The sequence below is a fragment of the Arthrobacter oryzae genome (genome assembly GCF_037911235.1).
In the GTDB taxonomy this organism is placed as follows: domain Bacteria; phylum Actinomycetota; class Actinomycetes; order Actinomycetales; family Micrococcaceae; genus Arthrobacter; species Arthrobacter oryzae_E.
The window spans coordinates 1-57,077 of record NZ_JBBLYW010000029.1 but is presented as its reverse complement, the minus strand read 5'-3'; the positions used below and the strand labels follow the sequence as shown (position 1 = coordinate 57,077).

Below are 57,077 nucleotides of genomic sequence, written 5' to 3'. Positions count from 1 at the left end.
TTGCCGCGGGTGAAGAAGCCGACGCCCTCAGTGCCGTGGGCGTGAGTGTCGCCGAATAGTGAGTTCTTCCAGCCGCCGAACGAGTAGTAGGCCATCGGGACCGGGACGGGGACGTTGATGCCCACCATGCCCACCTCCACTTCGTTCTCGAAGCGGCGGGCCGCACCGCCGTCGTTCGTGAAGATCGCGGTGCCGTTGCCGTACGGGTTGCTGTTGATCAGCTCGAGGGCCTGGTCATAGGTCTCCACCCGGACCACGGAAAGGACCGGGCCGAAGATCTCGTCCTGGTAGATGGACATGTCGGTGGTGACGTTGTCGAAGAGGGTGGGGCCGACGAAGAAGCCTTCGCCTTCGGCGTCCGGGGAGATGGTGCGGCCGTCGACGACGATCGTGGCGCCGGCAGCTTCGCCGGCGTCCACGTAGCCGGCAACCTTGTCCCGGTGCTGGGCAGTGACGAGCGGACCCATGTCGCAGCCGCGGAGGCCGTCGCCGGTGCGCAGCGAATTGGCGCGCTGGGCAATCTTGGCCACGAGGTCGTCCGCGATGTCGCCCACGGCCAGAAGGGCCGAGATCGCCATGCAGCGCTCCCCGGCGGAACCGAAGCCGGCGTTGACCGCAGCGTCCGCCGCGAGGTCCAGATCGGCGTCGGGCAGCACGATCATGTGGTTCTTGGCGCCGCCAAGGGCCTGGACCCGCTTACCGTGGGCCGTGGCCGTCTGGTAGACGTACTTGGCGATCGGCGTGGAACCAACGAAGGAAACGGCCTTCACGTCAGGGTGGGTGAGGAGGGCGTCCACGGCCACCTTATCGCCGTGCAGGACGTTGAAGACGCCGTCCGGCAGCCCGGCTTCCTTCCACAGCTCGGCCATCCAGTTGACGGCCGTCGGGTCCTTTTCGCTCGGCTTGATGATGACGGTGTTGCCGGCCGCGATGGCGAGCGGGAAGAACCACATGGGGACCATGGCCGGGAAGTTGAACGGGCTGATGATGGCCACCGGGCCGAGGGCCTGCCGGACGGAGTGGACGTCCACTTTCGTGGAGGCGTTTTCGGTGTAGCTGCCCTTGAGCAGGTGCGGGATGCCGCAGGCGAACTCGACCACTTCCTGGCCTCGGGTCACCTCGCCGAGGGCATCGTCGAGGACCTTCCCGTGTTCCGAAGTGATAATCGCGGCTAGCTCGTCCTTGCGGGAGTTGAGCAGCTCCCGGAACGCGAAGAGGACCTGCGTGCGGCGGGCGAGGGACGTGTCGCGCCAGGCCGGGAACGCGGCTTTCGCGGCGGCGATGGCGGCGTTGCTGTCCTCGGTGCTGGCCAGTGCCACCTGGGCGGTGACTTTTCCGGTGGCCGGATTGGTGACGGGCGCGGTGCGCTCGCCGACCGGGACGTAGCTGCCGTTGATCCAGTGCTCGACGATGTTCAAGGAATCTCCTCAGGTGGTGGCTTGTGGTCGCTTCATGCGTTGCGTCCAGTCTGTCGCCGGCTGACGGCCGCCATAAGGGGCGATGTGTAAAGGAAAACGTGACCGCCGTTACACTATGTAAATGCTGCCAACCCTCCGCACGATTCTGGGCCTCCCCGTGCTTCGCGCCGCCGCGCCGCAGATCCTCGGGGGTGAGGCCGGCCTTGATGCACCGGTGCGCTGGGTTCACGTCAGCGAGTTGCTGGACATTTCCAGCCTTCTCTCCGGCGGTGAACTGGTGCTTACCACCGGACTGGAGCTGGAGAAGGAGCCGGACGCCACGGCGTCGTTCATCCGCTCCTTGGAGGAGTCCTCGGCCGCCGGGCTGATCGTGGAACTGGTGGGGGAGCGGGGCCGCAGCCTGGCGGGGCTACAGGCGGCGGCTAAGTCATGCACACTGCCCGTGATCGTGGTGCAGCGGCGGGTGCGCTTCGTCGAGGTCACCGAGGTGGTGCACCGGTTGATCGTGGCGGAGCAGCTCGAACGCGTGGAACGCGCCCGCGACGTCCACGAGGCGTTCACGGTCCTCAGCCTGGAGAGCGCCGGTACGGAGCGGGTGGTGGAGCAGGCTGCCGGGATGATCGGAGCGCCGGTGGTGCTGGAGGACCTGTCCCACCTGGTCCTCGCCTATTCGGCGCAGGGCCTTGCCACCACAGAGCTACTGGACGACTGGGAGCGCCGTTCCCGGACCACCCCCTCGTCCGGGAGGACGGTGCGCACCGGACCGGAGAACTGGCTGCAGGTTCCGGTGGGTGTCCGGGAGCAGCTGTGGGGACGGCTGGTCCTTCCGGTAACCCCCGACGACGAGGAGACCGCGGCCATGGTGCTTGAGCGCGCGGCACAGACCCTCGCCATCAACCGGCTCGCCGAACGGGACCGGCGCGAGCTCGGCCAGCAGGCCCAGGCCGGGCTGCTCAACGCGCTGCGCCACCCGCGGGGGCTCGGCGAAGCGGAAGCCCTGGCGCGCGCCGGCGCACTGGGACTGAAACGCTCGCCGCTCTATGTGCCGATCGTCTACCGCATCGGCGCGTCTGCGCCGGCTGCAGCAACGTCCGATGCCGCACCGTCCCGCGATCCCCTCGCCGGCCAGCAGGAGGAACGCGCCCTCCTGGAACTGCTGGCCAAGGTGGTCAAGTCCACGGCGGGCAGCGCGCTGACCGCCAGCATCCAGTCCGGGTCGGTGGGCATGATCCTCGCGCTCCCGGCGAAGCAGCTTGAGGACGCCACCCTGCAGCGGCTGGCGGACGCGCTGGCGGTGCAGGCGGGCGGCGGCGGTACGCAAGTAGCGGACGACGGCGGCATCCGCCGAAGGGGGGCAGCGGCACCGGCCTGGACCATCGGCGTCGGACGCCTGCGGACGTCCCTGCTGGAGGCAGCGGCGGGAATTGATGAGGCTGCCCACGTCGCCGAAACGGCGGCGACGCTGCGGGGCACTAAACCCTTCTACCGGGCCACCGACGTCCGGCTGCGGGGGCTGCTGGCCCTCCTGCGCAATGATCCGCGCGTCCAGCAGTTCGTGGAGTCCGAACTGGAAAGCCTGCTGCAGGCCGAGGCCCGGGGGAGCGCCGGGCACCTGGACCTGCTGGGACAATACCTCGAATCCGGCGGAAACAAGGCGGCACTGGCACGGAGCGGCTACCTGAGCAGACCCACGCTGTATGCCCGGCTTGCCCGGCTGGAGGAGCTCCTGGCTGTGGACCTTGATGACGCCGAATCCCGGACTTCGCTGCACGTCGCCCTCCTGCTGCACCGGCTCCGGATGCTGTGAACCCGACCCTGCCCGACCACTCCCGACACTTCCCGACCCCGAACGCGGCCGACGCCGCAGAATGCGAACCTTGACGGATGGCTAAGCCCTTTACCCTGACCCAGCTGCGGTACTTTGCGGCGGTAGCGGAGCTCGAGAACATGACGGCGGCCGCGGACCGGTTGCTGGTGACCCAGTCCACCCTGTCCACGGCCATGGCCCAACTTGAAGCGAGCCTGTCCACCCAGCTGTTTGTGCGCCTCCGGACCAAGGGTCTGCGGCTCACGCCGACCGGCCGGCAGCTTGCCCAGGACATCAAGGTCCTGCTGGAGCACGCTGATTCGCTCTACGAGTCCGCCCGCGGCCTGGCCGCCAGCCTGGTGGGTGAGCTCAAGGTCGGCGTGTTTGCCCCGCTGGCGCCCTTCAGGCTGCCGGCGATCCTCCAGACGTTCGAGGTGCAGCACCCGGGCGTTGAAGTTTCCTTGTTGGAAGCCGACCTGGCCAGCCTGCAGGCGGCCCTGTTGGAAGGCCAGTGCGACGTGGCACTGACCTACGGCCTCGGCCTGGGGCGCGGCTTCACGCACCAGGTGCTGGAACGCGTCCCGCCGCACGTGCTTGTCCATGCCGAGCATCCCGCCGCGGCGCGGCCCGAGAAGACCATTTCACTCAAGGAGCTCGACGGCGAACCCTCCGTGGTGTTGGACCTGCCGCACAGCCGGGAGTACTTCGAGCAGCTCTATGTCATTGCAGGCGTGGTGCCAAACGTCCGCCACCGCTTTGCCGGGTATGAGACCGTCCGGTCATTTGTGGCAAAGGGGCACGGATACGCATTGCTGAATCAGCGGCTCCACAGCGATATGACCTATTCCGGGGGCAAGGTGGTGGCGTTGACGCTGACGGACAATTTCCCGCCCATCGAGGTGATGCTGGTCCGCCCCGAGGGAGTGCAGCCGACCCGGCGGGCGCTGGCTTTCGAGGAAACCTGCCTCAGGCTCTATGGGGCGTCCCGCAACTGACCGTGCACGGCCGGATACGCCGCTTTCGCGCGGCTTCCTCCCGCAACTTTTACATTGGCAAAATCGATCGATTTCTCAAAAACAATCAATTGGACAGATGTGAACGGGATCACACACAGTTGATGCAACCGGGTGGATCTGGGGATCCTCCAGCGGTGACAACCCCGCAAACACGGCTTTGGCCGAAACCCCAAAGCGAGCTGACCATGTTGATCAAAGGAGATTCAATGGTTCCGAATCACACACAATGTGTCCTAAGCATGTCCGGACCGGTGTATCGCAGCAACAGTGCGGCAACGTCCGCGGAAAATTCTTCAAACTCCCGTAACGCGGCATCGGGTACCGGAAACACGGCGAACCTAGCGTGGCTCTCATGACCATCAACGACATCAAGAACCAGCCGCAGCCGGCCGCGGAGTCGGGCCTCAACACATCCTCTGTGGGCCCCGCCGGCCCCGGCACTGCAACCCTCGAGAAGGACACCGCCCGCCTCGGAACCGGCCAGCCTGGCACCACCAAGATGCAGAAGCGCGTTCTGCTGGGCGGAAGCATCGGCCAGTTCATCGAGTTCTACGATTTCACCCTCTACGGCCTCACCGCCGTGATCTTCTCTCAGCTGTTCTTCCCCGGCAGCAACCCCGTCGCTGCCCTGCTGGCCACCTTCGCCACGTTCGGCGTCGCCTTCGTGGTCCGGCCCATCGGCGGCCTGTTCTTCGGCGCCCTGGGCGACAGGATCGGCCGCCGCCGCGTCCTGACCATCACCCTGGTTGCGATCGGCGGCGCCACCGCCCTGATGGGCATCCTGCCCACCTATGGCCAGATCGGCGCCTGGGCGCCTGCCCTGCTGGTGCTTTGCCGCCTGATCCAGGGTTTCTCCGCAGGCGGTGAATCCGTGGGTGCGCCGTCGTTCGTCTTCGAGCACGCCCCGGTCAACAAGCGCGGATTCTGGCTCAACATCACCATCGCCGCAACCGCACTGCCCTCCGTGGTTGCCGGCACCATGATCCTGGTCCTTAGCCAGTCGATGCCCAACGAGGCCTTCATGGCGTGGGGCTGGCGCCTGCCATTCCTGCTTGCCCTGCCGCTGGCCCTCTTCGGCGTCTGGATCCGCAGCCGCACGGTGGAGAGCGACTCGTTCAACGAAGCGAAGGCAGCGCGGACCAAGGAATTCAGTCCCGTCCGCGAGGCCTTCCGCGAGAACCGCCTCCGCATGGTGCAGGTCATCTTCGTCATGGGCCTCACGGCCATGGGCTTCTACTTCCTCTCGGCCTACTTCGTCTCCTACGTGCAGACCACCGGCCACCTCAGCCGCGAACAATCGCTGATGGTGAACGCCGCAGCACTGGCCCTCTACGCCATCCTCCTTCCGATCGGCGGCCGCCTCGGGGACCGCTTCGGCCGCAAGCCGATGCTCATCGCCGGCTCCCTCGCCCTCGCCGTGCTCTCCGTGCCGAGCTTCATGCTGGTGACCAGCGGCAGCCTGCCCCTGGCCCTGCTGGGACAGTCCCTGTTCGTGGTGGCGCTCTGCATCTACGGCGGCGGTTGCTACACCTTCTTCGTCGAAATCTTCACCACCCGCACCCGCTTCACCTCGGCGGCCATCAGCTATAACGGCGCCTACGCCCTCTTCGGCGGCACCGCACCGTTCATCGGCACTGCCCTCGTCGGAGGAACCGGAGTGCCGCACGCGCCGGGCTTCTACATGGCGGCCGCAGCCGTCGTCGTACTCCTCCTGGTGCTGTTCACCAAGGTGCCCGAAACCCGCGGACGCATGGGCTAAGCCCCACCCGCCCTCTTCACAGCAATACACAAAGGACTTCCCATGAATACAGCAGCTTTCCTCTCCGACTTCCACCACGTGGCCACCATCGGCGCCACCCCCAACAACGGCGTTGACCGCCAGGCGGCCACGGCCGAGGACGCGCAGACGCGCGACTGGTTCGCTGCCTGGGTGCACGACGCCGGGTGGGAACTTCGGGTGGACGGCATCGGCAACATGTTCGGGCTGGTGGAGTGGACGCCGGGTGCACCGTACGTGCTGATCGGATCGCACCTGGACAGCCAGCCGCTGGGCGGCCGCTTCGACGGTGCCTACGGCGTGATCGCCGCACTGCACGCGGCACGCCGGCTGGCTGCGGAGATTGCGGAGGGCGGTGCAGCGCCCCGCTTCAACCTCGCGGTGGTGAACTGGTTCAACGAGGAGGGCGGCCGGTTCGCACCGAGCATCATGGGAAGTTCGGTCTTCGCCGGACTGCTGGAACGCGAACGGATGCTGGACGTCCGGGACCTGCAGGGCGTCACTGTCCGCGAAGCCCTGGCCAGCATCGGATACCTGGGTGCCGCCGAGGGTCCGGACGTGGCGGGCTACGCGGAGATCCACATTGAGCAAGGCCGGATCCTGGAGCGCGAAGGTATCGACATCGGACTCGTGGACAGCAGTTGGTACACGCAGAAGCTGGACATCGAGGTGCTGGGGGAGCAGTCCCACACGGGTGCCACCGCCATGGCGGACAGGCATGACGCCCTGGTGGCGGCGTCCAAGATCATCCTGATGGTGCACGACGTCACCGTCGACTTTGAGGACGAGGCCCTGGTGTCCTCCGTCGGCCAGCTGACCTTGGAACCGAACTCCCCGATCGTGGTGGCACGGAGGGTACATCTCGTGGCGGACCTGCGCTCGGGCGATCCGGAGATCGTCAAGGCGGCCCGGGCCACCCTGCTGGAGAAGATCGAGGTCCTGGCGCGGGAGCACGACATCAAGGTCAACGTGAAGGACTTCGACATCCGTCCCATCCGCCGCTTCCCCGAAACCGGACTGGAACTGGCGGACAAGGTCGCAGCCAACCTGGGGCTCTCCGCCCGGCGGATCCAGACCATGGCCGGCCACGACTCCGTCGCGATGAACACGGTGGCACCGTCCGTCATGCTGTTCATCCCCAGCGTGGACGGTGTCTCGCACTGCGAACGCGAGTTCACCACGGACGGGGACATGGTGGCGGGTGTGGACATGCTGACCGGTGTGGCGCGGGAGCTCGTTGGCGGAGCGCTGGCGTGACGGAGCTGCACTACCTCGACGCCGCCGCTGCTCTGCGGCTCTTCCGTACCAGGGAGCTCTCCCCGGTGGAGCTGATGGAAGCCGTGATTGCACGGACCGAAGCCGTCAACGGGGAAATCAATGCCCTGACGGAAACGCTCTTCGAGGAAGCCCTGCCCGCGGCGAGGCAGGCGGCCGCCAAGTACGCTCGCGGCAGGGACATTACCCCGCTGCTGGGCCTGCCGGTGGCCGCGAAGGAAAAGCACGGGCTCAAGGGCCGGACCCTTTCGCAGGGGCTCGTGGCGCGGAAGGACGAGCTGGCTGCGGAGGATCATCCGGTCATCGACCGGATCCGGCGTGCCGGCGGCATCGTCCACGCCCGCACCACCACGCCCGAATACAGCTGCGCCACAGTCACGCACAGTCCGCTGTGGGGAGTCACCAGGAACCCGTGGAACCTGCAGTTCTCGCCCGGGGGATCCTCGGGCGGATCGGGGGCGGCCCTGGCCGCCGGGCTGGCGCCGCTGGCCACGGCCTCGGACATTGCCGGCTCAACGCGGCTGCCGGCGTCGTTCACGGGAACGGTCGGCTTCAAGGCGCCGTACGGGCGGATCCCCGGCCTGGCGCCGCTCTCCGCCGACCACTACCGCGGCGACGGGCCCATGGCCCGGACCGTCGCGGACACCGCCCTGCTGGCCAACGTCATGGCGGGAAGGCACCCGGGGGACCACACCTCACTCGCGGATTCGCCCGGAATTGCGGTCTCGGGACTGGAAACGCCCGACGGCGGGACTTCCGTCGCGGAGTCTGTCGCCGGGATGAGGATCGCCCTGTGCATCCGGCTGGGGAACTATCCGGTAGCGCCCGACGTCGAGGCCAACACCCGCGCCGTGGCAGCCGCCTTGCGGGACGCAGGGGCTGTCATTGAGGAGGTCGCGCTGCCGTGGACCACGGAGTCCATCAGCTGCACGATGTTCACGCACTTCGGTTACCTGCTCGGGCCGGCCATGGAAGACGAAACCGAGGGGTCAACCGAACTCCTTGCCCCGTACACGCGCCGCTTCATGGCGGACGCCCGGCGGGCGGCTGAAGAAAACCGCTACCTGGAAGGCATCCGCGCCGAAACCCGCCTACAAGCTGAGCTGGCCGCCGCCATGTCCGGCTTCGATGCCCTGATCTGCCCGGCCTCCGCCGTCGCGGCCCTTGATGCGGACGGCATGTACCTTGAGGGGATCGAGACCGGCGGGCTGCAACTCGAGCACTACTGGCAGGGGCACATGACCGCGCCGTTCAACATCGCCAACCGTTGCCCGGTGCTGGCCGTTCCCAGCGGCATGGCGGACTGTGGCATTCCCACGGGCGTGCAGATCGTGGGGCATCCGTTCGACGACGCCACGGTGTTCAGAGTGGGTGCGGCCGTGGAGGCTGTGCGGCCATGGGCGGCGCGGCGGCCGGATATTCTGGCGATGGCTTAGCGGTTCAGTCGGGTACAGCTGAAGGGAATGACTCCCGGAGTGCCGCCAGCAGCTGGTCGAAGACCTCGTCCTCGCTGCCCATGCCGTCCACGCTCAGGAGGATCCCGCGCGCCGAGTACATCGCGGCCACGGGCTCCGTTTCGCGGTAGTACAGCTTCAAGCGGTGCCGGATAACATCCTCGGTATCGTCACTGCGTCCGGTCAATGTGGCCCGCTGGAGGACGCGGCGGACCAGCTCGGCATCGTCCGCCGTCAGTTGCAGTGCTACGTCCAGGGACTGCCCGCTGGCCGTAAGAATCGTGTCCAGTTCAGCAAGCTGGGCGGTGTTGCGGGGATACCCGTCCAGCAGGAAACCGTCCCGCACATCGTGCTGGTCCAGGCGGTCGCGTACCAAACGGTTCGTCAGCCCGTCCGGGACGAGATCGCCCCCGTCCAGATGCGCCTTGACGTCTCGACCAAGCGGCGTCAGGTTCTTCACATGTTCGCGGAAAACATCTCCTGTGGACACCCCGGTGACGCCGAGGTGCCGTGACAAACGGTCCGCCTGGGTGCCTTTTCCGCAGCCCGGAGGACCAATAATCAGCATTCGCAGCATCGAGTCCGCTCCCTGGTGCCGGTGAAAGGTGTTCCACCATGGTGTCGTTCCGGACTCGGCAGCACAAGGCGGGGGATCGGTCGCTGCGGCTCAAGCCGCCGCGGGTCCCTGCACGGTTGTTCGGGGGTGCCGTGTGCAGGGACCCCGCCGTCGGGTTACTTGGCCTGGGGCTTTTCTTGTCCCATGGAGTCGAACAGCAGGGTGGAGGACAGGGCATTGAAGGGCATGGCGACGTTGTGCTCGAGGCCCTTGAGGTGCGCGGCTTTGAGGTCTTTGAGCAGGACGGCGAGGGCGGTTTCGGCGGTCCACTCGGAGACGGAGTCCCAGTTCCGGGCGACCCAGCTGTCGCCGGTGCTGACCTTGAAGAGGTTCAGCAGTTCGGCTTCGGGCAGGTTGTACTGCGCACCGAACTTGAGTCCTTCGGCGACGGCGTTCATGTTGATGCCGAGGACGAGGTTGTTGACCAGCTTCGCGGCCTGGCTGTTGCCTGGTTTGCTGCCGTAGTAGAAGGTGTTGGAGCCGACGGCGTCGAAGTAGGGCCGGGCGGCGGTCACGACGTCTTCTGCTCCGGATGCCATGATCGAGAGCGTGCCGGCCTGGGCGCCCGTGGCGCCGCCGCTGACAGCGGCGGCGATGAGTTTGACGTTGCCTTTTTCCTCGACCTGGGCACCGAGTTCGTTCATCGTGTCGGGGTCCAGGGTGCTCATGACGATGATGGTCACGTCCTTGGGGTTGGCGGAGAGAAGGCCGTCATCGCCCAGGATGACCTCGACGTTCTGGGCGTAGTCGCGGACCATTGAGACGATCGCGTCGTCGGACTTTTCGGCCACTTCCTTCAAGGTTTCGGCGACCGTGACTCCTGCAGCCCTGGCCTTCTCGCGGGATCCTTCGAAGGCGTCGTAACCGATCACTTCGAAGCCGGCCTTGTTCAGGTTCACTGCCATGGGAAGTCCCATGGTGCCAAGTCCTACGAAACCGATTTTCTTGCTCATGATCTGATCCTTTCGTTGTGGTGCTCGATCCCGCTGTTGGTGCGGGATCCATAGCGCCGGGATTTTCTCAGCGCTGATGCATTGGTGTGATCCGCCGCGGTTAGGCGAGGCCGGTGCTGGCCATGATGACGAGGATGACGATTCCGATGTAGTGGGGGACGTGGAAGCTGATGAACCCGCGAACGAAGGAATCCTTCAAGGTGAATCCTGCCAGCCCGTTGAACACGGCGAGGAACCCGTTATGGGGCAGAAGCGATGTTCCGCCGGAGATGGCGATCGCGCGGTGGACGGTCTCCGGGTTCAGCCCCATGTCCAGATACGTCGGTGCGAAGGACTTGACCGCGATGCCTTCCGCGCCGACGGAGGACGCGGTGATACCTGCCAGGACCATCACGCCGACGCTCAGGGAGATGTACGGGTTTCCGGGAATCGAGAGGATCCCGTCGAAGACGGAGGAGAACGCCGGGACGCCGACGGCGAAGCTGCCAAACGCGATGGTGCTGCCGGTGGCCAGTACCGAGGTCAGGGAATCTCCCGTGCCCTGATTGATCACGTCCTTCTGCTTGAGGTATCGCCTGAACAGCACGGCGCTCATCACGATCGCAATCAGAAGCGCGTAGATGATGATCTGTTTGACGAAGCTGAGAGCCAGGATGAGGGCCAGCAGCGTAGCGATGGGCAGAATGCTCACCGCAAACGACGGCCGCTCCCGGGTGAAGATGTCCGACGCGCTCATACCCTCCATATCGGCCTCAAACACCTCGTTCCTCTTCAGGCTTCGGTTCAAGGCCGCCTTCATGTAGATCAGAAGGAACGCAACGGCGGCCACCGTCGTCACGATACCAACCAGCGGTGCAGCCGTCAGGGGTGTTCCCAGGGCGTTCGAGGGAACAACATTGTGCAGCGAAGGCGACCCCGGGATCATCGTCATCGTGAACGTCGCGCCGCCGCCGAAGATCGGAGGGACCACCAGCCCCCAGGAAATGTTGTATTGCTTGAAGATCGGCTTGGCCATGGGGATCAGGATGAAGATCACCACAAAGACGTTGATGCCGCCGAGGGTCAGCACAGCTGAAATAACAAACAGCGCCACCAGCGCCCTGTAGGGGCTGCTGGTACCGACCAGTTTCATGAGCTTCTCTGCAATGGAGAGTGCGGCTCCGCTCTTGTCCATGTACTTCGCCAATATGGCGCCGAACAGGAACACCGGGAAATTGCCCAGGATGAACGAGGCCAGCCCCGACATGTAGGACTTCTCAGCACCGAACATACTGTCGATGAACGGCAGTCCGTTGAACAGAACCACGATCATCGTGGCCACCGGCGCGGCAATAACGAGGCTATAGCCCTTGAAGATAAAGAAGACGAGGCTTGCCAAACCTACGACGATTCCTATCAGTCCCAGTGCATTCATCGCGGTTCGCCGTTCCTCATCCTGCGTCTCCTGTCATTCGCGCACGGAACAGTACTGGTCCATGCACATGTGCATATAAGGTGCACGCCCTGGGTGTGTCATGTGGAGGGACAGGGGCGGGAGGGCTGAAGCCGGCTCGTCGATGATCCCGGGGTACGCCCTTAGATGCGTATGCATCTAGGCTGGCACAAATACTTGAAATGTCAACTAAAGTGTGCGGCCTCACAGCTCTCCCGGCCGTCGGCGCGCTGGAAAGAACCCCCATGCTGAACGAACAGTCACACAATTGTGAGCAAATCCTTCGGCGATCCTCCGCCGGGATGGGTTTTCTGTCGGTAGCTTCGGTGCACCACTAGATGGAAGGTGTACCGAAATGACGATCACTGACTACTTCTCAGGCGTAGCCATCATGCTCGGATCCCTGATAGCCGCTGCGGGGCTATCAGCCGGGATCATTCGTGGCAGGTCCCACCACTAGGGATGTCACCCCGCCAGCCGCCGGGGGCAGGGGGCGCATCTATTGGAGGGTCATCCAGACAAGGCAAAGGCCCCGGGCTTCCAACAAAGAAGACCTTCGGGCATGGTTCAAGTACTCATGCCACGGTGGTTCTCCTGCCCCAGCTCAAGGAGATCGATGTCGACGTTGCCGGTTCCAGGTTTCGGAGAGCCACGCCGCTTCCGGACTTGGGTGGCCAGGTATTCATCGCGCGCGAGGTTGAACGCGTAGGGAGTGAAGAATCCTGAGAGGCCGATGACCCACAATGCGCCCCACTCAGGTCCTTCTCCCGCCCATAAGGGGAGCTGGAACAGCCAGCAGCCACCGATAAACATGCATGCTGAAAAGAGCATGAGAATCCCCATGCCCCACCAGGTGCTGACCTGCGCTTGGCCCCGGCCCGGCGTGAAGCCGATCTCGTCCGAGCGGTAGCTGTGCAGCTCACCCGTCCTGGTTTTGCGGAGAACACGCTTCTCACCGGCTGCGACGGCCCTCTTGTGCTCGGCGTACACGGCATCGTTGCGCCGCTCACGCTCACGGTCGGAAACCATGGTCGCTCCTTTCTGAGGCAGGGGCATGTCTATCAAGGGAGCGGCGTCGTCGTCCACAGAGAGCCTGCAACAAGGTTAGCCTGACGGGCGAAGAGGTAAAGAGGACCAAGCTCCTGCAGGAGTCCCGGGCCTGGTACGGGCGAGGCACAGACGTCTACCACCGTCCCAGACCGAGGGAAGGCCGGAATTTGGGCGGGGCGTAGGGTTGAAGTTGGACGAAAGGAGCACTTCATGAAGAAAATCCTCATGGTACTGACCAGCGTTTCCGAGATAGGCGATACCGGAGAGAAGACCGGCTACAACGTGGCCGAAGCTGCACATCCCTGGAAGGTCTTCAAGGATTCCGGGCATTTCGTCGATTTTGCTTCGATCCAGGGCGGCCAGCCGCCGCGCGACGAGGTGGACGCAGAAGATCCCATCCAGGTCGCCTTCACGGAGGACGAGACCACGCGCGCCGGTCTCTACAACACTGCCCGCGTCGACGTCGTTGATCCCGGACAGTACGACGCCGTCTTCCTCGTCGGAGGCCACGGCACCATGTGGGACTTCCCGGACAGCGAAGGCTTGCAGAATCTGGTGGCCAGCGTCTACAACGCCGGCGGCCTGGTGGGCGCGGTCTGCCACGGACCGGCCGGCCTGCTGAATGTGGAATTGGAGAACGGGTTCCGCCTCGTCGAGGGCCGCAAGGTGGCCGCCTTCACCAACGATGAGGAGGTTGCCGCAGGGAAGGACAAGGTCATCCCGTTCTTTTTGGCAGACCGACTTGAGGAACGGGGCGCCACCCACGTCTCCGCTGATGTCTTTGAGGAGAAGGTCGTGGTTGACGAGCGGCTGGTGACCGGCCAGAACCCGGCCTCAGCCGCCGGCGTGGCCAAGGAGATGGAGAAGCTCTTCGCAGCGGTCATCCATCAGGAAAAGGCCGAGGAGCAGCACGATACGGAGGCTCTGCGCGCCGAGAAGGACGCCGAGAAGAGCGCCAAGAAGGCTGCCGCGGAAGCGGAGCACTAACGCCCGCGGCGGGCTAGCTTCCGGGCAAAGCAGAGGCCCCGGGTTTTCATCGAAGAAAACCCGGGGCCTCGCTACGTGGCGGTGACGGTGGGATTTGAACCCACGTTGGCTTTTACACCAAACAACATTTCGAGTGTTGCACCTTCGGCCGCTCGGACACGTCACCAACCTGAATAGGTTACCGGAGCATGGCTCGCTTCCCCAAAACGAGGGCGCGCCGGGACCGAATGTCTTCCACGCGCACGGCGCGAGGACTAGATTCGTAAGCAAGATGATCAATTCCCAGCAGCACTCCCAGTCCGGTTCCCAAGCCCCGGCCCGAGCCCGGGCCTATTGGACCGTCGGCCACGAGAAGGGCGAACTCCGCACCGAGGACCTGCCCGCGCCAGGTCCCGGCGAAGCCTTGGTCCGTGCCCTTTACTCCGGCATCAGCAAGGGCACCGAAACAGTGGTCCACTGCGGCAACGTGCCACCCAGGGTTGCCGAGCAAATGCGCGCGCCCCTCCAGGAGGGCTCGTTCCCGTCGCCGGTGAAGTTCGGCTACCTCTCCGTGGGAATCGTGGAGCAAGGCCCTGAGGACTGGGTGGGCCGCACGGTGTTCTGCCTGCATCCGCACCAGGACCGGTACATCGTTCCCGTCGAGTCCCTGACCGTGGTCCCGGAAAACGTCCCGGCCCGCCGGGCTGTACTGACCGGCACCGTGGAAACGGCCGTCAACGCGCTGTGGGAAGCCGGACCGCGCCTCGGCGACCGCGTGGCGGTGGTCGGCGCCGGTCTTGTCGGCGGCATGGTGGCCACCCTTCTGCGGACGTTTCCGCTGCAACGGCTCCAGCTGATCGACGTCGATCCCGCCAAGCGCGCCTTCGCCGACGCCCTCGGCGTCGAATTCAGCCACCCCGACGACGCCCTGGCCGACTGCGACATCGTGATCCATTGCTCGGCCTCCCAGGAGGGCCTCGCACGCAGCCTGCAGCTGGTGGGCGACGAGGGGGATGTCATCGAAATGTCCTGGTACGCCGACCGCAAAGTCACCATCCCGCTGGGGGAGGACTTCCACGCCCGCCGGCTCTCCATCCGTGCCAGCCAGGTGGGGGTGGTGGCCCGCGCCCGCCGCCACCGACGGACCAACGCCGACCGCCTGGCGCTCGCAGTGTCCCTGCTCAGCGATCCCGTCTACGATACGTTCCTCACAGGGGCATCGCCCTTTGCGGAACTCCCCGCCGTCGTCCACGAACTGGCCGACGGCCGGCTGGACGCACTCTGCCACGTCATCGAATACCCTTCCGAAACCACCGCCGAAGACAAGAGGTAACCGTTGTTCAGCCTGACCGTCCGCCGCCACTTCATGATTGCCCACAGCCTCCCGCGCGAAGCCTTCGGGCCAGCCCAGGGCCTGCACGGGGCCACCTTCGTAGCGGAGGTGACCTTCCGGCGCCGCGCGCTGAACGACGACGCCATCGTCCTGGATATCGGCGCCGCCGGCGGATTGATCGAAGAAGTGCTGGCCGGACTGAACTACAAGAACCTGGACGAGCACCCTGACTTTGCCGGGAAGCTGAGCACCACCGAGGCGCTGGCACAGTACATCGCCGAGGCCGTGGCAGCCAAGGTCCGCGGCGAAGGGGACGGGCGGGAGCTGGCCGGACTGGCCGTCACCCTTCGAGAAAACCCGGACGCCTGGGCGTCGTTCTCACTCGACTTCGACGCCGAGTAGCGCGCTGTGGCTGAGCCCTCCCCGGCTAGCCCGGCGGTTCGGCTGATCGTGCCGGGCAATGTGCGGCACAACTCAGGGGGCAATGCCTACAACGCCGCACTGGCCCGCGGGCTCAGCGATCTCGGGGTTGCCGTGGACATCCGTCCCGTTGACGGCCACTGGCCGGTGGGCAGCACGGAAGAACGACGCCGGCTGGCAGGTTTGCTGCTCGACGACGGGGACCCCGGCGTCGCCGGCGCCCGCAACGGAGCCGGGATGGCGGTACCGCCGGTGACCATCGTGGACGGACTGGTCGCGCTGGGTGCGCCGCACGCATTGGAAGAGGCCGCGGCCGCTGGCAAGCAGGCCTGGATCCTGGTGCACATGCCGCTCCCGGAGCACCAGGACCTCGAGCGGCGGGCCCTGGCAGCCGCTGCAGGTGTCATCTGCACCAGTTCGACGGCGGCCTCCGAGCTCCGGTCCCGGCACAGTTCAGAGCCAAACAGTTCAGTGCCAAACAGTTCAGCCCAGATCCACGTAGCGCTGCCCGGCACTTCCGCCGCTCCACTGGCTGCCGGCTCCAGCCCGCCCCACTTCGTGGCCGTAGCCGCCCTGCTGCCGAACAAGAATCAGCTCCTGCTGCTGGAGGCCCTCGCCGGGATCAGGGACCTGCGCTGGACCGCCGCGCTGGTGGGCTCCGATTCCGCGGATCCGGCGTACGCGGACGCCGTTCGCGGCGCGATCATCAGACTGGGCCTGACGGACCGGGTCTCAGTCCAGGGAGAGCTCACCGGGCAGGCCCTCGAAGAAGCGTGGAACCGCGCGGATCTCAGCCTGCTCATTTCGCGGGCAGAGGCGTACGGAATGGTGGTCACCGAGTCGCTCGCCCGCGGAATCCCGGTGCTGGTGAGGGACGGCACCGGCGCCGTCGAGGCGCTCGCAGCCGGGTCGACGTCCCGGTCAGAAGCTCCCGACGACGGCGGCCCGGCCACCCTGCCGGGCGCCGCCGTCGTACTGGGCACGGACCCTGCACCGCTGGAAGCTGCACTGCGCACCTGGCTGACCGCCCCTGAACTCCGCTCGCACTGGCGCGAAGCGGCACAGTCTGTACGGAAACGGCTGCCCGGCTGGGACGCCGCGGCCAGGACCGTGCTGGACGCCATCGAAGCGGCTAGCTGACCTGCCGGTGGCCAGCGAAGAAATCCCGGAGCAGCGTGGCGCACTCCTGCTCGCGGACTCCGGCGTAGACCTCCACCCAGTGGTTCAGGCGGCGCTCGCGAAGAATGTCGAACACCGAGCCGGCGGCCCCTGCTTTCTCGTCCCATGCCCCGAAGACCACACGGGGAATCCGGGCCAGGACAATTGCTCCGGCGCACATGGCGCAGGGCTCCAGGGTCACCACGAGGGTGCAGTCCGCCAGCCTCCAGCCGTCACCTGCGCCGCCATTCGCCGCTCCCAACGCCTGCAGCCGGGCGGCCGCCTCGCGGATCGCCACCATCTCCGCGTGCGCGGTGGGATCGCCGTGCGCCTCCCGTTCGTTCCTTCCGGTACCCAGGACATCGCCGTCGGGGCCGATGACGACGGCGCCGATCGGCACGTCCTCGGTGCCCAGCGCCCGTCGAGCCTCCGCCAGGGCAAGGCCCATCCACTGGGCATGGCGCGGCTCCGGGGAAGTCATGGCTCAATGATAGTTTCGAAGATACGGAAGGCGCAGGCGACGGATGAGCTCGGGAGACGACGTGAAGACCTTTACTGACCACTTCAACGATCGGTGGGGCCGGTGGGTGATGCCTTACGCGGCCCTCTGGATCACCATGTTGGTTGGCGGCGTGATCGTCGTGACTCTGGCGTTCCTGGGCGCCGAAGTCTACGACGACGTGGTGGACGAGGCCGGCCTCGCCAACCTGGACAAGCCCGCGCTGTCGCTGTCCGAGGACCTGAGGACCCCCTGGCTGAATTCCGCCGTCACTGCCTTCACCAATGTTGGCGGCGGGATCGGCATGCCGATTGTCGGCAGCGTCCTGACGGCGTGGCTGACGTTCGCGGGACGCACCTGGCGCCCCCTCATCCTGGTGGGCGGCGCAGCGGCTGCTTCGGTCACTGCAACCACGTTTGGCAAGAAGCTCGTTGGCCGCACCCGTCCTGACCATACAGACGCTGTGCCGCCCTACGAAGATTCGCCGTCGTTCCCCAGCGGGCATACCCTCAACACCACCGTCGTGATCGGGCTGGTGGTCTATCTGGCCTGCCTGCAGATCCAGCGGACCGTCGCGCGGGTGTCCATGATCACGGCCGGCTCGCTGTTCATCGTGGCCATGGGCCTGAGCAGGGTGTTCCTCGGCCATCACTGGCTGACCGATGTGATTGCCGGGTGGCTCCTGGGCTTCGCCTGGGTGGGCATAGTGATCCTGGCCCACAGGCTCTTCCATCACATACGGCACCGCGAGCACGCAGGGCCGGCTCCGACGTTCGACCACCCGGTGCTCCGGGACGAACCGGGTGCGCGCCGCAGCGGGTGATAGTTTTGACGCATGCGCACACTCGTCGTGGACCACCCGCTGGTCGCTCACAAGCTCACCGTTCTGCGGGACAAAAACACCCCCTCCCCGGTCTTCCGGCAACTCACCGAGGAGCTTGTTACGCTCCTTGCCTATGAGGCCACCCGGGACGTCCGCACCGAGTCTGTCACCATCGAAACTCCGGTTAGCACAACAGTCGGCACGGCGTTCACCAAGCCCACGCCCCTGGTGGTGCCCATCCTCCGCGCCGGCCTGGGCATGCTCGAAGGCATGACCAAGCTCGTGCCCACGGCCGAGGTCGGTTTCCTGGGGATGGCCCGCGACGAGGAAACCCTGGACATCATCACCTACGCCGAACGCCTCCCCGAGGACCTCACGGACCGGCAGATCTTCGTCCTGGACCCCATGCTCGCCACCGGTGGCACGTTGCGCGAGGCCATCAAGTTCCTCTTCAAGCGCGGTGCCTCGGACGTGACGTGCATCTGCCTCCTGGCCGCGCCCGAGGGGCTGGCCAAACTGGAGGAAGAACTCTCGGACGCGAACGTGACCATCGTCCTGGCGTCCATTGACGAGAAACTCAACGAGAAGTCCTACATCGTGCCCGGCCTCGGCGACGCCGGAGACCGCCTCTACGGCATCGCCGGCTAGTATCGCCGGCTGGCGGGGAAGCCGGCTAGTATCACCGGCTGAAGGCGGAGCCTCCCGGCGGAGGCGAGTGCCTCTTCCCGTTTCCCGCCGCCGCAGCTAGCCTGTGGCCCATGGACTGGAAACTTGAACTGGTGTTTGTCCCTGTGTCCGATGTGGACCGTGCCAAGGATTTTTACGTCAACAAGGTGGGTTCAACGCCGACTTTGACGAGCGGCCCGTGGATGGCATCCGCTTCGTGCAGTTGACCCCGCCCGGCTCGGCCTGCTCGATCGCCATCGGCGAGGGCCTCAGCGATGCCCCTCCCGGTTCTGCTCCCAACCTCCAGGTCGTGGTGAGCGACATCCAGGCAGCGCATGATCAGCTGAAGGATAACGGCGTGGACGTCAGCGACATCGACATCCAGGACTGGGGACACTTCGTCTACTTCGCCGATCCCGACGGCAACAAGTGGGCCGTCCAGTACCTGCCCAACCGCCCCAACGGCTAAGTCGCACGATCCTTCGCCGCCGCCATGTGGGGCAGTATGGAAGGCATGAGCTTTCACCCCGACCCCACCGCCCCGGCCGTCCGCGCATCTTCCGCCGCCACCCTGACCGCGCGGGCAGTGCTGTTCGACATGGACGGGACCCTGGTTGATTCCACGGCCATTGTGGAGCAGGTATGGGGCGAATTCGCGGCCCGCTACGGCCTCGATATCGGCGAGATCCTCCGGACCTCGCACGGTGTGCAGGCAGGGGACACAGTGCGGCGGTTTGCGCCTGCAGGCACTGACGTTGTGGCCTTGACCGCGGAACTCGGTGCCATGGAGCGGGTCCGGACCGAAGGTATCGTCGCCCTGCCCGGTGCCGCTGAACTGCTGCGCAGCCTCCCGGCGGATTCCGTGGCGCTGGTGACTTCAGCGGACCGGATCCTGGCGGATATCCGGATGGGGGCCGCGGGCCTGGCCATGCCGGCCACCGCCGTCACGGCCGATCTTGTCAGCCGGGGCAAGCCGCACCCGGAAGGCTACCTCCGCGCCGCCGAACTGCTCGGCGTGGACCCGGCCGATGCGGTGGTCTTTGAGGACGCTCCCGCAGGGATTGCCGCCGGACTAGCCGCCGGGATCCGGACCGTTGCCATCGGGCCCAACACGGGCCCGTTGCCGGACGGCGTCCTGCACCTGGCCGATTATTCCGCGGTGTCCGTGACTGTGGACGTGGACGACGCCGGAGCCAGGGCGGTTTGCTTCCGGTTCTGACGGCTAAACGGCTCTTCGGTGGTCCAGGACCGTCTGGTCAAGTACTCTCAGGAGGGACGGCTGACTCTATCTTGGGGGGATAGGATGACCGAGATTCCAATTGACGGCGCCAGGGGCACCGTGGAACTGCGACACGGAGTTTTACATGTGCGGTGGATTCCAGACTTGGCCATCTGCGAGGAAACCGCTGTGGCCGCCCTGTCGGCCGTCAACGAGTTGAGCTGCGGGCGTCCTTTCCCGATGCTGGTGGACATGGCCGCGACGGCGTCCATGAGCCGCGGTGCACGGCGTGTTTTTGCCCGTCCCAGTTCGGTGGCAAAGGTGGCGCTCCTCGGATCATCCCCGGTGGACCGCGCAATCGCCAACTTCTTCCTCAGTATTCATGCCCCTGCGGCTCCGACGCGGTACTTCACCTGCGCGAAGGAAGCCATGGGGTGGCTTAAGGACGCTTAGCCGTTACACCGGCGACGGTGTTCACCGGGCCAGGCGGGAGCGAAGCGCCGCTACGGGAATGCGGCCGCCAGCCAGGTCCCGGGTAAGGCGGACTATGCCGCGCAGGTCGGCGAGGGCTGTCTGCACAAGGTCCACGCCGGCGTCGGCACCGCTTGTCCAGTCCACCGGGACCTCGTGCACGCGGAGTCCGCATCTTTCGGCCAGGACAAGAAGTTCGGTGTCGAAGAACCACTCATTGTCCGCGGTGTGCGGAAGGATGTGCCGGCCAACATCTGCGCGGACGGCCTTGAAACCGCACTGTGCATCGCTGAAACGTGCTCCCATCAGCGCATGCAGCAGAAAGTTGTAGCTGCGGGAAATGAACTCACGCCAAGGTCCGCGGACAGCACGGGACGTCCGCGCCAGCCGTGTTCCGATCGCCACATCGGAATGTCCGGAAAGGAGCGGTGCCACCAGCGGAGCGAGCGCGGCGAGGTCGGCGGAAAGATTCACGTCCATGTAGGCCAACACGGGTGAAGGCGAGTCCAGCCATACGTTCCGAAGGGCGTTTCCCCGGCCCCTGGCGGCAAGCCGGACCACAGTGACTTCCCGGAGTTCCCGGGCCACTCGCTCGGCTGCCTGAAGCGTGTCGTCGGTGCTGGCATTGTCCGCCACGGTAATCCGGAAGGGGTATGGAAAAGTGGCGAGCAGGTAGGCGTGCAGCCGCCGCAAAGACGGCTCCACATCCTGTTGCTCGTTGAACACCGGGAGGACCACATCCAGCACGGGGGCGTCGGTTCCTGCTTCCGCCATGGCCCGTGTGTCAACAGGGGCCCGGCGGACGTATCCCGTCCCGGGCCGCAGCGGTGTGTCGCCCTGCGCGGCATCGACGGCGGCCCGCGGGTGCGGAAAGGTTCCCGTGGCCAGGTGTGTGAGCGTCATGGTTCAACTATGGAACCGGCGCATATGAAGGATTTAGGCCAAAGCTGTGCACCGGCTGTGGGAGTTGCCGGAGGCCCCGAACCCATGGGTTCGGGGCCTCCGGTGAAACGGGATAACCAGCCTGGCGCGGCGGGCCTAGTACCAGTTGTTGGCGTAGTGGAAGTTCAGGGCGTCGCAGGGCGAGCCGTACCGTTCCTTGACGTAGTTCAGGCCCCAGTTGATCTGCGTGCGGAAGTTGGTGCGGTAGTCCGCCCCGGCGCTGGCCATCTTCTCGGCCGGCAGGGACTGGACCACACCGTACGCGCCGCTGCTGGGATTGGTCGCCGTGGTCTTCCAATCGGATTCCTTGGTCCACAGCGTGACCAGGCACTGCATCTGGTCAGCAGCCCAGCCGTAGTTTCCGAGCTGCGAAGCCGCATAGGCCTGTGCCGCGGCGGGATCGTCAACTGCAACGGGCGGTGCCGGGGCTGGCGCGGGTTCGGGAGCCGCAGCAGGGGCAGGCGCAGGGGCGGATGCTTCCGGTGCGGCCTCTGGAGCCTTCTGCTCCGCCGTTTTTTCCTCGGACGACTGCGCAGTCATGCTGACGGAGGCCGGGGCGGGCATGGCGGAAACAAGGATCTTTTCGAACGCGAGCTTCGACTCGGTCTCGGCCGAGGTTAGGGCGCTTTCAGCACCGGTGGCGGAGGTTGCGGGCGCGGTGGGCTCGGACGCCTGGCCGGCAGCGCCGACTCCAATTAGCACGGCGCAGGCCGTGGCCACCACTGCGGCCCGGCGGCCGGAACCCTGCAGCCCGGCAGCAAACCGGGACAGCGGGGATGCCGCCGGGGTCGGTTCAGCGCGGTGGCGTGACCGTGCCGCAGGCGTTGCGGACTTGGAGGAAACGGGCTCAGGGCATACTTCTGGCGTGGATTTAGTCATGGTTGCCTCTCGATGCCGGCGGAGTTAGCTGTCGGGTTCGGATGAGGTCACACCCGGCCGCACGGAACTTCACGTGTCGGCTTCACCCCAAGGGCGGCTGTTGCAGACTGCCCGGAGACCTGGGTCCCCCGCCTCTGCCTGATCATGAGGAAATCCGGGTAGCGGCAGAGTTTGGCGTCCATCCGGATATGCGGCCCGAACGATGGCCGCACTCCAAAAACCGTACAGGAGTGCGGCGCTTAAGTCACATTTCGGTAACGAGGATCACGATTGCGGCGCGTTGACTTGCGCAGGAACTGACGCCGGCGGCGCTGTCGGCCCAGGACTATGCTGCCGGCTGCTCGCCAGGGAGGCGCAACGCGAATTCGGTGCGTCCCGGGCGGGAGTTCACCTCCACGGTGCCACCATGCGCCTCCACTATCGACTGCACAATCGACAGGCCCAGCCCGCTGGTTCCCTCGGCGGCCGCCGCTCCGGCATTGCCCGCGCCCGACGCGGAGCCTGCCGGACTGGTGCGGGCGGCATCGGCCCGGGCAAAGCGGGCAAAGACCCGGTCCACAAATTCCGGCGGGATCCCTGCCCCGTTGTCCGTCACGGTCAGCACGGCACTGCCGTCGGCTGACCTCATCACTCCGGTGACCACCGTGGTTCCCGGGTCCGTGTGTTTGCGTGCGTTGGAGAGGAGGTTGGCCAGCACCTGGTGCAGCTGTTTGGCGTCCCCGCGGACCACCACGGGCTCTTCGGGCAATTCGAGGCGCCAGACGCGGTCCGGTGCCATGACCTTCTCATCGCTGACGGTTTCGACCGCCAGCTGTGTCAGGTCCACGTCGCTGATCTTGAGCGGCTGGCCTTCGTCCAACCGGGCCAGCAGCAGAAGATCCTCCACGAGGGTGGTCATCCGTTCGGACTGGCTCTGCACCCTGGCGAGGGATTTCTTGCCGTCCGGGGTGAAGTCCTCGGTCATCCGCATGAGTTCCGTGTAGCCGCGGATGGCGGTGAGCGGCGTGCGCAGTTCGTGTGACGCGTCGGCCACGAACTGCCGAACCTTGGTCTCGCTCTGCTGCCGGGCCTGGAGCGCTTTGGCGACGTTGTCCAGCATGAGGTTGAGGGCGTGGCCCACGCTGCCCACTTCAGTTCCGGGATTAGCGTTCGACGGCGGCACTCGCACCGCAAGTGCCACCTCGCCGGCGTCGAGCGGCAGTCGTGAAACCTGCGTGGCTACTTCGGAAAGCTGCTCGAGCGGCTTCATGGTGCGGCGGATCAGCACCGTTCCGGCGAGTCCGATCAGGGCCAGCCCTCCCATCGAAACGATCACCATGGTCCACACCAGTGAGCTGAGCGTGTTCTGTTTTTCGGCGAGCGGCAGTCCGGTGACGATCACGTCTCCGTACGGCGCCTCCACCGCCACCAGACGGTAGGAGCCGGTGGACAGGGTCCGGTCAACGGGCGTTCCGTCGTGCTGAAGCGCCAGGAGGACCTTGTCATCCTCGGGGGAAAGGGAAGACGGGGTGGCATCGCTGGCGAGGAAGCCGGCGCTGCTGACGTTTCCGTTGTCGATGCGGGCGATGAGGGTCCCGACGCCCTGACCGCGGCCCTCCAGCGGGTCCGGTCTGCCGGACGGGTTGCCGATCCGGGGCCGCCCTGCCTCGTTCGACAACTTTGAGGCCTGGCCCAGGCGGTCGTCCAGCTGCTTGGTCAGGAACGAGTCCATGGAGGCGTAGCTGAACAGGCCGATCGCACCGCAGATGGCCACCAGCAATGCCATGGCAAGGAGGACCAGGCGGGTGCGCAGGTGCCAGGTCGAAGGATCGAGCCACCGGCGGCGGTCGCGGCGGATTTCTCCGGAGAGTGTGGGCACCGCTCAATCCGCCGGTTTGATGACGTAGCCCGCGCCGCGGACGGTGTGGATCATGGGCGGGTGCGTGGCATCCACCTTCTTGCGCAGGTAGGAGATATAGAGTTCCACGATGTTGGCCTGGCCGCCGAAGTCGTAGTCCCACACCCGGTCCAGGATCTGGGCCTTGCTGACCACCCGTTTGGGATTTTCCATGAGGTAGCGGAGAAGCTCGAACTGGGTGGCCGTCAGCTGCAGTTCCTCGCCGGCCCGTGTCACTTCGCGTGTGTCGATGTTGAGCACGAGGTCACCCACCACCAGTTCTGCGGTGTCCATGGCGGCCACGCCGGAGCGCTGGACCAGCCGGTGCAGCCGGAGGAGCACTTCTTCCATGCTGAAGGGTTTGGTGACATAGTCGTCCCCGCCGGCTGCCAGCCCGAGGATGCGGTCCTGGACGGCGTCCTTCGCCGTGAGAAAGAGCGCAGGCACCTCCGGCGCGAAGGCGCGGATCCTGGTGAGCAGCTCAACGCCGTCGAACCCTGGAAGCATCACGTCCAGCACCAAGACATCCGGGCGGAACTCCTTGGCCAGTTTCACGGCTTCGGGGCCGTCTGCTGCGACGGCAACGGACCAGCCTGCCATCCGCAGGCCCATGCTCATGAGCTCGGAGAGGCTGGGTTCGTCGTCAACCACCAGGGCGCGGATGGGGGAGCCGTCCGGGTGGGTGAGCTGGGGAAGGTTGTTAGTCATGGAGTGCGAAGTGGCCATGGGACAACTCTCCGATCTGCGGTTTAGCCGGCGCTATGGGAATCCTGTGGGCCAGCTGTGAATCCCAGCCTAGCGAGCTGGACGCCCCGGCGGGCCCGTCCCGGCCGGTATGGCGCGGATGGGCTTCAGTCCGAAGGTGAAACCGGCTGAGGGAAGGTCACAGCTTGACCCCTTGCCCCGCACAGGCCGCGCACAGGAACGCTTCGGAACCTGAGCAGGACAAAGCCCGCAGCACGAGGAGTACGCAATGAACAACCACCACAGCATGCCGGTTCCGGAGAACAAGGTTCCGGAGAGCAAGGTTCCGGAGAACAACGCTGACAGGACGACGCCGGAAGGTAGGCCGGCGCCGTCGGCAAGCCCTGTCAGCAGCCCGGTGGGCAACCCCTTCAAGGGCGGGCAGGCGTACGGATGGGGAGCGCCGCCGTCGTCCGCTGAGGCCCAATCGCTGCCCGTGGCAGGATGGGGCGGCAGCGGGCCGGACGGCCGTTCGAAGCCGTGGACCGTGAAGCGGGGCGTGGTGGCGGCCGGGGCCGCAGTTGTCCTCGTGGGCGGAGCCGGCGCGGGAATGTACGCCTTGGCGTCCTCCGCGGCGGCCGCCGGCAGTGCCGACGCCAAGGCCGGCTCCAATACCGATGGTGGCGCTTTGCAGGAAACGTTGCCGGGCGCCCGCGGGGGCGGTGCGCAGGGCGGGTTTGCCGACGGCGGGATGCCACAGGGCGGCCCCGGAAACTTCGCCCCGGAGGGCCTGGGCGGCATGGGAAGCGGGGTTTCCGCCGCCGTTCACGCCGAGTATGTGACGCTGCAGGACGGCGCCTACGTCACCAAGGTGGAGCAGCAGGGAACGGTCACTGAGGTCAGTTCGGACTCTGTGACGGTCAAAAGCACGGACGGGTTTAGCCGCACGTATTCACTGGATTCAGACGTGGCGGTGAGTAACCAGCAACAAAGGCGTCAACAAGCTGGCGGAGTCTCCTCCGGCACCCTGACCGTGGCGGACATCGTGAGCGGCGCCATGGTAAGAATCGTGGCCGCGAAGGACGGCGACAGCTTCCCGGCGGAGTCCGTCCAGCTGGTCGCCACGGCGCTGACAGGTCAGTCCAACTGAGCTGTCCGGGCCGCCGGGGTGAAAATTTTTCCGTGAAGTCCGCCCGGGGGCTGGACATGTGCCATAAGCGGTAACAGGCGTTTCAGCAATTCCCTACCAGCTGAATTTTTGCTACAGAAACCGTCAGTTCGAGAAAGAATATTCGGATTTCCTGAAATTCTGATCGATCGTTCTGAAAAACACCTGTTATTTTATTGGCATTCTAGAATCGTGATTTGGACCACAATGCGGGATTTCGTCTCACGATGCGGACGATTGCGTCCATTGTTACTTGCAAGTTTTCATTGTTACGTTGCACACTTCAATTGTGAACAAGAACTCAACAGCACCTGCAGCCGCAGAATCCTGGACCAGCCCACCTGCTGGCGAAGACATGCGCTGTTGTCGAATGCACGCCTAACTTCCCCACCCCGAGAAGTTTTTAGGCATTCGCCCCTAGCCCAGCGTCGGGCGCCCCTCCCCAGATCTCATTGCGGGGACAGACAGCATTCGAGCCGCGATGACGGCCATTCACATTGAGGTAAGCATTCCATGTCAGTTGCATCTGGATACGTCCACATCTCCGTCCGAAACGCCAACAAAGGCGGCCAGCCTTCCGGCCTCCGCCAGGGATTCGGTGCCCGCCCGGCGTTCGCCCCGGCAGCACCCGGCAACAGCTTCCCGGCCCCCGGCTATGCGCCGCAGGGCTACAACCCGAACTCCTACGGCCAGCTCCGGGCCGTACCCGCTGCCGAGTCCGCACCGCAGACGGCGCCCACCCCCGTGATTGCACCGGCCAACGGCACCGCCGTCCGCCCCGTCGCGAACGAAAATGTTGCCCGTGGATTCGTCCTCTACATGGGCATTGACGAGGAAACCGCAGCAGCAGCCGGCACCTCCATCGCCAAGCTCGCCCAGGAAATCCGCGCTTACGCGCAGTCCCTCGTTTCCGGGGCTGAGAGCTACGCTGCCGTGGCTGTTGCCCCCGCCAGCGCGCCGGGTTCCGCGCTCGACGTCGTCCGGTCCACCTTTGGTGACCCCACCGTCAATTCCCGCCAGCGCACGGAGACCGCCCGTCTGCCCCAGCCGCAGGATCCCCGGCCCTCCGGCGTCCTCATCGACCTGGCCCGCCGCGAAGTGCACCTCGACGGCGAATCACTGAACCTTACGTTCAAGGAGTTCGAACTCCTCAACTACCTCGTGGAAAACGGGACCCGCACCGTTGGCCGCGACGAACTGCTCGAGGGCCTGTGGCGCAACGCCGAAGAGGTCCCCAACGAGCGCACCATCGACGTCCACATCCGCCGCCTCCGCTCCAAGCTGGGCCGCCTGGCCAACACCGTCCGTACGGTCCGCGGCCAGGGGTACCGGTTCTACGAGCACCCTGAGGTTGTGGTCTGGGCCGCTCCGGAATACTCCATCTAGTCTTAGCCCCGCGCGAAGCGTCCGTTCCCTTCTGGGACGGGCGCTTTCGCTTTCGCGGCACGATCCCTCGGCGCCTGCGCTCGTTCCTCACGCAACAACGGCGCTTTCGGGATGTGCCGCTACGCTTCAGCGCCCTCGCTACGCAGAACGCCGCTTTGGCGCGTCCGGACCTCGGCGTATGTGCCTCCGCGGCTTAGTTCCTATGGCCCTGTTGGCTTCTTGTGGGGCGGCGTAGTCTCTGAGCGTCCATCCGACCATCAGGAGGAACTATGTCTGTCGCACGTATTACTACCCTGAGCGCTAACTCGAAAACCTCGTTTGATGCTGCCATCAAAGAGGGCATCGAACGCGCCAACAAGACACTGCGGGGTGTCACCGGGGCGTGGATTAAGGAACAGAAAGTCGAAATCGCGGACGGCGCCGTCGTCGCCTGGCACGTGGTGCTGGAAGTGACCTTCGTGCTGGATGACTAATTCCGGTGCAGGGCGGCCGTGGCCCGGGGGCCAGGGCCGCCGCACTAGGATTGGTGCATGAGCGAGCATCACATCAGGCGGCTGGTCCTCATGCGGCACTCCAAGGCCGATTGGCCAGGGGGCGTCCCGGACCACGAGCGGCCGCTGGAAGAGCGCGGCCATCGCGAGGCGCCCCTCGCCGGCAAATGGCTTCGCAAACACGGAGTGGTTCCTGACTTCATTCTTTGTTCCAGTGCGCTCCGAACCCGGCAGACGTGCACCTGGGTATGCGCGGAACTCGGAGATCAGGCCCCGACGCCGAAACTGGAGGACGGCCTCTATGGAGCGTCCGCGCTGCGCATGCTGAAGGTAATCAACCACGTCCCGGACACCGTGACCACGCTGATGGTGATCTCCCATATGCCCGGAGTGCAGGACCTTGCCATGCACCTGGCGTCGCGCGATTCCAATCACGATGCCTACATGGACGCCGCCACGAGGTTTCCCACCAGCGGTCTGACCGTGCTGGAAACCGAAAAGACCTGGGCTGAGCTGGACGGCCAGGATGCCCGGCTCACGCATTTCAAGGTGCCGCGGGCGCACTAGCTGCATTCCCCGGCGTCGTCATGGTCAGCGCGGGGTTTGTGATGTTTACTGGAGATATTCGTCAGCAGCCCAGGTTAGAAGGAGATCAAGGTGGACTCAGGACAGCTTGTGGGGATCATTATCGGCGTTGTTGTGGTGGTTGCGATCATCGCAGCGGTAATCTTCTTCAACCGGCGGCGAAAGGTGGAGGCCGACAGGAACCGGGCCGCGGAAATGCGTGAGAAGGCCAAGGCTGACGAGCTTGGAGCGCGGGACCGCGAGGCCAAGGCTGCCCGTGCCGAGGCCGATGCCAAGCAGGCCGAGGTTCAGGCAGAACGGCTGCGCCGGGACGCCCGCGAGAAGCAAGCGGAAGCCGAACGCGTGCGGGCCTCGTCGCAGGAGCAGCTCCGCAAAGCCGATGAGGTTGATCCGGACGTCGTCACCGCTGAGCGGCGCGACGCCGACAGACACGAGACCAGGCACGATGCCGACCGCCACGATGCCGACCGCCACGATGCCGACCGGCACATTGAGACCACTTCTGCCCAGCCCCGGACGCGGGCGGAAGCCGGAACCCGCGGACGCGGGGACAACGTTCCGGGGGCAACCACTCCCCACACCACTGAAGCCCACACGACTGAAACCCACACCCGGGGACCCGGCACTGCCGAACCGGGCACTGCCGAACCGGGCGCTGCGGAACCGGGCACTGGAGAGCGCGGCACTGCCGAGCCGGGCACGATCCGACAGCACGACGAACCCGGCCGTGAAAACTCCGAACGCGCGGTTGCCGAACGCGCAGCTGCCGAACGTGCGGCTGCCGAACGCGCGGCCGCCAAGCGCGACGCCGGTCCTGATCGCGGTGCGGAGGGGGCTCCCGGAGAGCGTCCGCGGAACCTCTGAGCCAGCGTCCCCTGACGCGCAGTCCTTGAACCGGCAGCCCGGAGCGTGAACCTTCGCCATTCCGCCCTTGCGGTCCTCGTGGCCGTCCTGTGGGGCGCCAACTTCGTTGCCATCGACCTTGGGCTGCACGCCAACGGGACGGAAGTGCCGCCGCTGCTCTTTGTGGCCATGCGTTTCGTACTGGTGGTCTTCCCGTGGATCTTCTTCATCCGCAAGCCCGATGTGAGCTGGCGGGCCATCCTCGGTGTCGGCCTCTTCATGAGCGCCGGACAATTCGGCCTCCTCTATCTGGCCATGGCTCTGGGCATGCCCGCAGGGCTCGCCTCACTGGTCCTGCAGGCGCAAGTGCTGTTGACCGTCCTGCTGGCGGCCGGAATCCTGGGTGAACGTCCCAGCGGCAGGCAATTCGCCGGCGTCGTTCTCGGGGTGGCCGGCCTCGCGGTGGTGGCAGTCGGGCGCAGCATGGTGGCGCCGGTCCTTCCCCTGCTCATCGTCCTGGCTGCTGCGCTGTCCTGGGCTGCAGGCAATATCGTTGCCCGGCAGGCCAAAGCTTCCTCAGGACTGGGACTGGTGGTGTGGTCCGGCGCAGTGGTTCCATTACCGCTGATCGGGCTGTCACTGCTGATCGACGGCCCGGCTGCCGTGGGCGCCACTCTGGCTGGACTGGAATTGGTGACCATCCTCAGCGCCATTTACACGGCCGTTCTCGGGTCCCTGGTGGGCTACGGCATCTGGAACTGGCTCCTGGGCATCTACCCCTCATCTGCGGTGGTCCCCTTTACGTTGCTTGTCCCGGTGGTGGGGATGACGACGGCGTGGCTGGTCCTGGGCGAGGTCCCTTCAACGGCCGAGGTGGCAGGCGGACTCCTGCTGCTGGCCGGAGTGGCTATCGCCGTTCTCCGGCCGGGCCGGCAGGGCGCGACCCCCGGCCAGCGACGATGGCATGCTCAACGTCGTGATGTAGCTTTTGCCGGAGATTTGGGCGACTTGGGCGATGGCCGGGCTGCCGGAGCGCGGACGGCACCTGACCTGGACGCGGGGACGCGCCCGTAAGTGGTGCCCGCGGCCGGACGGGGTGCCTGCCGGGCCGCCGGTCGCCGCGCGGCAGCTGCGGGCTTGCGCCGGCCGGGCTGGATGCGTCTGGACTGATCGCGGCCGGACCGGAGCCGCTTCCCGGCCGGCCACACAGCGCCGGCGAACAGCACCAGGAGCGTTCCCGCGCCGGTGACCGCGGCGAGGTAGAAGTAGATGTCGGAGTCCTGGGTGGTCACGACCGCTCCCAGGGCATCCGGCTCTGCGGTGAACGCCAGGCCCCACATGCGCAGGAACGCGATGGCGAAACCGATGAACAGGCTGGTGCCCACGCCTCCCGCCAGCAGGGCCAGGCGGCGTCCCCGGGCCACTACCTGGACAACGCAGGCGAGGTATCCCAGTGCCACAGTTCCGAGGAATGTGAACAGCACGGACTCTTCCAGCGTGACCGCAGTCAGCACCAGAAGGCCCGCGGCGGCAATTGCCGCAACGATTGCAAGCCTTCCGCTGTTATCCATGTGGCGCATGTGAGTAATCTTCCCCGATGCGGGCTACTTCCGGACGTAGCCACGCATGATTGCCATGATGGCCGCGACGCTCTGTTCGCGGGTGCGTTCAGGGTTGTAGGTCTGGCGGTCCAGGCCCACCACGAAGCACGCACCGAAGATGGCAGTCTCCAGGCTCCCCCGTGAGATGGTTTCGTCCACGGGGTACCGTGCAGCCACGCCCTCGATCGCGCCGCCGATCACTGCGAGCAGCCGGCCGCGGAGCTCAGCGAAGGTGTCCTGCCATTCGCTGGGTATCCGCCAGTTTTCACTGACCCACAGCCTGGCGAAGGACGGGTACTCGGCCATGAAGTCCATCGCCTGGCCGATCATCTCGTCCATGGCGGTCAACGGATCGGCGGAGGAGTCCTGCACGCTCACCAGCCGGGCGTGCAGGATGTCCACGCCGTGGCGCAGCAGCTGGGCGATCAGGTCGGACTTGCTGCCGAAGTTGTAGTACACGGTCCCCTTGGAGACGCCGGCTGCCGCGGCGATCTCGTCCACGGTGACGCCCGCCGCACCACGCTCGCCGATCAGCTCCATGGAGGCGTCGAACAGCTTCTGCTTGGTGGCGTTGGTACGGGCCGGGCGGAGCTTCTTTTCGCCGGCTTCCTGCATGCTCATACGGCGATCTCCGGTTTCAGGGACTTCAAGGTCCAGAACTTGTGCTTATGGACGGCCAGCGTTGACAGCGCGGCCCCCAGCACAGTGTAGCCAAGCAGGCCCGTTACGGTGGGCAGGATCATGGACAGGTCCGCGCCGTAGATCAGGTGCCGCATCCCGGTCACCACATAGCCCATGGGAAGGACCTCGTGCACCACGTGCAGGGGCTGGGGTGTGGTCTGCCAGGGGAACGTGCCGCCCGAGGACACCAGCTGGAGTACCAGCAGGATGAGCACCACCAGCTTTCCGGGGGAGCCAAGCAACGCAACCACGCCCTGGATGATGGCGCTGAAGGCCATGGCAGCCGCCAGCATAAACAGCCACATCAGCACCGGGTGCGCGGGGTTGAGGCCGAGTGCCAGGTCCACCACCAGGGTGAGCAGGCTCGCCTGGACAACGGAGACGGCCAGGAACGGCAGCCAGCCGCCCAGGGCGATCTTCCACGACGGCGCGTTGGAAGCCAGGGCACGCTGCGTGACGGGCCGCATGGCCTGGATCAGCATAAAGATGCCGATCCACAGTGCCAGGGTGAGGAAGAACGGTGCCAGTCCGGCCCCGTAGGACCCTGCTTTGGCCTGTGAGACGTTGCTGACGGCCACAGGATCGGCCATGACCTTCGACAGGCTGCTCTTCTGGGCGTCATCGGGATTGGGCACCTGGCCCGCGCCCTTGGCCAGCTCGGAGGCCAGGGTCCCGGCGCCGGTGGCGGCCGTGGCGGCGCCGTCCTCAAGCTGCGCCGCACCGCCGTCGAGCGTCCTGGCTCCTTCGGCGAGCTTCGCGGTGCCGTCAACGGCACTTTGCTCGCCAGCGGCCAGCGCGGAGGTCCCGGCGTGAAGCTGGTCAGCACCCGCGGACGCCTGTGAGATAGCGTTCGTCAGGGTTGGCGTGGCCGCCGCAAGCTTGGCGGCGCCGGCGCTCACCGCGGCCGAACCGTCCGCGAGCTGCTGGATCTGCCCCGCGTCGGACTGGACCTTCGCCTTGGCCTCCGCCACCGGCCCGGAAGCCGCCGCTTTGTCGAAGTCCGCCAGGATGCTGTCCGCCTGCGCCGGGGTGATGATCCCGGCAGCGACTAGCCGGCCGTTGGACTCCACCACCCGGTTGCGCAGGCCCTGGTCCGCCGCGTCCAATTGCACGACGACGTCCTGCACCTTCGAGTTGAGCGTTGCGTTACCGGCGGCCACCTGGGCGGCGCCGTCGGCCAGCTTTTGCGAATCCGCCGGCAAGGCGGCCGTCTTGTCCTTAAGCTGGCCGAGCCCGTCGCTGAGCTGTGCCGCGCCGGCGTCCAGCTGGCTGGCGCCGTCGCGCAGCTTGACCTGCCCGGCGTAGAGGTCACCGGCACCAGTGCTCAGCTGGGTGGTGCCGTCATGCAGGGTGACGGTGCCGTCGTGGAGCTTGCGGACACCATCGGACAGCTGCGCGGCACCGTCGGACGCCTTGACCATCTGGGTGTGGATGGTCCCGAAACCGGTGAGCAGTCGGTTGGCTGTTTCCTCGCCCACTTCCTTGGCCACGCTCGAGTGGACGGCAGTGGTCAGCTTCTCCACGATGGTGCTCAGCAGGTAGTTGTTGGCGTCGTTCGTGGTCACGTTGAGCATGGCCTGGTTGGCGGCGTCGAAGCTGCCAGGGGAGACGAGGTTGGCGGAGAAATCCTTAGGGATCTTCAGGGCGAAGGCATACTTTCCGCTGCTGACCCCCTGGTCGGCCTGCTCGGAGGAGTCCACGGACTGCCAGTTGAACACGTGCCCGTCGATGAGGTTGTCCGCCACCTCCCGGCCCGCCTGCAGCTGCGTTCCGTCGCCGGACGTGGCGCCGGTGTCCTCCACCACCAGTGCGGCGTCGATCTGGTCCAGGTTGCTGTAAGGATCCCAGTTGGCGTAAAGGTACACCGCCCCGTACAGCAGCGGCACCATGGTCAGGGCAATGATGGTCAGCTTGGGCAGCAGCCCGCCGGTCATGCGCTTGAGTTCGGAGCGGGCCAGCCGCAGCACAGTCACTTTGCGTCCTCTGTTTCGGTTTCAAGAGTGGATTTTTGGTCCACATCAAGGGACTTGGGGGCCGTTTTGCCTGCGTTATCTGGACAAAAACTCCCGTCAGTCGCAGAACGGGGGACGGCGTTGCCGATCGCCGCGGCGGGGCCCGTCCATTTGTCCGGGAGGGCAGCAACGGTGGCGACGACGGCGAGCGGCCGGCCGCCGTCGTACGCCAGCTCTTCGAGCCGCGGCAGCCAGTCCGCGGGATCCGCGCTGTGGCGGTCGGGGGAGTCCACCACGAGGAGGTCCGTGTGCGGGTTGGCGAGTGCAAGGGCTGTGAGCAGTTCGATGCGCCGGGCCGGGGCAAGCTGCTCGGTCCACAGGCCGGCGATGTCCTCGAACCGGTTGACCTTGAGCCACGGTTTGCTGAGCAGGGCGCCGCGGTAGCGCCGGGGGATCAGGGCGAGGTCCTCCGTAACGAGGTCCCGCACGCTCAGGTGCTGTTCGGGCTCATTGACCCCGGGAGAGTCCACGAGCGAGCTGGCCTGCCGGAGCTGCCTGGTCTTCGGCACGCCGTCCCAGAGGAGCTCGCCGGACGACGGTTTCATCCGGCCGCTCACGGTGAGCGCCAGCGCGGTCCGCTGGTCCTGGCGGGTGCTGGAAACCAGAAGCAACTCGCCGCGCCGTGCCTGGAGTGACGTCGGAGGGAGCAGATCGTCCCGCCGGCCTTTCACATGAAGCTGTCGAACCAAGAGCATGAAAGCCTTTCGCAGAGGTTACTCCTCAAGGCTAACTAAACTGACTGGTCAGTTCAAATAGACTCGGTGGGGTGTGACCAAGCAGTCAGGCCGAACGGACATTTGAGGCCCCGGATCCTCGCGGATCCGGGGCCTCACGTGTCCGTTCGCGCTGTTCTTAGAGGCCGTACTCCTCTAGCAGGCGCAGCCACACCTCGCTGACGGTGGGGTAGGACGGCACCGCGTGCCACAGCCGGTCCAGGGGCACCTGGCCCACCACGGCAATGGTGGCGGCGTGGAGGAGCTCGGCCACGTCCGGTCCTGCGAAGGTGGCCCCGAGAAGCACCTTCCTGTCCTCGTCCACCACCAGCTGGGCCCAGCCCTCGTAGTGCTCGGAATGCAGCGAGGACCCTGCCACGCTGATGGGTAGTTCCACCGAGGAGACGTTGTAGCCGTCCTTTTGCGCCCGCTCGACGGACCGGCCCACGCTCGCCAGCTCAGGATCCGTGAACACGACGTTGGGCACGGCGTGCTCGTTGGCCGTCTGCGCGAAGCGGCTCCACGGCTCCGGCGTCCCCTGCAGCTCACCCTTGGCGCGCGCCGCGATGGCATCCCCGGTGGCCCGCGCCGAGTATTTGCCCTGGTGCGTCAGCATCACTTTGCCGGCCGCGTCCCCCACCGCGTAGAGCCAGCGGCTGTTTCCGCCGTCGTCCTGGTGTTTGCCGGCCGCGACGTGGAGGCCTTCCACCAGGCCGGTGGTATCCGTGCGAAGCGGCGGCACTGGGCCGTCCGCCGGGCCAAGTCCCACGGTTTCGAGTCCCAAGCCACCAAGCGCGGGACGGCGGCCGGTGGCTACGAGGAGCCGCTCAGCCTGGATGGTCGCGCCGTCGGCCAGCTCGACAGTGAAGGAGCCATCCCCGTATCTGCTGACCCGCTCCGTGCCGGTGTTGAGGCGGACGTCCACGCCGTCAGCCCTGAGGCCGGCCAGTACCAGTTGCGCGGCTTCCTCCGGATACATGCTGAGCAGCCCGCCGCGGGCCACGAGCGTTACGGCAGAACCCAGCCGGGCGAATGCCTGCGCCAGCTCGGTGCCCGCCACTCCGCCGCCCAGGACCGCCAGGCTCCCCGGCACGCTGCGTGCGGAGGTGGCCTCGCGGGTGGTCCAGTAGTCGAGCCCCGCCAGGCCGTCAACCGGCGGCGGCGTAGGGGCCGAACCGGTGGACAGCACGACGGCGTGCCTCGCCGTGAGCTGGTAGCTGATGCCGTCCCGCCCGGCTACTTCGACGACGCGCGGGCCGGTCAAGCGGCCGCGGCCGCGGATCAGTTCGATCCCGGTGTCCTCCACCCATTTGACCTGGCCGTCGTCCTGCCAGTTCGACGTGAAGTAGTTCCGGCGCTTCAGGACGGCGGAGGCATCCAGGGTGCGGGTGACAGCTTCCTCGGCACCGGGGACCGTTTGGGCGCCGTGGAGGGCGGTTCCTGGCCGCAGCAACGCCTTGGACGGCATGCAGGCCCAGTAGGAGCACTCGCCCCCCACCAGCTCCGCTTCGATAAGAACCGCGGTCAGGCCGCCCTGGACCACGCGGTCCGCGACATTTTCCCCCACGGCTCCGGCACCGATCACAATGACATCGAATTCGCGTTCAACTCTGGCCGTCATGGCACCAGACTACGCCCGGCGCCGGACTGCACCCGGCGCTTGGAAACCCCTTTGTTGGGGCGCGGGAGCTTAACAGAAGGTGGGACATCCAATATTGTTGCTGTGAACCACTCCTTGCAGTGGTTCAGGACACTTGGTTAGGGGAACCCATGAGTACATCCGGCGTCGCCTCGCAGGCGCGGTTCAGTGCCCAGACCCGGCTCCGTGCACTTCAAGCGGACATCATGGACCTCATCCTGGAGCGCGAGCTCGATGCGGGTGATCCCCTTCCCACTGAAAACGAACTGGCTGTTGCCTTGGGCGTGGGCCGCAATACCCTCCGGGAATCCCTCAAGGTCCTCCAGGCGCTCGGGGTTGTGGAAATCCGGCACGGATTCGGCATGTTTGTGGCGCCCAGCAACTTTGATGCGTTGACGGATGGAATGACGTTCCGCGGCAGGCTGTCGCTACGCCACAAGGGCGACGAAGCCCTGGAGCTGGTGGATGTCCGGCAGGCCCTGGAATCGGGCCTGATCGGCGGCGCCATGGACGCGATGACTTCCAGCCAGCTGGCTGCGGTTGAGGAGTCCGTGGTCCAGATGGAGGAGCTGGCTGCCGCAGGGCAGACGTTTGTGGAAGCGGATGCGGAATTCCACCGGCTGTTGTTCGAGCCGCTCAACAACGCGCTGCTGGTCAGCCTGCTCGCGGTTTTCTGGAGGGTGTACCGGCAGATCAACCTGGAGGTCGGCGCCGGCACCGAGGACCTCACGGAGACAGCGGCCGCGCACCGCCGGATCTATGACGCCGTGGCCGGCGGGGACAAGGCCCTCGCTGCTGAACGGCTTAACCACCATTTCGACGGCATCCGTCATCGCATCTACGAAGTAGTAGGGAAGTAGGCTCTTCCGCAGCCGCGCGTCGCACAGCCGGCGTCGCGCCGACGTTCGCGCTGCAACAAACGGAAACAAACCGCACAACAAAAAAGATCCGCACCGGTTCGCCGGTGCGGATCTTTTTCTATTGTGCGCCCAAAGGGATTCGAACCCCTGACCTTCTGTTCCGTAGACAGACGCTCTATCCAGCTGAGCTATGGGCGCATTCTCGGCTCCGGGAGTTTTTCGTTCACCCCCGAACCTCGAATTACTTTACGCGAGTTGCCGCAGAGTTCCAAATCGAACCGCATGTAATCTGGACGACTAGACCGGTCTATGTGACCTTACTCACAAAAAGAACCATTTGGGGGTGTCCAGTTCCTTGATTTTCCGCGGTTTTTGGTTTTTTGCCCTCGGGACATCCCATGTCTGACCCAAAATTTTCAGTGGTCTAGAGCCCTAGCATTTAGGACACACCACTGAACCCGAGGAAGGGAACCGCAATGGGCGATCTCGCACGACTGCCGCTGCTTGAGAAAGCACCCACCACACATGCTGGCCTGCTGGCATGGGTCGAAGAGGTTGCAGAACTTACCCAGCCGGACCGGATCCACTGGGTTGACGGTACGGAAGAGGAATACACCCGGCTCACGGACGAACTGGTCGATGCCGGAACTCTGACCAGACTGAACCCGGAGCTGTTCCCGAACTCCTTCGCTGCCTTCTCCGATCCCGCCGACGTGGCGCGCGTTGAAGAGCAGACCTTCATCTGCTCCGAGAACGAGCGCGATGCCGGCTTTACGAACAACTGGATGGCACCGGCCGAGATGAAGCAGAAGCTTCGTGGCCTGTTTGCCGGCTCCATGCGCGGCCGCACCATGTACGTCATCCCGTTCGTCATGGGCCACCTCGACGCGGAAGATCCCAAGTTCGGCGTCGAGATCACCGACAGCGCCTACGTTGTGGCCTCCATGCGCATCATGGCCAACATCGGCACTGAGGTTCTCGACAAAATCACCGCAACGAACGCCTTCTTCGTTCCCGCGCTGCACTCCCTCGGCGCCCCCTTGGCCCCGGGCCAGGCGGATGTCGCATGGCCGTGCAACCCGGACAAGTGGATTGTCCACTTCCCGGAGGAGCGCTCCATCTGGTCCTTCGGCTCCGGTTACGGCGGAAACGCCCTCCTGGGCAAGAAGTGCTACGCCCTGCGCATCGCGTCCGTGATGGCCCGCGATGAGGGCTGGCTTGCGGAGCACATGCTCATCCTCAAGCTCACATCGCCGGAGAAGAAGTCGTACTACCTGTCCGCAGCCTTCCCCTCGGCCTGCGGCAAGACCAACCTCGCACTCCTCGACCCGACCATCGAAGGCTGGGAAGTCGAAACCCTCGGTGACGACATCACCTGGATGCGGATAGGCAAGGAAGGCGAACTGCGCGCCACCAACCCGGAGGCCGGCCTGTTCGGCGTTGCCCCGGGCACCGGCTGGGGAACCAACCCCAACGCCATGCGCGCCATCGCCAAGGGCCACAGCATCTTCACCAACGTCGCCCTCACGGACGACGGCGGGGTGTGGTGGGAAGGCATGACCGAGGACGTTCCGGCGCACCTGACCGACTGGGAGGGCAACTCCTGGACTCCTGATTCGGACAAGCCGGCCGCCCACCCGAACTCCCGCTTCTGCACGCCGATCTCGCAGATCGACATGCTGGCCGAGGAGTACTACAGCCCCGAGGGTGTGGAGCTTTCCGCCATCCTCTTCGGCGGCCGCCGCAAGACCACGGTTCCCCTGGTGACCCAGGCCCGGAGCTGGACCAACGGCATTTTCATGGGCTCCACGCTCTCCTCCGAGACCACGGCCGCAGCTGCCGGCCAGGTCGGCAGGCTTCGCCGCGACCCGATGGCCATGCTCCCGTTCATCGGCTACGACGCCGGCGACTACCTGAAGCACTGGATCAGCGTCTCAGGCAAGGCCAACCCGGAGCGCCTGCCGCATATCTTCCTGGTCAACTGGTTCCGCCGCACCGCCGACGGCGACTTCGCCTGGCCCGGCTTCGGCGACAACGCCCGTGTGCTCAAGTGGGCCATCGAGCGTCTCGAAGGCAAGGCCGACGCCGTCGAGACCCCGATCGGCTTCGTGCCGACAGGCGACTCGCTGGACCTCACCGGCCTGGATCTCACCCACGCCCACGTGGAAGAGGCCGTCCGTGTGGACCGCGAGGAATGGGACGCCGAGCTGGCCTCCATCGAAGAGTGGTACGCCAAGTTCGGAGACTCCCTGCCGGAGGCCCTGCGCGCCGAGCTCGAAGCCCTGAAGGAACGCATGGCTGACCACTAGCAGCCAGCAACAAACAGTGATTACGACGGCGGCGCCGCACCTTCCAGAAAAGGTGCGGCGCCGCCGTCGTACGTTGCGCGAACGGATCCTTAAGCCCAATAAGCGCGAACGGACACTGAAGCCCCGGGGCTCAAGTGTCCGTTCGCGCTTACCGATAGGGGAGGGGTCAGCTGGCCAGCCAGATGTCCGGGCCGAAGACTTCGTAGTGGATCTTCGTGGCCGGGATGCCCGCGTTGATGGCCTCGTTGCGGATGTGCTTCATGAACGGAAGCGGTCCGCAAAGGTACAGCGACGCGTTGGCGGGCAGGTCCACCTCGCGCAGCGACATAAACCCGGCGTTGGCACCGGCCTGCGGCTCCTCCAGCCACAGCTGGAGGTCGGCACCCTCAAGGCGTTCGACGTCGTCCGTCATCTGCCCGCGCAGGGCCCAGCTGTCCAGGGTGCTTTCCGCGTGCAGCACCAGTACCCGGCGGTCGGAACCGGCCTCGGCAAGTGACCGGAGGATGGAGGCCGTGGGGGTGCAGCCGATGCCGGCAGAGGCGAGGACCACCGGGCCGTCGCCGTCCTTGAGCGTGATCTCACCGTACGGGTTGGAGATCTCCAGGATGTCGCCCACCTCGACGCCGTGGTGCAGCACCGGGGACACCTCGCCGCCGTCGTCCAGCTTGGTGGTGAAGGTGCGGCTGGTGCCGGCGTCGTCGGAGAGGGAGTACTGGCGTACCTGGCGCAGGCCGTCCGGAAGCTGGACCTTGACGCTGACGTACTGTCCGGGAAGGGCGGCGGTGACGGGGGTGTCGTCTGCAGGCTCGAGGGTGAAGGTCATGGCGCCGGTGCCGGCGGGCGTCTTGGCGGCAACGCGCCAGGGGGTCCACATCTTGTCGTTGGCCTGGCTGGCGTAGAGGCCCTTCTCGATCTTGATGAGGGCATCCGCCATGAGCCAATACACCTCAGTCCATGCCTCGGCGATTTCCGGGGTGATGACCTCCGCGAGGTCCTCGGCAATGGCGGCGAAGAGGTGCTCGTAGACAACCTGGTATTGGGGTTCGGTGATGCCCAGGGAAGCGTGCTTGTGGGCGATCCGGGAGAGCACGGTTTCCGGGAGGGTGCCGGGGTTGTTCACCAGGTGCGTTGCGAAAGCGGCGATGCTTCCGGCCAGGGCCTGCTGCTGGTTGCCCGAGCGCTGGTTGGAGCGGCTGAACAGCCCGTCCAGCAGTTCAGGGTGGGCACCGAAGAGGCGGGCGTAGAACTTGGGGGTGATGTCGCCGATCCGGGATCCGACCAGCGGGAGGGTGGCCTCGATGACGGGGCGGGATTTGTCCGAGAGCATGTGAACTCCTGAGGTAAGGGCCCGGGGTCTTCGGCCGGACCGCGATCAATACATGTATTTGAAATACGAGTATTTGTACCTAAGTTCTACACGTCGTAGAAGAGATTTCCAAATCGGAGTTGCAGGGCCTCAGAGCCCGGGGCGGAGCCCGATCGCCTGGAAGACCGGCTCCATCTGGCGCGTGCCGGGAAGGCTGGACACCACAATGTCGTCCAGCTCCCGGTAGAAGGCCTCCCGCGCACGCGCCAGGGCGCCGCGAAGCCGGCATTCGTTGATGAGCGGGCAGTCCCCATTCAGGGAGTGGCAGTCGGCCGGATCGGTCCGGGTGTTCAGCTGCCGCAGGAGCTGGCCCACGGTGGCCCGGCGTCCGGCTGCGTTGAGCCTCGAGCCGCCGTTACGGCCCCGCTCGACGTCGATCACGCCAAGTTCCCGGAGCCTGGCCATCGCCTTGCTGACGTGGTTGTAGGGAGTGCCCACGGCGTCGGCGATGCTCTGGGTGGTCAGCAGGTTGCCATCCGGCGCGGCCGCCAGCACCATCATGGCGCGCAAGCTCACATCCGCGAAGGCGTTGATCTTCATGTCAGCAACCCCACTGGAGGTCTAGTCCACCCAGATGGCGGGCTCGCTGGAATCAGCTGCAAGCTGGCCAAATTCCCATTCGCGTGACTCTGCGTTGGGTTCGTAGGGCAGGACGGCGGCGAATACGGATCCGTCGCGGTGCTCGGCCGCGACGTGGATGGCGTCCGTGTCCTCTTCCAGCAGGGTGATGTCACAGACCACAGCCGCGGCGCGGAAATCGTCCCGGTTCTGCCGGAGCAGTTCGGTGAGGTCGCTGATCATCGTGTCGGCATCGAACTCGCCCTCGGAGCCGTCCTCGGCGTCAGCCGGCGTGACGGCGACAAGGCGGACCTCGCCGTCGTTCTCCACCACCAGGGCGAACGGCAGGAAGCCGCCGTTGCGCCCGAGCTGCTCCTGCGCCGCGCCGACGCCGGTGCCCAGCAGGTTCTCCAGGTCGGTGGCCGTGGCTTCGGGCACCGAGTCCCGCCAGGACGTTACGGGACGTTCAGTCATGCGGGCGGCCTAGCCGTTGACCAGGGCCAGCACACGGTCGCGGATGCGTTCCATGGTGGCCCGGTCCGTGGCCTCGGCGTTCAGGCGGAGGAACGGTTCGGTGTTGGACGGACGCAGGTTGAACCACCAGCTGCCGTCGCGGGCCGTGAAGGTGCTGCCGTCCAACAGGTCGATCTCCACGTCTTCGCCGTCAAAGTCGGCGCGAACACGCTCCACGGCTGCTGCTTTGTCCTCAATTTCGGAGTTGATTTCCCCGGAGGACACATACGGCTCGTACTCGTGGCCAAGTTCAGACAACGGGCGGTCCTGCTCGCCGAGGGCGGCCAGGACATGCATCGCGGCAAGCATGCCGGTGTCCGCATTCCAGAAATCGCGGAAGTAGAAGTGTGCCGAGTGCTCGCCGCCGAAGACAGCGCCTTCCTCGGCCATCACGGCCTTGATGAACGAGTGGCCGACCCGCGTGCGGACCGCGCGGCCGCCGTCGTGCACCACGAGTTCAGGGACGGCCTTGGAGGTCAGCAGGTTGTGGATGATGGTGGGCGTTTCCTCGCCCTGCGCCCTGGCGCGCGCGATTTCGCGGCGGGCCACCATTCCGGTGATGGCCGACGGCGACACGGGGTTGCCCTTCTCGTCGATGACAAAGCAGCGGTCGGCGTCGCCGTCGAACGCCAGCCCGATGTCGGCGCCGTGTTCGACGACGGCGGCCTGGAGGTCCAGCAGGTTTTCCGGTTCGAGCGGGTTGGCCGGGTGGTTCGGGAAGGAGCCGTCCAGTTCGAAGTACAGGGGGATGATGTCGAACGGCAGCTTGGGCAGGAGGGCGTCGCCGAGTACCGCAGGGGTGGTCAGGCCGGCCATGCCGTTTCCGGCGTCGACAACCACCTTCAGGGGGCGGGATCCCTCGAGGTCAACGAGCTTGCGGAGGTATTCGGCGTAGTCCTTCAGGACATCGTGGACGCCGATCAGGCCGCGCTTGGCGGCGGCCGGGATGGACCCGGCGTGGAGGTAGTCCTCCGCACGGGCCTGGATTTCCTTCAGGCCTGATTCCGAGGAGATCGGCTGGGCGCCGGCCTTGGACATTTTGATGCCGTTGTACTCGGCGGGGTTGTGGCTGGCGGTGAACGTGGCACCGGCCGCGTTGAGCGCGCCGCAGGCGTAGTAGAGCTCGTCGGTGGAGATGAGATCCAGGAGCTGGACGTTGGCTCCGCGGGTGGCGGCACCGTTGGCGAATGCCTTGCTGAACTCAGGGGAGGAGGGGCGCATGTCGCCGCCCACCAGAACCGTCTGGCCCTCGAGCTTCAAAACATCCACGAACGCGGCGCCTACGGCTTCGACGATTTCGGCGGTAATGGACTCGCCCACAATGCCACGCACGTCGTAGGCCTTGAACGATGCCGAAAGGTCAAAAGTCTTTGTCTGGTCGCTAGTCACGCATTCCATCTTACGTTGAAGCGCACAATGGCTGTGGAGGAGTAGCTGCGTTACGCGGGAGCGCGGCTTTCCACATGTCCGCAGGCCCGACTTCCCGGCTGTCCGAGGGGGCTGGGATACTGAATCAATGGCCAATAACCAGAATGCTGCTGTCCTGTCCGCTTCCGCCGACCTCCCCGCGGGCGGGAAAGGGACCCGGGACCAGGCGCTGGAGGTGCTGCGGGGACTGGTGGGTCATCCGGAGGCCAGCTTCCATGACGGGCAGTTCGAAGCCATTGAGGCGCTGGTCGACGGCGGCCGGCGGGCCCTGGTGGTCCAGCGTACGGGCTGGGGAAAGTCGGCTGTCTACTTTGTGGCGTCGCTGCTGCTCCGGCGCCGCGGTGCCGGCCCCACCCTGATCGTTTCGCCGCTGCTCGCCCTGATGCGGGACCAGGTGGCGGCAGCTGCCCGGGCAGGAGTCCGCGCCGTCGCCATCAACTCCGCCAACCAGCTCGAATGGGACACTGTCCGCGAACAGCTCGCCGCGGACGAGGTGGACGTGCTGCTCGTTTCCCCGGAGCGGCTCACCAATCCTTCCTTCCGGGAGAACCAGCTCCCCGAGCTGATCCGCCGCACCGGGCTCCTGGTGATTGACGAGGCACATTGCATCTCCGACTGGGGCCATGACTTCCGCCCGGACTACCGGCGCATCGCGGACCTCATCACCCAGCTGCCGGACACCGTGCCCGTGCTGGCTACCACTGCCACCGCCAACTCCCGGGTGGTCCACGACATCGAAGAGCAGCTGGGCGACGGCGTGCTGACCATCCGCGGTGCACTGGGCCGTGAATCGCTCCGGCTTGGCGTGCTGAACCTGCCGGATTCCCGCGACCGGCTGGGCTGGCTGCTGACCCACCTGGCGGACCTGCCCGGCAGCGGCATCATCTACACCCTCACGGTCTCGGCGGCGGAGGATACCGCGAGGCTGCTCGCAGAAGCGGGCCACGAGGTGCTCGCCTACACGGGCCGCACCGATCCCGCGGACCGCGAACGGGCGGAGCAGCTCCTGAAGGACAACCAGGTCAAGGCGCTGGTGGCCACTTCGGCCCTGGGCATGGGCTTCGACAAGCCGGACCTGGGCTTCGTGGTGCACCTTGGCGCCCCGTCTTCACCGGTGGCGTACTACCAGCAGGTGGGCCGTGCCGGGCGTGGCGCGGCCAACGCCGACGTCCTGCTGCTGCCCGGCTCCGAGGACCGCGACATCTGGCAGTACTTTGCCACAGCGTCCATGCCGTCCGAGGAAAAGGCCGCGGCCGTCCTCACTGCGCTGGCCGAGGCCGGCGCCGCCGTGTCCACTGTGGCCCTCGAAGCGCGCGTGGACCTGAGGCGCACTCCTTTGGAACTGCTGCTCAAGGTCCTGTCCGTGGACGGCGCCGTGGAGCGGGTGGGCGGCGGCTGGCGCTCCACCGGCCAGCCCTGGACCTACGACGCCGAACGCTACACCCGCATCGCCGAGGCCCGTGTGGACGAACAGGACTCCATGGTGATTTACCAGGACACCGCCGGCTGCCGGATGGAGTACATCACCTCGGTCCTGGACGATGAAACAGCCCGTGCCTGCGGCCGCTGTGACAACTGCGCGGGACGCTGGTTCCCGGCGGACATCTCCTCTTCAGCCACGGAAGCAGCCGGGCAGACGCTCAGCCGCGCAGGCGTGGCGCTGGAACCGCGGCTGCAGTGGCCCAGCGGCATGGACAGGCTCGGCGTCACCGTCAAGGGCAAGATCAAGCCGGAGGAAAGCCTCGCCGAGGGCCGGGTGCTGGCCCGCCTGACGGACCTCGGCTGGGGCGGAGCGCTGCGGGAAACCTTCGCCTCCGGAGCTCCGGACCGCGAAGTGGACCCCGCCATGCTTCAGGCCTGCGTGCAGGTGCTCCGTGAGTGGGGCGCCGGGAACGGACGCAACCCCGGCTGGAGCGGCGCCGGACGTCCGGCAGCCATTGTCAGCATCCCGTCACGCAGCAAACCCGCGCTGGTCGACTCCCTGGCGCGCGGCATTTCCGGGATAGGCCGCATACCGTACCTGGGCCAGCTGCAGCTGGAACACGGCGGTCCCACCGGCGGACGAGGCGGCAACAGCGCCTACCGGCTGGCGGGAGTCTGGGACCGGCTCGTGGTGGGGCCCGAACTGGAAGCGGCACTGGCCGGCGTTCAGGGGCAGAGCATCATGCTGGTGGACGATCTCACGGACAGCCGCTGGACGGTCACCGTTGCGGGCCGGGCACTGCGCCGGGCCGGGGCAGGGGCCGTGCTTCCCCTCGTGCTGGGACAGGCGGGCTAGGACAGGCCGGCCAGGACAGACAGGAGCCCGGCGAACGCTCCGCGTAAGCGGCGGACTTATTTCTGGCACCGCGCCGGACACGCCTATAGGATCGGCGGATGAGTCCAGGCCGGGAGCCATGAGCGAACCCCAGAGCAACGCCGCTGCGGCGGTCCGCCAGGAGTGGCAGCCCCGGCTGGCCCTGCTGGTGGCGGCGACCTTCTTCATGGAATTCCTGGACGGCACGGTGCTGACCACGGCCATACCCAGTATTGCCGCAGATTTCGCCGTTGCCCCCGCGGACGTCAACATCACCATGACGGCCTACCTCATGACGGTGGCCATGGGCATTCCCGTGAGCGGCTGGCTTGCCGAGCGCGTGGGCGCCCGCCGCGTCTTCTGTGCCGCCATCGCCGTCTTCACCATTGCCTCCCTGCTGTGCGGCCTGAGCCAGGACCTGACCATGCTCACCGTCAGCCGCGTCCTGCAGGGCGCGGGCGGGGCCATGATGGTGCCGGTGGGGACGCTCGTGGTGCTCCGCCGGACACCCAAGGAGGACCTGCTGAGGGCCACTGCCTACCTCGTGTGGCCCGGGCTGCTGGCGCCCGTCCTGGCCCCGCTGGTGGGCGGGGCGCTGACCACGTTCCTGTCATGGCACTGGATCTTCCTGATCAACATTCCGCTGGGCCTGGCCGCCTTCATTGCCGCCCTGAGGCTGGTTCCGCAGGGAGCCGGCGACCAGTCCCGCCGCCTTGACTGGGTTGGACTGCTGCTGACAACGGCCGGAGTGGGCTTCCTGGTGGTGGGGCTCGAACTTGCCACTGCCCACCCATCCGAACCCTTCGGTGCGATCAGCGTGGCCGCTGGCCTCACCGCCATCGCCGGCGCGGTCTTGTGGCTGCGGCGCACGCCCAACCCCCTCTTCCAGCTGAATGTTTTTGGCACCCGGACGTTCCGCGCCACGTCTACCGGCGGCTTCGTCTACCGCCTGACCATCAGCGCGGTACCGTTCCTGCTTCCGCTGATGTTCCAGGACGGGTTCGGCTGGGACCCGCTGCATGCCGGCGTCATGGTGGCGGCGGTCTTCATCGGCAACATCGGCATCAAACCGGCAACCACGCCGCTCATCCGCAGGTTCGGCTTCAAACCCGTCCTGGTCTTCGCGTCGCTCGCGTCGGCTGTCACGTTTGCAGTGTGCGCCCTGCTGGACGCCGGCACCCCGGAACCGCTGATCTTTGCCTTGCTGGTCTTCAGCGGCGCCTTCCGCTCCATCGGATTTTCGGCCTACGCCTCCATCCAGTACGCCGACATCGTCCCCGGACAGCTGCCGTCCGCCAACGCGATTTCGGCCACTTTGGTCCAGCTGGCGGCCGGCGCGGGCATCGCCGTCGGTGCCTTGTTCCTCCGGCTCTTCGCCGAACCCGGCGCTTTCGGGTCCGACCCCGTTGCACCCTACCGGGGCGCGTTTGTGGCCATTGCTGTGCTGATGCTGCTGAGCACCGCGGACAGCCTGGCGCTGCACCGGCAGGCCGGTGCCGACGTCAGCCGCGGGCGGTCAGGAGCCCCGAAGGCCGCGAACCCCTAAGATTCCGCCGGCACCCCAGGCACCGCCGAGGACTCCGGCGGCGCCCCGGACTCCAGCACCGCCATGGCGGCGTTGTGGCCGCCGATGGCGCTGACCGCTCCGCCCCGTCGCGCCCCGGAGCCGCAGAGAAGGACCCGGGGATCGTCCGTGGCCACCCCCCAGCGCAGGGCGGGGGTATCCAGTGGAGCATCGTCTTCCGCGAACGGCCAGTCGAGGCCGCCGTGGAAGATGTTGCCGCGCGGCATGCCCACGGCGCGCTGGATATCCAGCGTGGTCTTCGTTTCGATGCACGGGGTTCCGTCCGCGCCAATGAGCAGCAGGTCCTCGATCGGCTCCGCCAGCACCGAGTTGAGGGATTTCACGACGGCGGCCTGCAGCACCGCCCGCATCGCCTCGTTGTTCTCTGCCGTGATGAGCCTGTCCGGCACGTGCAGCCCGAAGACGGTCAGGGTGTGGGCGCCGGAAGCCTGCAGTTCCGGCGAGAGGATGGTGGGGTCGGTCAGCGAATGGCAGTAGATTTCGCAGGGCAGCGGGCCCGGGACCGTTCCCTGCTCGGCGGCCTGGTAGGCATCATGCAGCTGCGTCCAGGTCTCGTTGATGTGGAAGGTTCCGCCGAAGGCCGCCTCCGAGCTGACGCCGCGGTCCAGCAGCGTTGGCAGGCGCTTGAGCAGGAGGTTCACCTTGACCTGGGAACCCTCGCGCCTGTGGTTGGGGTTCGCAGGCTCACCGCCGCCCGCGCCGCGCAACCTGTCCAGCACGGCGGGGGCCACGTTGGACAGCACCCACTCGGCGGAGGCGGAGCGTTCCCGGCCGTCGTGGTGGTAGGCCACCGTTCCGCCGGGACGGATGCCCGTGACCTCGGCGGACGTCAGGACGGTGGCGCCGGCCTCGCGGGCGGCCCGCTCCAGCTCGCCGGACACGGCCCCCATGCCGCCGATGGGAACATCCCAGTCGCCGGTCCCGCCGCCCAGGACGTGGTACAGGAAACAGATGTTCTGCTGCAGGTCTGCGCTGTCAGCCCGGGCAAACGTGCCGATCAGGGCATCGGTCAGCACCACGCCGCGCACCAGGTCGCTGTCCAGCCCGCGGGTGATGGCTTCCCCAAGCGGCCGTTCTATGACCGACTCCCAGACGTCTCCTGCGCCGGCAGCCTCGGCGAGTCGCCTGGCCTCGGAACGGGTGGGCAGCGGCGAGGTCATGGTGGGCCACAGTGCTCCGGTGAGCTTCCGGCAGTCTGCATAGAACCGCTCAAAGGCCGCGGCCTCGGCGGCCGGGGCGCCCACCGAAGCAAAGGACAGGGCCGTGGCCTCCGCGTCTCCGTTGTCGATCAGGAGTCCACGGCCGGGGCTGCCCGGGTCCGGCGTGTAGGAAGAGTAGCGGCGGCGTGCCAGCCGGATGCGCAGACCCAGGTCGTCGATGATTTGCTGCGGCAGCAGGCTGACCAGGTAGGAGTACCGCGAAAGCCGGGCGTCGACGCCGTCGAACGCCTGGGCGGATACCGCCGCTCCGCCGGCATGGTCCAGTTTCTCCAGCAGCAGGACGTCCCGGCCGGCAAGAGCCAGATAGGCGGCAGCCGCCAGGCCGTTGTGTCCGCCGCCGACAATGACCACGTCATGATTGCTGCTGCTCGCCATGGGCCCATCCTGTCATGGCGCCATGTCCACGCGGGGACGCAAAAGGCCCCGGTCCAGGGACCGGGGCCAAACGCGGAGACGGGGGGATTTGAACCCCCGGTGGAGTTGTGCCCCACACTTCATTAGCAGTGAAGCCCATTCGGCCGCTCTGGCACGTCTCCAATTGCTATTCCTAGCCCACCAAGGATACGCAGAACGGGCCATCCAGTGCAAAACGGCCCCGCGCGGTCAGGATCGCCGCACGAACCGAGGCCGGCAGGGGAACGCCGCAGGCGAACGCAGCCCCGGCTAGCTTCCGGAGTGGCCCGCCAAGGAACGCCAGAGGAAATGCTGGCTCCGGCTCTGCAATGCGGCTGCCTGCCGGTTGTCCGAGGCGCCGGCGTGTCCGCCTTCCAGGGCCTCGTGGAACCAGACATTGGGGATGCCCATTGCCTGCATCCGGGCGGCCATCTTGCGTGCCTGCACGGGGCCCACCCGGTCATCGGACGTTGCGGTCCAGATGAAGGTCTCCGGGTAATCCACGCCGTCGCGGAGGAGGTGGTAGGGCGAGAACGTCCGGATGAACTCCCAGTCCTCGGCCACGTCCGGGTCCCCGTATTCGGCGATCCAGGAATGGCCGGCGGACAGCTTGGTGTAGCGGCGCATGTCCAGGAGCGGCACCCCGCAGGACACGGCACCGAACAGTTCCGGGTACCGGGTGAGCATGTTGCCCACCAGCAGGCCGCCGTTGGAGCCGCCCACGCAGCCGAGGCGTTCCTTGGACGTGACTCCCCGCGAGATCAAATCCCTGGCCACGGCAGCGAAGTCCTCGAACGCGCGGTGGCGCTTTTCCTGCAGGGCGGCGCGGTGCCACGAGGGTCCGTATTCGCCGCCGCCGCGGATGTTGGCCACCACGTAGACGCCGCCGCGGCTGTGGGCGGGACCCTCGCCAGCACCCCTGTCTTCGCCTGTCCCTTGGACTCCGCCCGCTGCGTCCGTCCGGCGTTCCAGCCACGCCCGGCCGATCGCGCCGCTGTAGGCCGGGGTCCGGGAGACCTCAAACCCGCCGTAGCCGGACAGCTGCGTGGGGTTCTGGCCGTCGAGCACCAGGTCCCTGGACGCCACCTGGAAGTACGGGACCCGCGTCCCGTCCTCCGATACCGCGAAATGCTGCTGGACCTCGTAGGCGGAGTCATCGAAATAGGACGGTGAGGTGCGGACCACCTCGTGTGAGCTGACCACGCTGCCGCTGTCGCCGCGGCGCAGTGTGCCCCGGGTGAGCGTGCTGGGCGTCGTGAAACCGGTGGCCACGAGCCAGAAGTCGTTCCCGGCTCCGGGGGCTTCACCTTCCGGGACCTGCACGCTGCCGCCGGTCCCGTCGTCGTCCGTCCCGTCGTCGTCCACACCGGGGGCGTCGTCCTCATCGTCGACGGCGAAGGCGTTGACGTCGTGCATGGGCGGGCACGCGTCCAGGAGCGTGGACGCCCAGGCGGAGCCGGTGCCGGGCCGCTCCGGATCCAGGACGCGGATCTCGGAGGAGACATCCCGCAGCAGGTTCAGGAGCAGGAAGTTCCGGGTCCAGCTCCAGGACTGCAGCGAGGTGTGCTCGTCCGGGGTGAACAGGACCACGAGTTCGCGGCTGCCGGCAAGGTAGTCCTCGAAGTTCGCAGCGAGCAGGGAGCCGGCCGGGTACGTGCGGCCGTTGACGGCCCAGTCGCCCTGCGGACGGAAAAGCAGCCACTCACGGTGCACGCTCAGATTCACATCGGTGGGGGCGTCGATGACAACCCAGGATCCGTCACGCAGCACGGACGTGCTCTTGTTGAAGAAGCTGATCCAGTCCATGGCGAAGGTCCGCTCAAACCCCGGCGTGGAGTCATGGGCCACCAGTGCCATCATGTGGTCTTCGGGAATTTCAAACACCCGCTCGGCTGCCGCCAGCGACCCGCCGCGGGCGAGCTTGACGGCGGTGCGGGCGTAGGACGACGAGGTCTTGGGCATGCCTTCCGCGGTGCTGGAGACCAGCAGTGTGTCCCGGTCCAGCCAGGAAGCGTTGCCCTTGGCCGTGGGCAGGTCGAATCCTCCGGACTCCGGGTCCACGAACGTCCGGGTCTCGACGTCGAACTCGCGGTAGCGGTTGGCGTCGCCGCCGTCGGGGGAGAGGGCCAGCAGCGCCAGCCGGTGCGGTTCGCCGGGAGCGGGGCGGAGGAAATTGGCGCCGTGGAAAACCCACTCTTCGCCTTCGGCAACGGCCAGCGCGTCGACATCCAGGAGCACGTCCCATGCAGGCTGCCCGCTCCGGTAGCTCTCCCAGGACGTCCGGCGCCACAGCCCCTTCGGGTTCTGCCCGTCACGCCAGAAGTTGTAGTACCAGTCGCCGTGCTTGCCCACCATGGCAATCTTGTCCGTGGAGTCCAGCACCTCCAGGATGCGGCTCTCAAGCCTCGCGTAGTCGGCGTCTTCAAGCAGGTCCTCGGTGCGGGCGTTCTGTTCGCGGACCCAGGCCAGCGGTTCCTCGCCGTAGATCTCCTCAAGCCAGGTATTCTCGTCAGTCGGTTCGGGCGCTTTCCCGGAGGCGGAAGAGGCGCCGGACACGGGCGGGTGATCAGCTGCTGTGGTGGTCATGGGCCCTACCAAACAGCATCCGCGCGCAGCTAGCAAGTCACATGCGGATACTCTGGAAGGCGTGGGCACATCGCAAAGCATCCGGACAGCACTACTAGGGGCCGGACCCCGCGGCACCAGTGTCCTGGAGCGGCTCCTGGCCAATTGGCGGCTCAGGAACCCCTCCGCATCCGGGACTTCCGGACCCCAGAGCGCCGAGGATCTCCCCGCCGCCAGCCTCCACATCGACGTGGTGGACCCGTACCCGGCCGGTCCGGGCCACGTGTGGCAGCCCGGCCAGTCCCGGCTGTACCTGATGAACACGCAATCGTTTTATCCCACCGTCATTCCCGAGGACCCTGAACTGGCGGCACCGGTGGCCGGCAGCACGTTCGAGAAATGGCGGGCAGCCCAGCAGCACAGCCCCCACCCTTCGCTCACCGAGGACGAACGCCACGAACTCGCCGGCCTCGGATCCCGGGATTTTCCGAGCCGTGCGCTGTACGGCCGCTACCTCCGCGCCACCCTCGACGGACTGCTTGCGCACCTTCCGGAGGGCGTCACCGTCCAGTTCCACCGCACCACCGCCACGGCCGTGCGGTCGGCAGGAGACCGAACGTTCGACGTCGAACTCGCGGACGGCGGGCCGCTCACCGTCGGTTCCGTGGTGCTGGCCCTGGGACACCTGGATTCCAGGCTCAACGCCGAGCAGCGCGAGCTCCAGGCTGGCGCCAGCCAGCTGGGGCTCCTGTACGTACCGCCAGCGGTACCGGCCGACGTCGACTGGTCCGTGGTGCCGGAAGGCCAGCCCGTGCTGGTCCGCGGCATGGGGCTGAACTTCTTCGATGTGATGGGCCAGCTCACCGAAGGCCGCGGCGGGAAGTTTGTGGCAGCGGACGGCGACGGCACGGCCCGACTGGCGTACATCCCGTCCGGCGACGAGCCGCTGATCATTGCCGCGTCCCGGCGCGGGACACCGTACCGGGCCAAAGCCGACCTTGCGGGGTACTACCCGTCCGGTGTGACGCTCCGGTACTGCACCGAGACGGCGGTAGGGCGGTTCGCCGCCGCGGGAATCACCCCCGCCTTCGATCATGACCTCTGGCCCCTGCTCCAGCGGGACGCGCTCTGGGCCTACTACTCCACGCTGGTCCGGACCAGCGTGGACGCCGTCACCGAGCCCGAAGCATTCCTGGCCCTGCTCCAGGAAGCGATGCGGCCGCACGCCCACAGCGTTTCCCACTGGGAAGCCGAGGCGGACGCCCTGGTTGCCCGGCACGTGGTGCCGGACCAGCGCCTGAACCTCCCCGGCCTGGCGGCACCTTTGGCGGGGCGGAGCTTCGCTTCGCAGTCGGAGGTGGATGCCGCCGTCGTCCACTACCTGCTCGATGACGCCCGGCGCTCGGCGCTCGGGGAGGACGACCCCGTGAAGATGGCCATCGGGGCGCTGCATCACGGCAGGGCGGTGCTGAAATCCGCGGTGGCCGACGGCGGCATCACCGACGAGTCCTGGGTCGCCGGCCTGCGCGGCTGGTTTGAATCGTTCGTCGAAGGGCTGGCCAGCGGACCGCCGGCCGTCCGGGCGGAACAGCTCGCGGCGCTCGCCCGGGCCGGAGTGGCGAGTTTCGTGGGGCCGGACCCGAAGTTTTCGCTGGATCGCTCCGCCGGCACCTTCACGGCCGCATCCCCGTGGGTGAGGGACGGGGCTGTCCAAGCCCGCGCGATGATCGAGGCACTTGCTCCCGCCAACAGGGTTTCCGTCAACGTGTCGCCGGTGCTGGAGCAGCTCCTGGCGGACGGCCTGGTCCGGCCACGGCTGATGATGACCGTGGAAGGGGCGCCGGTGGAGACCACGGGGCTGGATGTCAGCCCGCACCCTTACCGTCCGGTGGGCGCCAACGGATCGGTCACCGAGGGGCTGTATGTGCTGGGCCTGCAGCTGTCCGCCGCTCAGTGGGGCACGGCCATCGCCGCGGAGGCGCGGCCGCAGGAAGGGCCGGTGTACCGCAGCGGCCAGCGCACCCTCCGGGACGCCGACGAGATAGCCCGCCACATCCTCGACTGCTGACCCGGCCTCCCGCATCCTGAACGCTCTCTCACTTCCTGCGGCTGAATCCAGAACGCTCTCTCACTTCCTTCGACGAAGTGAGAGAGCGTTGCAGGAGAACCGGCAGGAGGTGAGAGAGCGTCGCAGGGACACAAGAAACATGCCCCGCGTCCGGTGCCGGGAGTCCGAGGGGATTCCCGGCCCCGGGGCGGGGCATGTTCAGTGACAGTCAGGCCGGAAAACTAGCCTTTCAAGCACTTCTGGTACTGGAGCCAAGCCAGGCTGTACTTGACCCAGCCCGCGAAGTCGTACCACTTGGTGGGCGGCACGGGGGCGGTGCAGACCGGCGGCACCGGGCCGCTGTCGGCAACCTGGACTGCGGCCTTGACCACGGTCCCCGATTCAGTTGCGGTGAGCACCAGGGTGCCGGCGCCTGCCGCCGCACCGGCCGGGACCTTCACGTCCACGGCCGCAGCCCCGCCGGACACCGGGATGGTGCCGAGCTGCGTCACGGTACCCGCGGCGTCCGTGAAGGAGGCCGCCAGCGAGGTGTTGACCGGGCTGCCCAGGGACGTGAGATCCAGCTTGGAGACCGCCAGGGTGATGGAGTCGCCTGCCTTGACCTCCGCTGCCGTGGTGTTCACGACGGCCACGGTCCGGCGGGCAAAGTCCGGCGATGCCGGGTTGTGCTCCTGCAGGTACTTGATCCAGGCGTCACGGTCCACGAGGCCCGAGTCCTCAGTGCCGGTTCCTTCCTTGAAGATCCGGAAGTTGTCGCCGCCGGTTGCCAGGAAGCTGAACGTGCCGACCCGGTAGGTCTTGGCCGGGTCGATCAGCGAGCCGTTGATCCGAATGGAGGTGATGCGGTCACCCGCGGCGCGTGCGGCGTCGTAGGTGTAGTTGACGTTCTTGGACAACCCCAGCTGCTGGTAGGCCCGGCTCGGGACCGTTCCGTCCGGGTTGGTCTGCCACTGCTGTTCCAGGAGCGTCTTGAACTGCGCCCCGGTCAGGGACGTGGTCCAGAGGTTGTTCACGAATGGAAGCACGGCATTCGCCTCCGCGTAGGTGATGGTTCCGTCCGGCGCGAAGTACAGCTCGTTGCGCAGGCCGCCGGGGTTTACGACGCCGATTTCGGCGGCCCCGAGGTCCGGCGCCTTGAGCGCATCCACGAGTGAGTCGGCCACGAGGTTGCCCAGGGTCGATTCGTTCGCGCGGTCGTCACGGGACGCCGGGCTGGTGGCCGTGGCGGGCGTGAAGGCCGTGGTGATATCAGCGGTGACCTTGCCGACCGGCTGGTTGCCGATCACGGCGGCGTCGGCGATCGCCTTGTCAACGATCGCCTTGACTGCTGCCACGCGCGGGTACCTGGCCACCAGGTCTGCGGCCGTCTCCGTCGTGGTGGGCACGGTGCGCTTGACGTTGCCGGCTTTGTAGGCGGTCACCTGCATGCTCGCGGTGTCCACTGTCAGCTGGATCTGGCCGATGAACTCGCCGTAGCTGCCGGTCTGGACGACGGGGCGCGTCTTACCGGTCGGCTGGCCGCCGGCATCCAGGACCGGAGCATCCCAGGCGTACTGCTTGTGGGTGTGGCCGGTGAAGATGGCGTCCACCTCGGGTGAGGTTTCGTTGACGAGCTTGGCGAAGGGGCCGCCGGCGGCGACTTCCTGCTCCAAGGTTGAGCCGTCGGGAGTGCCGGATCCGGCGCCGTCGTGGTTTTCCACGATGATGACGTCGGCGAGCTTGTCGGCAGTGATCTTTGCGGCAACACGGTTGATCGCGTCAACGGGATCGCCGAAATCAAGCTCGGTGATGCCGGCGGGCGTGACCAGCGAGGGCACTTCCTGGGTGACGGTGCCGATCACGGCCACCTTGACGCCGTTCATCTCCAGCACCGTGTATTCCGGCAGGGCCGGTTCCGTGGTGCCCTTCTTGTAGACGTTGGCGCCGAGGTACGGGAATTTTGCGTTCGTACCGCCCGCGACGACGCGGTCGCGCAGGTCCGCCCAGCCGCCGTCGAACTCGTGGTTGCCCACTGCGGAGGTGCGCAGCTCGAGGGCGTTCAGCACGTCGATGGTGGGCTGGTCCTTGGCGACTGCGGAGGCGAACAGCGAGGCTCCGATGTTGTCTCCGGCGGACAGGAAAGCGGTGGCCCCCGGCGCGGCGGCTTCCCGGAGCTTTTCGAGGGTGGCGGCGAACAGGACCGTGTTGGAGTCGATGCGTCCGTGGAAATCGTTGATGCCCAGGAAGTTCAGGTCCACGCTGGCAGGTGTGACCGGCAGGTCAACGCCCACCACCACGGGATCGTGGTCGCTGGCCCGGAACTGGTCCGGCGCATAGTAGTTGGTCACATTGTTGTTATACCGGCTGTACTCCAGCGCAACCGACTCCACGGAGTTGATGTTCCAGATGTCGGCGCCGGTGACCACCGAGTTCGCGCCCGGCGAGGCAAGGACATGGTCCAGGGAACCCACCAGGCCGCCGAACAGGTAGGAGTGCTTGGCGGAGCCGTCGGCGTTCCGGGCCTTCTCGTCCTGGTTGACGTATCCGGCGGCCGTGAGGAGGTTGAGGGGATCCTCCTTGGCGTACGCGTTGAAGTCGCCCATCAGGAAGACCTTGTCCGTGCCCTTCGAGGCCTGCAGGTCATTCGAGAAGGCGAGCAGCGACTTGGCCTGCTCGGTGCGGGCCAGGTTTGAGGCGCCCTGGCCCTTGTCGGTGTCCTCGGGCGTCGCGGCCGAGCCCTTGGACTTGAAGTGGTTGGCGATGGCGATGAACTTCTTGTCATCGGACGCGCCAACCGGCTTGAAGACCTGGGCCAGCGGCTTCCGGGCACTGGCGAAGGCCACGGTGTCGTTGTGGATGATCGATTCGCCCACCGGCTCCGCAACGGCCTTCTTGTAGATAAATGCTGTGCGGATCATGTCCTCATCGGCCAGCGGGGGAGCGTTGGCGGGCGTGCGGACGTAGTCCCAGATTCCGGGTGTGGGAACGTTCAGGGCTTCCACCAGCTTGGCCAGGGCGTCGTCGCGGTCCTTGCCGAACTGTGCTGAGTTCTCCACTTCCATCAGGGACACGACGTCGGCGCCGGACTTGCCGATTGCAGCCACGATTTTGTCCTGCTGGCGCTTGAGGTTCTCTGCGTTCGCGGCGCCGCGGGCGTCACAGCCGCCCTTGACGGTGATGGGGTTGCCGTCACGGTCGGTGTAGAACGTGCAGCCGGTGAGCGTGTCGCCGGTGGTGGGGAAGTAGTTCAGCACGTTGAAGGAAGCAATTTTCAGGTTGCCTCCGACGGCGGCAGGAGCCTCGGTGCGGGTGGCGCCGAAGGTTGCGGGCTGGATGATGCCGGCGTTTTCCGGCGTCAGGTGGGTCAGCGGCTGGAACTTCCACGAGTTGTTGGCGTAACTGAGCACCACATCGGTCTGGAATGCCACCGGGGAACCGACGCGGACGGGGTCCGTGGTGGTCAGGTAGGGCAGCACCTGCGCCTTAGTGGCGGCGTCCTTGAGGAAGTTGGTGCTTGCGCCGTCGTCGAGCTTGATGCCGCGGGCGGCGTTGGCCGCCACGGCTGCCGTGTACTCGGCCGAGCCGTACGGGGCCACGGCGGTGGGCTGTTCCAGCGGGGTGGTTCCGCCTGCCAGGCCGATTTCGCCGTACTGGTTCAGGGAGTAGTTGTCGGTCACCGTTGCCTGTCCCTGCGGAGTTAACAGCATGCCCTCGAGGGATTCGCGGAAGGCCTCATCTGCCGGCAGGGCGAAGCCGGTGGACTTCACCTCCGGAGCGGCCTCGGCAAGCTTCGTCAGCCCGGCCGCGTCGGCAACGTTCATCTGGGTCATCCCGAAGAACTCGGCCACGGTCCCGGTGATTTCGACATAGTCGCCCACCGTGACGGAGCCAACGGTTGCGGGGGAGTACACGAAAATAGCGTCCGACGCCGTGTGGTTGGCCGCCGTCAGGTCGCCGCCGGTTCCCGCGGTCTGGAGGTAGAAGCCGTTGAAGCCTCCGGTGGGGAAGGCTGCGGTCACCTTGCCCCGGGTGGTGACGGCTGTGCCGGCGAGCGGGCTGGCCGCACCGGATCCCTGGATCTCAG

At 66.5% G+C, this 57,077-nt stretch carries 46 protein-coding genes, 3 tRNA genes, 1 pseudogene and 1 riboswitch (1 of these 51 running past the window's edge); of the genes and pseudogenes, 25 read left to right on the top strand and 25 right to left on the bottom strand.

Annotated features, from left to right (window positions below; genetic code table 11):
- A protein-coding gene (locus WMN78_RS08575; RefSeq protein WP_055800804.1) for a CoA-acylating methylmalonate-semialdehyde dehydrogenase crosses the window boundary here: on the bottom strand, positions 1 to 1,418 show its 5' portion. 70 nt of this gene lie to the left of the window's left edge; the window shows 1,418 of its 1,488 coding nt (coding positions 1-1,418); its start codon is at positions 1,416 to 1,418; the stop codon falls past the left edge of the window.
- A 121-nt stretch (positions 1,419 to 1,539) separates the two neighbouring features.
- On the opposite strand from WMN78_RS08575, the gene WMN78_RS08570 reads away from it, so the two are divergent.
- The 5 genes from WMN78_RS08570 to WMN78_RS08550 all read left to right on the top strand — a co-directional run bounded on the left by WMN78_RS08570 (position 1,540) and on the right by WMN78_RS08550 (position 8,729).
- Positions 1,540 to 3,225, top strand: a complete 1,686-nt coding sequence (locus WMN78_RS08570) for a PucR family transcriptional regulator (protein WP_340533332.1) — start codon at positions 1,540 to 1,542, stop codon at positions 3,223 to 3,225.
- 77 nt (positions 3,226 to 3,302) lie between these two features.
- Positions 3,303 to 4,220: a LysR family transcriptional regulator gene (locus WMN78_RS08565; protein WP_340533331.1), complete on the top strand. Its 918-nt coding sequence runs from the start codon at positions 3,303 to 3,305 to the stop codon at positions 4,218 to 4,220.
- Between the two features lie 373 nt (positions 4,221 to 4,593).
- A complete protein-coding gene (locus WMN78_RS08560) occupies positions 4,594 to 6,000 on the top strand; it encodes an MFS transporter (protein WP_340533330.1) in 1,407 nt (468 codons plus the stop codon).
- Between the two features lie 42 nt (positions 6,001 to 6,042).
- Positions 6,043 to 7,275 (top strand): M20 family metallo-hydrolase, encoded by a 1,233-nt coding sequence (locus tag WMN78_RS08555; protein WP_340533329.1) that lies wholly within the window; start codon positions 6,043 to 6,045, stop codon positions 7,273 to 7,275.
- Positions 7,272 to 8,729: an amidase gene (locus WMN78_RS08550; RefSeq protein ID WP_340533328.1), complete on the top strand. Its 1,458-nt coding sequence runs from the start codon at positions 7,272 to 7,274 to the stop codon at positions 8,727 to 8,729. The genes WMN78_RS08555 and WMN78_RS08550 overlap by 4 nt, the downstream gene beginning before the upstream one ends.
- A 4-nt stretch (positions 8,730 to 8,733) precedes the next feature.
- Here WMN78_RS08550 and WMN78_RS08545 read toward each other — a convergent pair whose 3' ends face one another.
- The 4 genes from WMN78_RS08545 to WMN78_RS08530 form a co-directional block, all read right to left on the bottom strand.
- The gene (locus WMN78_RS08545; protein WP_340533327.1) at positions 8,734 to 9,324 is read right to left on the bottom strand and encodes an adenylate kinase; all 591 of its coding nucleotides are present in this window, start codon (positions 9,322 to 9,324) and stop codon (positions 8,734 to 8,736) included.
- Positions 9,325 to 9,479: 155 nt separating this feature from the next.
- Positions 9,480 to 10,364: an NAD(P)-dependent oxidoreductase gene (locus tag WMN78_RS08540; RefSeq protein ID WP_340533342.1), complete on the bottom strand. Its 885-nt coding sequence runs from the start codon at positions 10,362 to 10,364 to the stop codon at positions 9,480 to 9,482.
- 52 nt (positions 10,365 to 10,416) lie between these two features.
- Entirely contained in the window at positions 10,417 to 11,730 is a 1,314-nt protein-coding gene (locus tag WMN78_RS08535) for a hypothetical protein (protein WP_340533326.1), read from the bottom strand.
- A 585-nt stretch (positions 11,731 to 12,315) separates the two neighbouring features.
- Positions 12,316 to 12,777, bottom strand: a complete 462-nt coding sequence (locus WMN78_RS08530) for a hypothetical protein (RefSeq protein ID WP_340533325.1) — start codon at positions 12,775 to 12,777, stop codon at positions 12,316 to 12,318.
- A 231-nt stretch (positions 12,778 to 13,008) separates the two neighbouring features.
- On the opposite strand from WMN78_RS08530, the gene WMN78_RS08525 reads away from it, so the two are divergent.
- Positions 13,009 to 13,785: a type 1 glutamine amidotransferase domain-containing protein gene (locus WMN78_RS08525; protein WP_340533323.1), complete on the top strand. Its 777-nt coding sequence runs from the start codon at positions 13,009 to 13,011 to the stop codon at positions 13,783 to 13,785.
- A 76-nt stretch (positions 13,786 to 13,861) separates the two neighbouring features.
- Here WMN78_RS08525 and WMN78_RS08520 read toward each other — a convergent pair.
- Positions 13,862 to 13,951: transfer RNA gene (locus WMN78_RS08520), tRNA-Ser, on the bottom strand.
- 105 nt (positions 13,952 to 14,056) lie between these two features.
- Here WMN78_RS08520 and WMN78_RS08515 point away from each other — a divergent pair.
- Genes WMN78_RS08515 through WMN78_RS08505 form a run of 3 tightly spaced genes read left to right on the top strand, consistent with a single transcriptional unit; the run spans position 14,057 to position 16,657 of the window.
- On the top strand, positions 14,057 to 15,097 hold the full coding sequence (locus tag WMN78_RS08515) for a dehydrogenase (RefSeq protein ID WP_340533321.1): 1,041 nt from the start codon (positions 14,057 to 14,059) through the stop codon (positions 15,095 to 15,097).
- A gap of 3 nt (positions 15,098 to 15,100) precedes the next feature.
- Entirely contained in the window at positions 15,101 to 15,499 is a 399-nt protein-coding gene (locus tag WMN78_RS08510) for a 6-carboxytetrahydropterin synthase (RefSeq protein ID WP_340533319.1), read from the top strand.
- 6 nt (positions 15,500 to 15,505) lie between these two features.
- On the top strand, positions 15,506 to 16,657 hold the full coding sequence (locus WMN78_RS08505) for a glycosyltransferase family 4 protein (RefSeq protein ID WP_340533317.1): 1,152 nt from the start codon (positions 15,506 to 15,508) through the stop codon (positions 16,655 to 16,657).
- On the opposite strand, the gene tadA is transcribed toward WMN78_RS08505, so the two are convergent.
- Positions 16,650 to 17,156 (bottom strand): tRNA adenosine(34) deaminase TadA, encoded by a 507-nt coding sequence (gene tadA / locus WMN78_RS08500; RefSeq protein WP_340533315.1) that lies wholly within the window; start codon positions 17,154 to 17,156, stop codon positions 16,650 to 16,652. The two genes, WMN78_RS08505 and tadA, sit on opposite strands and share 8 nt — an antisense overlap.
- A gap of 43 nt (positions 17,157 to 17,199) precedes the next feature.
- Here tadA and WMN78_RS08495 point away from each other — a divergent pair, with 43 nt between their 5' ends.
- From WMN78_RS08495 to WMN78_RS08475, 5 genes and pseudogenes are all read left to right on the top strand, one after another.
- The gene (locus tag WMN78_RS08495; RefSeq protein WP_425341136.1) at positions 17,200 to 17,997 is read left to right on the top strand and encodes a phosphatase PAP2 family protein; all 798 of its coding nucleotides are present in this window, start codon (positions 17,200 to 17,202) and stop codon (positions 17,995 to 17,997) included.
- 12 nt (positions 17,998 to 18,009) lie between these two features.
- A complete protein-coding gene (gene upp / locus WMN78_RS08490; protein ID WP_340533313.1) occupies positions 18,010 to 18,645 on the top strand; it encodes a uracil phosphoribosyltransferase in 636 nt (211 codons plus the stop codon).
- A 110-nt stretch (positions 18,646 to 18,755) separates the two neighbouring features.
- Positions 18,756 to 19,132, top strand: a pseudogene (locus WMN78_RS08485) (VOC family protein).
- A 45-nt stretch (positions 19,133 to 19,177) separates the two neighbouring features.
- Entirely contained in the window at positions 19,178 to 19,882 is a 705-nt protein-coding gene (locus WMN78_RS08480) for an HAD-IA family hydrolase (protein WP_340533311.1), read from the top strand.
- An 84-nt stretch (positions 19,883 to 19,966) separates the two neighbouring features.
- Positions 19,967 to 20,335: an STAS/SEC14 domain-containing protein gene (locus WMN78_RS08475; protein ID WP_340533309.1), complete on the top strand. Its 369-nt coding sequence runs from the start codon at positions 19,967 to 19,969 to the stop codon at positions 20,333 to 20,335.
- A gap of 21 nt (positions 20,336 to 20,356) precedes the next feature.
- Here WMN78_RS08475 and WMN78_RS08470 read toward each other — a convergent pair whose 3' ends face one another.
- The 4 genes from WMN78_RS08470 to WMN78_RS08455 form a co-directional block, all read right to left on the bottom strand.
- Positions 20,357 to 21,256, bottom strand: coding sequence for a glycosyltransferase (locus tag WMN78_RS08470; RefSeq protein WP_340533307.1), 900 nt, complete (start codon positions 21,254 to 21,256; stop codon positions 20,357 to 20,359).
- A 135-nt stretch (positions 21,257 to 21,391) separates the two neighbouring features.
- Positions 21,392 to 22,174 carry a hypothetical protein gene (locus WMN78_RS08465; protein WP_340533305.1) on the bottom strand — a complete coding sequence of 261 codons (783 nt, stop codon included), beginning with the start codon at positions 22,172 to 22,174 and terminating at the stop codon, positions 21,392 to 21,394.
- Positions 22,174 to 22,351, bottom strand: a riboswitch (cyclic di-AMP (ydaO/yuaA leader). (Overlaps the previous gene by 1 nt.)
- A 148-nt stretch (positions 22,352 to 22,499) precedes the next feature.
- Positions 22,500 to 24,032 carry a HAMP domain-containing sensor histidine kinase gene (locus WMN78_RS08460; RefSeq protein ID WP_340533303.1) on the bottom strand — a complete coding sequence of 511 codons (1,533 nt, stop codon included), beginning with the start codon at positions 24,030 to 24,032 and terminating at the stop codon, positions 22,500 to 22,502.
- Between the two features lie 3 nt (positions 24,033 to 24,035).
- The gene (locus tag WMN78_RS08455; RefSeq protein ID WP_043478189.1) at positions 24,036 to 24,776 is read right to left on the bottom strand and encodes a response regulator transcription factor; all 741 of its coding nucleotides are present in this window, start codon (positions 24,774 to 24,776) and stop codon (positions 24,036 to 24,038) included.
- A gap of 247 nt (positions 24,777 to 25,023) precedes the next feature.
- On the opposite strand from WMN78_RS08455, the gene WMN78_RS08450 reads away from it, so the two are divergent.
- The 6 genes from WMN78_RS08450 (at position 25,024) to WMN78_RS08425 (ending at position 30,281) form a co-directional block, all read left to right on the top strand.
- Entirely contained in the window at positions 25,024 to 25,884 is an 861-nt protein-coding gene (locus WMN78_RS08450; RefSeq protein WP_340533300.1) for a hypothetical protein, read from the top strand.
- A gap of 531 nt (positions 25,885 to 26,415) precedes the next feature.
- Positions 26,416 to 27,288 carry a winged helix-turn-helix domain-containing protein gene (locus tag WMN78_RS08445; protein ID WP_340533298.1) on the top strand — a complete coding sequence of 291 codons (873 nt, stop codon included), beginning with the start codon at positions 26,416 to 26,418 and terminating at the stop codon, positions 27,286 to 27,288.
- A 269-nt stretch (positions 27,289 to 27,557) separates the two neighbouring features.
- Positions 27,558 to 27,761 carry a dodecin family protein gene (locus tag WMN78_RS08440; RefSeq protein ID WP_340533296.1) on the top strand — a complete coding sequence of 68 codons (204 nt, stop codon included), beginning with the start codon at positions 27,558 to 27,560 and terminating at the stop codon, positions 27,759 to 27,761.
- A 57-nt stretch (positions 27,762 to 27,818) separates the two neighbouring features.
- Positions 27,819 to 28,346 carry a histidine phosphatase family protein gene (locus tag WMN78_RS08435; RefSeq protein ID WP_340533294.1) on the top strand — a complete coding sequence of 176 codons (528 nt, stop codon included), beginning with the start codon at positions 27,819 to 27,821 and terminating at the stop codon, positions 28,344 to 28,346.
- A 90-nt stretch (positions 28,347 to 28,436) separates the two neighbouring features.
- Positions 28,437 to 29,228 (top strand): hypothetical protein, encoded by a 792-nt coding sequence (locus tag WMN78_RS08430; protein WP_340533292.1) that lies wholly within the window; start codon positions 28,437 to 28,439, stop codon positions 29,226 to 29,228.
- A gap of 45 nt (positions 29,229 to 29,273) precedes the next feature.
- A complete protein-coding gene (locus WMN78_RS08425; protein WP_340533291.1) occupies positions 29,274 to 30,281 on the top strand; it encodes an EamA family transporter in 1,008 nt (335 codons plus the stop codon).
- Here WMN78_RS08425 and WMN78_RS08420 read toward each other — a convergent pair.
- From WMN78_RS08420 to WMN78_RS08400, 5 genes are all read right to left on the bottom strand, one after another.
- On the bottom strand, positions 30,176 to 30,787 hold the full coding sequence (locus WMN78_RS08420) for a hypothetical protein (RefSeq protein ID WP_340533289.1): 612 nt from the start codon (positions 30,785 to 30,787) through the stop codon (positions 30,176 to 30,178). The genes WMN78_RS08425 and WMN78_RS08420 overlap by 106 nt on opposite strands.
- Before the next feature lie 24 nt (positions 30,788 to 30,811).
- Positions 30,812 to 31,429 carry a TetR/AcrR family transcriptional regulator gene (locus WMN78_RS08415; protein WP_340533287.1) on the bottom strand — a complete coding sequence of 206 codons (618 nt, stop codon included), beginning with the start codon at positions 31,427 to 31,429 and terminating at the stop codon, positions 30,812 to 30,814.
- Positions 31,426 to 33,462, bottom strand: coding sequence for a YhgE/Pip domain-containing protein (locus WMN78_RS08410; protein WP_340533285.1), 2,037 nt, complete (start codon positions 33,460 to 33,462; stop codon positions 31,426 to 31,428). The genes WMN78_RS08415 and WMN78_RS08410 overlap by 4 nt, the downstream gene beginning before the upstream one ends.
- Positions 33,459 to 34,196, bottom strand: coding sequence for an ABC transporter ATP-binding protein (locus tag WMN78_RS08405; RefSeq protein ID WP_340533283.1), 738 nt, complete (start codon positions 34,194 to 34,196; stop codon positions 33,459 to 33,461). Before WMN78_RS08405 ends, WMN78_RS08410 begins: the two co-directional genes overlap by 4 nt.
- A gap of 157 nt (positions 34,197 to 34,353) precedes the next feature.
- A complete protein-coding gene (locus WMN78_RS08400) occupies positions 34,354 to 35,835 on the bottom strand; it encodes an NAD(P)/FAD-dependent oxidoreductase (RefSeq protein WP_340533281.1) in 1,482 nt (493 codons plus the stop codon).
- A 149-nt stretch (positions 35,836 to 35,984) separates the two neighbouring features.
- Between WMN78_RS08400 and WMN78_RS08395 the strand changes: the two genes are divergently transcribed.
- Entirely contained in the window at positions 35,985 to 36,713 is a 729-nt protein-coding gene (locus WMN78_RS08395) for a FadR/GntR family transcriptional regulator (RefSeq protein ID WP_340533279.1), read from the top strand.
- 124 nt (positions 36,714 to 36,837) lie between these two features.
- Here WMN78_RS08395 and WMN78_RS08390 read toward each other — a convergent pair.
- Positions 36,838 to 36,911 (bottom strand) — tRNA-Arg (locus tag WMN78_RS08390).
- 278 nt (positions 36,912 to 37,189) lie between these two features.
- Between WMN78_RS08390 and WMN78_RS08385 the strand changes: the two genes are divergently transcribed.
- On the top strand, positions 37,190 to 39,022 hold the full coding sequence (locus WMN78_RS08385; protein WP_340533277.1) for a phosphoenolpyruvate carboxykinase (GTP): 1,833 nt from the start codon (positions 37,190 to 37,192) through the stop codon (positions 39,020 to 39,022).
- 166 nt (positions 39,023 to 39,188) lie between these two features.
- On the opposite strand, the gene WMN78_RS08380 is transcribed toward WMN78_RS08385, so the two are convergent.
- From WMN78_RS08380 to WMN78_RS08365, 4 genes are all read right to left on the bottom strand, one after another.
- Entirely contained in the window at positions 39,189 to 40,349 is a 1,161-nt protein-coding gene (locus WMN78_RS08380) for a globin domain-containing protein (protein WP_340533275.1), read from the bottom strand.
- 129 nt (positions 40,350 to 40,478) lie between these two features.
- The gene (locus WMN78_RS08375) at positions 40,479 to 40,928 is read right to left on the bottom strand and encodes an Rrf2 family transcriptional regulator (RefSeq protein WP_340533274.1); all 450 of its coding nucleotides are present in this window, start codon (positions 40,926 to 40,928) and stop codon (positions 40,479 to 40,481) included.
- Between the two features lie 21 nt (positions 40,929 to 40,949).
- Positions 40,950 to 41,420 carry a hypothetical protein gene (locus WMN78_RS08370; protein WP_340533272.1) on the bottom strand — a complete coding sequence of 157 codons (471 nt, stop codon included), beginning with the start codon at positions 41,418 to 41,420 and terminating at the stop codon, positions 40,950 to 40,952.
- 9 nt (positions 41,421 to 41,429) lie between these two features.
- Entirely contained in the window at positions 41,430 to 42,848 is a 1,419-nt protein-coding gene (locus WMN78_RS08365) for a phosphomannomutase/phosphoglucomutase (protein WP_340533270.1), read from the bottom strand.
- Positions 42,849 to 42,975: 127 nt separating this feature from the next.
- Between WMN78_RS08365 and WMN78_RS08360 the strand changes: the two genes are divergently transcribed.
- Positions 42,976 to 45,165, top strand: coding sequence for a RecQ family ATP-dependent DNA helicase (locus WMN78_RS08360; RefSeq protein WP_340533268.1), 2,190 nt, complete (start codon positions 42,976 to 42,978; stop codon positions 45,163 to 45,165).
- Between the two features lie 118 nt (positions 45,166 to 45,283).
- On the top strand, positions 45,284 to 46,729 hold the full coding sequence (locus tag WMN78_RS08355) for an MFS transporter (RefSeq protein ID WP_340533266.1): 1,446 nt from the start codon (positions 45,284 to 45,286) through the stop codon (positions 46,727 to 46,729).
- Here WMN78_RS08355 and WMN78_RS08350 read toward each other — a convergent pair.
- From WMN78_RS08350 to WMN78_RS08340, 3 genes are all read right to left on the bottom strand, one after another.
- A complete protein-coding gene (locus tag WMN78_RS08350; protein WP_340533263.1) occupies positions 46,726 to 48,363 on the bottom strand; it encodes an NAD(P)/FAD-dependent oxidoreductase in 1,638 nt (545 codons plus the stop codon). The genes WMN78_RS08355 and WMN78_RS08350 overlap by 4 nt on opposite strands.
- Before the next feature lie 73 nt (positions 48,364 to 48,436).
- Positions 48,437 to 48,524 (bottom strand) — tRNA-Ser (locus tag WMN78_RS08345).
- A gap of 127 nt (positions 48,525 to 48,651) precedes the next feature.
- Entirely contained in the window at positions 48,652 to 50,967 is a 2,316-nt protein-coding gene (locus WMN78_RS08340) for a prolyl oligopeptidase family serine peptidase (protein ID WP_340533261.1), read from the bottom strand.
- Between the two features lie 61 nt (positions 50,968 to 51,028).
- On the opposite strand from WMN78_RS08340, the gene WMN78_RS08335 reads away from it, so the two are divergent.
- Positions 51,029 to 53,014, top strand: coding sequence for an FAD/NAD(P)-binding protein (locus tag WMN78_RS08335; protein ID WP_340533259.1), 1,986 nt, complete (start codon positions 51,029 to 51,031; stop codon positions 53,012 to 53,014).
- A 221-nt stretch (positions 53,015 to 53,235) separates the two neighbouring features.
- On the opposite strand, the gene WMN78_RS08330 is transcribed toward WMN78_RS08335, so the two are convergent.
- Positions 53,236 to 57,077 (bottom strand): ExeM/NucH family extracellular endonuclease (locus WMN78_RS08330; protein WP_340533257.1); only part of this gene is annotated, 3,842 nt, incomplete at its 5' end.

What these genes read in the sequence shown, in the direction of transcription:
- upp (WP_340533313.1), top strand. Translation starts at nt 18,010, where the DNA reads ATGCGCACACTCGTCGTGGACCACCCGCTGGTCGCTCACAAGCTCACC.
- WMN78_RS08415 (WP_340533287.1), bottom strand. Translation starts at nt 31,429, where the DNA reads ATGAGCATGCAGGAAGCCGGCGAAAAGAAGCTCCGCCCGGCCCGTACC.
- WMN78_RS08495 (WP_425341136.1), top strand. Translation starts at nt 17,200, where the DNA reads ATGAGCTCGGGAGACGACGTGAAGACCTTTACTGACCACTTCAACGAT.
- WMN78_RS08530 (WP_340533325.1), bottom strand. Translation starts at nt 12,777, where the DNA reads ATGGTTTCCGACCGTGAGCGTGAGCGGCGCAACGATGCCGTGTACGCC.
- WMN78_RS08515 (WP_340533321.1), top strand. Translation starts at nt 14,057, where the DNA reads ATGATCAATTCCCAGCAGCACTCCCAGTCCGGTTCCCAAGCCCCGGCC.
- WMN78_RS08435 (WP_340533294.1), top strand. Translation starts at nt 27,819, where the DNA reads ATGAGCGAGCATCACATCAGGCGGCTGGTCCTCATGCGGCACTCCAAG.
- WMN78_RS08355 (WP_340533266.1), top strand. Translation starts at nt 45,284, where the DNA reads ATGAGCGAACCCCAGAGCAACGCCGCTGCGGCGGTCCGCCAGGAGTGG.
- WMN78_RS08405 (WP_340533283.1), bottom strand. Translation starts at nt 34,196, where the DNA reads ATGCTCTTGGTTCGACAGCTTCATGTGAAAGGCCGGCGGGACGATCTG.
- WMN78_RS08570 (WP_340533332.1), top strand. Translation starts at nt 1,540, where the DNA reads ATGCTGCCAACCCTCCGCACGATTCTGGGCCTCCCCGTGCTTCGCGCC.
- WMN78_RS08470 (WP_340533307.1), bottom strand. Translation starts at nt 21,256, where the DNA reads ATGACGCTCACACACCTGGCCACGGGAACCTTTCCGCACCCGCGGGCC.
- WMN78_RS08375 (WP_340533274.1), bottom strand. Translation starts at nt 40,928, where the DNA reads ATGAAGATCAACGCCTTCGCGGATGTGAGCTTGCGCGCCATGATGGTG.
- WMN78_RS08440 (WP_340533296.1), top strand. Translation starts at nt 27,558, where the DNA reads ATGTCTGTCGCACGTATTACTACCCTGAGCGCTAACTCGAAAACCTCG.
- WMN78_RS08395 (WP_340533279.1), top strand. Translation starts at nt 35,985, where the DNA reads ATGAGTACATCCGGCGTCGCCTCGCAGGCGCGGTTCAGTGCCCAGACC.
- WMN78_RS08475 (WP_340533309.1), top strand. Translation starts at nt 19,967, where the DNA reads ATGACCGAGATTCCAATTGACGGCGCCAGGGGCACCGTGGAACTGCGA.
- WMN78_RS08535 (WP_340533326.1), bottom strand. Translation starts at nt 11,730, where the DNA reads ATGAATGCACTGGGACTGATAGGAATCGTCGTAGGTTTGGCAAGCCTC.
- tadA (WP_340533315.1), bottom strand. Translation starts at nt 17,156, where the DNA reads ATGACTTCCCCGGAGCCGCGCCATGCCCAGTGGATGGGCCTTGCCCTG.
- WMN78_RS08385 (WP_340533277.1), top strand. Translation starts at nt 37,190, where the DNA reads ATGGGCGATCTCGCACGACTGCCGCTGCTTGAGAAAGCACCCACCACA.
- WMN78_RS08420 (WP_340533289.1), bottom strand. Translation starts at nt 30,787, where the DNA reads ATGCGCCACATGGATAACAGCGGAAGGCTTGCAATCGTTGCGGCAATT.
- WMN78_RS08545 (WP_340533327.1), bottom strand. Translation starts at nt 9,324, where the DNA reads ATGCTGCGAATGCTGATTATTGGTCCTCCGGGCTGCGGAAAAGGCACC.
- WMN78_RS08445 (WP_340533298.1), top strand. Translation starts at nt 26,416, where the DNA reads ATGTCAGTTGCATCTGGATACGTCCACATCTCCGTCCGAAACGCCAAC.
- WMN78_RS08400 (WP_340533281.1), bottom strand. Translation starts at nt 35,835, where the DNA reads ATGACGGCCAGAGTTGAACGCGAATTCGATGTCATTGTGATCGGTGCC.
- WMN78_RS08450 (WP_340533300.1), top strand. Translation starts at nt 25,024, where the DNA reads ATGAACAACCACCACAGCATGCCGGTTCCGGAGAACAAGGTTCCGGAG.
- WMN78_RS08370 (WP_340533272.1), bottom strand. Translation starts at nt 41,420, where the DNA reads ATGACTGAACGTCCCGTAACGTCCTGGCGGGACTCGGTGCCCGAAGCC.
- WMN78_RS08350 (WP_340533263.1), bottom strand. Translation starts at nt 48,363, where the DNA reads ATGGCGAGCAGCAGCAATCATGACGTGGTCATTGTCGGCGGCGGACAC.
- WMN78_RS08565 (WP_340533331.1), top strand. Translation starts at nt 3,303, where the DNA reads ATGGCTAAGCCCTTTACCCTGACCCAGCTGCGGTACTTTGCGGCGGTA.
- WMN78_RS08360 (WP_340533268.1), top strand. Translation starts at nt 42,976, where the DNA reads ATGGCCAATAACCAGAATGCTGCTGTCCTGTCCGCTTCCGCCGACCTC.
- WMN78_RS08555 (WP_340533329.1), top strand. Translation starts at nt 6,043, where the DNA reads ATGAATACAGCAGCTTTCCTCTCCGACTTCCACCACGTGGCCACCATC.
- WMN78_RS08465 (WP_340533305.1), bottom strand. Translation starts at nt 22,174, where the DNA reads ATGACTAAATCCACGCCAGAAGTATGCCCTGAGCCCGTTTCCTCCAAG.
- WMN78_RS08340 (WP_340533261.1), bottom strand. Translation starts at nt 50,967, where the DNA reads ATGACCACCACAGCAGCTGATCACCCGCCCGTGTCCGGCGCCTCTTCC.
- WMN78_RS08525 (WP_340533323.1), top strand. Translation starts at nt 13,009, where the DNA reads ATGAAGAAAATCCTCATGGTACTGACCAGCGTTTCCGAGATAGGCGAT.
- WMN78_RS08380 (WP_340533275.1), bottom strand. Translation starts at nt 40,349, where the DNA reads ATGCTCTCGGACAAATCCCGCCCCGTCATCGAGGCCACCCTCCCGCTG.
- WMN78_RS08480 (WP_340533311.1), top strand. Translation starts at nt 19,178, where the DNA reads ATGAGCTTTCACCCCGACCCCACCGCCCCGGCCGTCCGCGCATCTTCC.
- WMN78_RS08455 (WP_043478189.1), bottom strand. Translation starts at nt 24,776, where the DNA reads ATGGCCACTTCGCACTCCATGACTAACAACCTTCCCCAGCTCACCCAC.
- WMN78_RS08560 (WP_340533330.1), top strand. Translation starts at nt 4,594, where the DNA reads ATGACCATCAACGACATCAAGAACCAGCCGCAGCCGGCCGCGGAGTCG.